Here is a 56,664-nt window from a genome sequence, read left to right as displayed (position 1 = left end):
TGGTTCCTGGACGGTGACACCGCCGAAGAGGGAGAACGCGCGGACGCGGACGGTCGGGGTGTCGGCGCGGGCGGAGGACGAGAGGCATTCGTCGTCGGCGCGACCGCCGCCGAAGAGCCCGAGGGCCGACAGCAGGCCGCGGCGTTCCAGCACGACGCGTACGCCCCGGGGTACGCACACCGTCACGCCTCCCAGCACGGACACCTTGGTCAGCGTCACCTCGGGGGCGGCGATGTCCGCCTCGCGCAGGTCGAGGTTGGTGCCGCCGACGACGGTCATGGAGACCAGGTGGCGGTCCATGTGCCAGCGTCCGTGCCGGCGCAGCCCGCCCATCGCCGCCAGATGCCATTCGGTACCGACCGCGGGACCGGCTCCCGGGGAGGGGGCGAGGTCGTCGACGAGCGTCGCCAGTTCGTCCCTGGTACGCACGACCTGAGCGTCCTCGACCCGCTCGCTGAACTCCCGCAGGCTCAGCAGTCCTTCGCCGCACGCCTGGTTCAACCGTGTGATGGCGGCGTTCCGTTCGGCCTCCGAAACCGGGCCCGCCGCCGAACGACCCGCGCTCGCCTGCTCGCCATGGTCCTTCATGCCGAATCCCTACCCATTGACAAGTCTGGATAGCCGGAATCTACGGCGGATACGGGGCTGACGGCCACCCTGAGTACTTCCGCGAAGGTTCGCTCCGTGTCACCTCGGCGGGCGGCCTTCGTCGCTGACGACGCAGTTTCGAGGACGGAGCACGCGGGGCATTATTCCTCTCTGTCATCGTCGATGACTGTCCGTTACCAGCCGTCTTGCCAGGAAGCTCCCCCGTCAGGTAGCCCCCGCCCGCCACGAAGTGCACCCGTCACGATGCCCCGCCCATCTCGGCCCGGGCCGAGCACGGCCCTGCCCGTTCCACGAGTGAAAGGCGCGTCATGTCACAGCCGTTCGAGCTGCCGGACTTCTACATGCCGTATCCCGCGCGGATCAATCCGCATCTGGAGCAGGCGCGGGAGGAGTCGAGGCGGTGGGCGCGCGACATGGGGATGCTGGAGGGTTCGGGCGTCTGGGACGAGGCCGACCTCGACGCGCACGACTACCCGCTGCTCTGCTCCTACACCCATCCCGACTGCGACGGGCCCGAGCTGACGCTGATCACCGAATGGTACGTCTGGGTGTTCTTCTTCGACGACCACTTCCTCGAGCTCTACAAGCGCACGCACGACCGCGAGGGCGGCAGGGAGCACCTCGAACGGCTGCCCTCGTTCATGCCGATGAACCTCGCCGACGGCACGCCCGAGCCCGCCAATCCCGTCGAGGCGGGGCTCGCCGACCTGTGGGCCCGCAGCGTCCCGGCCATGTCGATGGCCTGGCGCGCACGCTTCGCCGAGAGCACCGCCAACCTCCTGAACGAGTCGCTCTGGGAGCTCTCCAACATCAACGCGCGCCGCGTCCCGAACCCCGTCGAGTACATCGAGATGCGCCGCAAGGTGGGCGGCGCGCCCTGGTCGGCCGGGCTGGTCGAGCACGCGGCGCGCGCCGAGGTACCGGCCGAGGTCGCCGGATCGCGGCCGCTCCAGGTCCTGCGCGACTCGTTCTCGGACGCGGTGCACCTGCGCAACGACCTCTTCTCGTACCAGCGGGAGATCGAGGACGAGGGCGAGCTCTCCAACGGGGTCCTCGTCCTGGAGACGTTCCTCGGCTGCACGACACAGGAGGCCGCCGAATCGGTCAACGACCTGCTCACGTCGCGGTTGCAGCAGTTCGAGCACACCACCCTCACCGAGCTCAACCCGCTCTTCACCGAGACGGGACTCGACCCGGCCGGCTGCGCGCGGGTGCTCGCGTACGTCAAGGGCCTCCAGGACTGGCAGTCGGGCGGCCACGAATGGCACATGCGGTCCAGCCGCTACATGAACGACAGAGCCGCTGCGAGCCCCGGCTCCTCCCTTCCGGAAGCGGGGAGCCCGGCCGGCGCGCACGGGCTCCCAAGCGGATCGCCTAGCAGGCTGCCGAGCGGACTGCCGAGCGGGCTGAGCGGCCTCGGCATGTCGGCGGCCAACATCCGGGCGCTGGTCAACGGGCTGCGGGGCTTCTCGCACGTCCCGTACGAGAAGGTCGGGCCGTCACTGATCCCCGACATCTACATGCCGTTCACGACGACGCTCAACCCGCACCTCAACGACGCGCGCCGCAACCTGACCCAGTGGGCCGAGGAGATCGGGCTCCTGCACCCGCAGCCGGGCGTTCCCGGCTCGGAGGTCTGGGACGAGGGCAAGCTCGTCGACTACGACCTCCCGCTGTGCGCCGCCGGGCTCCACCCGGACGCCTCCCCCGCCGAGCTCGACCTCTCCTCGGGCTGGCTGGCCTGGGGCACGTACGCCGACGACCTCTACCCCGTCGCGTACGGCCGGACGCGAGATCTCGCCGGTGCGCGGCTCTGCACCGAACGGCTCAAGCTCTTCATGCCCGTCGACGACGCCTCCGCGCCGCCCGCCACCGCTCCGGTGACACCGCTCGAACGCGGCCTCGCCGACCTGTGGAGCCGCACCGCCGCGCCGATGGACGCCGGCGCGCGGGGCACGTTCCGCGACGCCATCGACGCGATGCTCGACAGCTGGCTCTGGGAGCTGGCCAACCAGGCGCAGAACCGCATCCCCGACCCGGTCGACTACGTCGAGATGCGGCGGCGGACGTTCGGCTCCGAGCTCACCATGAGCCTCAGCCGGATCTCGCACGGCCGCCGCATACCGCCCGAGATCTATCGCAGCGGGCCGATGCGTTCCCTGGAGAACGCCGCCATCGACTACGCCACTCTCGTCAACGACGTCTTCTCCTACCAGAAGGAGATCGAGTACGAGGGCGAGGTCCACAACGGGATCCTCGTCGTGCGCAACTTCTTCACGTGCGACTACGCCGCCGCACTGTCGATCGTCACCGACCTGATGACGTCCCGTATGCGGCAGTTCGAGCACGTCGTCGCGCACGAGCTCCCCATCCTCTACGACGACGCCGAGCTGGGCGCCGCCGAACGCGCGACCCTCGACGGCTACGTCGACGAGCTGCGCAACTGGCTCGCCGGCATCCTCACCTGGCACCGCGGCTGCCGCCGTTACCGGGAGACCGACCTGGTCCGCCACAACAACCCAGGACGCGCCCGGGTGACGCCCCCGCCGGTCACGGCACCCCGCCCAGGCCTCGGCCCGACGGGTCTCGGAACGTCCGCCGCGCGCGTCTTCTCCCCGAGCAAGGCGACCTCCTAGCCGGAGACCCAGGGCACAGCCGGCTCCCTCGCCCCCGTCGGCTGTGCCCTGCCCCCGCGGCCCACCCCTTCGGCTCTGCTCCGATTCATGGTCGGCGCCCCAGGGTAGGTTCCGGCTACGTCACGGATGTTCGGGGGGACAGTGATGGCAATGACAGCGCCGCGGCGGACGCGGCCGTCACGCACCTGGCTGAAGATCTTCTGGGTCGGGCTGGCCCTGTGGGTCGCCACGGTCCTGGTCACGGTGATCACGAGCAACACCAACCTGGTGCCGACGATCGTGCTGCTCGGCAGTTTCCTGGTGCCGGTCACGTTCGTCGTGTGGGCCTACGAGCACGGCACGTCGGGGGAGATCACCGTCCCGGTGCTCTTCACGGCGTTCGTCGTCGGCGGCGTCCTCGGCGTGCTCGGCGCCTCGCTGCTGGAGACCTACCTGCTCGACCCGTCCCTGTGGATGTACGTCGGCGTCGGGCTGATCGAGGAGGCCGTCAAGCTCGCCGCCCTCATGTTCGTGGCCCGCCACCTGCGCGGACGTTCACTCCGTGACGGGCTCGTCCTCGGCGCCACCGTCGGCTTCGGCTTCGCCGCGTTCGAGAGCGCCGGCTACGCGCTGAACGCGCTCTTCACCGTCGAGGGCATCAGCCTGCGCTCGATGATCGAGACCGAGATCCTGCGCGGCATCCTCACGCCCCTCGGCCACGGCCTCTGGACGGCCATCGTGGGCGGCGTGCTCTTCGCCGCCTCCCGCGGCCACCGGCACTGGCGCATCACCGGCCCGGTCGTCCTCGCCTACCTCGGCGTCTCACTCCTGCACGCCCTGTGGGACTCCATGCACGGCCTCGCGATCGGCCTGACCCTCGTCCTCACCGGCACGCCCTGGCAGTACGACCTGCTCCAGCACGGCTACCTGCCCCGGGCCACCACGACCCAGAGCCACCTGATCACGATCTTCAACGCGGTGGGCATCCTCGCCATCTCGCTCATCGCCCTGACCTGGCTGCGCTCCCTCTACCACCGCTCCCGCGCCGTCCGTCCCCCCGCCGACCCGAACGACGCCACCTGGACCGACCCCACCCAGAGCCACACCCACACCTGACCCCCCGGGGGGCTAGTACGGCTGGGGCCACTCGGTTTCGGCGGTTTACGTCCACCGTGGAGGATCTCACCCGGCGCGGGATCTGGCTGGGCCGCCGGTCCGGCCGTTGGGGGGCGGACGGACCGGCGGCCCGAGGTCAGGAGGCGTCCCAGGCGATGGGGACGGTGCCGTCGTCTTCGCGGCGGATGCTGATCCCGTCGGTGGTCTTCGCGTCGCGGAACTTGATCCACGGCTTGGACTTGGACGAGTCGACCTCCAGCAGTTCGCTGTACCAGCCCTTGGCGTCGTGGACGGCGACCCGCAACTTCGCGGGCGGGAGCTGAAGGATCCCGTTGTCGCCCCAGAAACCGATGTTCGACACGTCGCCGGGGTGGAGCGAGATGGGCGTGAGGGCGGCGGGGCCGTTGTTGAGCTGTCCGTAGTACCGCACGTCTTCGTCCTCTTCGTCGGGGGAGGTCAGGGCCTTCTTGAGGGCTGCCGCGGTCTTGGAGCCGTAGACCCCGGACGTCTCGCTGATGTCGTGCTTGCGCTGGAACGACTTGACGCCGTTCTCGGTCTCGACGCCGTAGTCGCCGTCGTCGCCGAACTTGGGGAGGCTCTCGCCGACCTTCATGAGGGCGTTCTGCAGGTCGCGCACGCGGTCGCCGATGTCACCGCGCCGCAGTGTCGGCTCCGGAGCCTTGCCGCTCCACCGGTACGGCGAGTACGCGGGCCGCCCGTATCCGGCGATCGCGGAGGCGGAGCGCACACGGCGCTTGCACGCGTCCCCGGTGTTGCCCTCGATGGTCTGCAACCGTCCGCCGCCCAGCACCTTCTCGACCACGCCGACGTGGTCGATCGCGCCGATCGAGTTGGACGAACCCCAGTCGAAGAACACGATGTCGCCCGGCTTCGCCCGGTCCACGTTGGCGGTCGTTCCGGAGTACCAGCGATTGATCTTCTGGAAGTCCTGCGCGTGCCAGACGGTGTAGGCCCGGTCCCCCGCCGGCAGGACGGCGTCGGCGTTGCCGGACCGGCGCGCCCATTCGGTCACCGCGATGTCGCACCACGGAGCCTCGAGGAAACCGGAGCCGTTCCTCGCCGAATAGGCGCGGGTGAGCGCGTTGGGCCGGCCGGAGGTGCCCAGCCAGCGGCGCGCCTCCGCCAGCATGGCCGCGGCGCTCCCCATCAGCCGTCCCCGCGGTAGACGCCGTCGGGATCGGGCTCCCCGTAGAGCCCTTCGAGGATCTGCTCCTCGTCCCGTTCCGTCGGCTCGTGCGCCTCGGCCGCTGCCTCGGGGGGTGGATCCGCCATGTTCGGCCTCCTGCTAGGTGACGTGGCGAGTATGGCCCTGCCGATCCGTCGATCGGCCGGAATTCCCATGATGTTCAATCCCAGGCCGTTCATGCCGCCCGTTCCGAAGCTTCAGGTCCACCGGCACCATCCACCTCTCGCGACGTATCCCGAAATATCACGACCTTCTGCCCGGGCGCAGCAGGTTCCCCAAGGCCCGATCGTTGCCCACCACGCTCGCGTCGGCAGGCGAACGCGAAGCCCGCCCCTGACACCCGGCGAACGTTCGACACATCCTCGCGCAGGTGGGACGTGGGACGCCGTCCAACACGTCCCCGTGATGGCCGGACGTCCAGCGCGTCCCCACGTTTCGCGGATGACCGTTGAGCATCTCGGTTTGTCACGCCCGGCGGACGTTCCAGTACGTCGGCCAGACCGGCCGGACGAAGGTCGTGAAGAGCAAGGCGCGCGGCCACGACAACAATCCCAGCGGCTCGACGATGACGGGCGACGGTACGCAGGGACCTGACCTACCTGCGACCGGCGTCGACCTGGCCATGGTTGTCGGATCCATGGAGATCAGGATGGTCGACTGCTCCGCGCGTTGCGGCGGGGTCACCGTTCAGCACGCACCTCGCGACAGGCGGTCGGGCGGATGGTCCCTCGTGACGCGGGCGACTGTTGAGCACCTCCGTCATCTCGCCGGCGGGCTGCTCTTGACGCGCGAACGCCGTTCAGCACGTCCTCGTAATGGCTGGACGTCCGGCATGACCGCTCGGCGCGGCTCGCGGGCGGGACGGTTCTCGTTCGGGGGTGTTTCACGTGGCACATGAGGATGGTCGGCACGATGCGCGGGGCCGGGCGTTGCCGGTGCGACTTGGCGAGGAGGGCGGGGTTCAGCGGGTGACGTCGGTGAGGGGGACGCCGTGGGAGCCGGTGAGGCGGGACAGGACCGCGTCGTTGCTGGTGGCCTTGGCTTCGGCGAGTTCCTCGCGGGTGACGCCGACCGCCGTGATGAACTCGACGCGGCCGTTCGGGGTGTCGATCGTGCCGAGGTGCGGGTCGGTGATGAACGCCAGGGCGTTGAGCCGGCTCTCCGACGCGCCGAGCGACCCGGCGACCCCCATGCGGTGGCCGTCGGCGAACGGGTATCCCTCGCCGAAGACGTACTCGCCGAGCTTGCGCAGGGTCTCCAGCGCCCAGCCCGGCGGCAGCTCGTCGTCGTCGGCGCGCGGCACGCGCATGGTCAGCTCGAAGCCGAGGCCGCTCACCCCATCCTGAACGTCCAGGTCGTCGTCCAGATCGCTGAAGCCGTAGGTGACCAGCAGCCAGTAACCGTCCGCGCGGTGGGCGCTCAGCTCGCGGACGCCCTCCGCGATCTGGGCCCCCGTCGCCCAGCGCAGCGGCTCGTCGTCCGGGACGCAGGCCTCCAGGGCGGCGGCGATCGCCATCCGGCTGCCCTCGCGCCGCTCCGGGACGCCCACGCCGAGGAACGCCTCGAACACGCCGCCCCAGAAGTTCTCCGAGTCGAGCGCCCGCGCGTCCCAGGTCTTCAGCCCGGCGATCATCTTCTCGGTGTACGGGCGCGCCTCGTCCGGCGACGAGCCCGACATCTCCGACTGCCGCAGCTCGATCCGGTAGAGGAACTCCACGAACGCGTCGAGCGTCGAGTTGATCGTCTCGAGGTCCCCGGTCGGCACGCCGCCCTCCATCCCGAGCACGAAGACGTTGCCGCTCTCGACCTCCATGACATACCGGACGTCGTCGTCGGTCCGCCCCTTGCCGAGGATCAGGAACCGCACCGGCCCGTCCTGGGACTGGGCGTCCATCAGGGTGAACGCCTCCAGCGGCCCGTTCACCTTCATCGTGAAGAAGATGTCGGCGTCCACCGGGAGGCCGGTGGAGCACAGCACCTCGACGTCCTCGGGCCGGACGCCGTTCGCCTCGGCGTCGTCACGGTCGAGCTTGTGGACGCCTTCTTCGCCGAAGACCTGAACGAGCTGCGCATGCGTGGCCATGAGGGCTTCCTGGTCGGGGGCCGGGAGTCGTGGAACAGCCCAGAAGCATAGGGATCTTGATCAGGCCGTACGCCGGAACTCGTCAGGTCGAGATGACCGCCATCGGCCGGTTCGTCACTATGACCGTGCCGTCCCCCGGAAATCCGGAAGCGCGACGAAGGCGGGACTGAGCCTCAGGCGCCGGTCGATGACGCGCAACCACTGCCGTGCCTGGGTCAGCGGATGGTCCGGGAACTGCGCGTCCAGCGACGGGTCGTCCGCCCGGTTGTAGGGCAGCTTGCTCTCCACGCCAGGGGCGTACGGATGCTCGACGTGAACGACGCCCATCTGGGCCATCGCCATGGCCTCCCGGATCCCCGTCACCGCACCCTCGTCGTTCGTGTACTTCACGATCACGGTCTCGGACGCCTTGGCCAGGAAGAGCGAGACCCCGAAGATCAGGCCCGTCCCGTTCGGATGGGACACCTTGAACAGCTGCGACATCCCCCGCGTCTGACCGATCCAGACGGGCTCGGCCTCGATCAGGCAGCCATGCTTTCCGTACCCGGCGGCGAGGTCGCGGCGGGCCTGGTCGAGGTCGTCGAGCCAGTACGACTCGGTCAGCGGGACGTCCTGGATCTCCAGCATGATCCTGGCGCCGGTCCGCGGGTCCTCCCAGAAACCGCCGGCGTCGTTCCGCTGCCACCCGGTGCTGTCCAACGTCGCCGCCGGCCCAGACGGCGCGGATACCCCATACGGCGCGGCTCCATGCGGCGCGTCCGCTCCGTGTGGCGCGTCCTGCCCATGCGGCGCCTGATACGGCGGGGCCGGAGAGGCGATCGGCGCAGGGGGCTGCGGCTGATAGGCGGGCGGAGCAGGCGGCTGGGCCTGAAAGGCGGGAGGCATCGGCGGCTGCTGGGGATGACCCGCGGGCGCCGGTCCCTGCTGATAAGCCGGAGGCCCCTGGTGCTGCGGATAGGCCGGAGGCCCAGGAGGCTGCTGGTAGACCGGGGAGCCGGGTTGCTGCTGGTAGACCGGAGGACCAGGCGGATAGACAGGTGCCTGCTGATGGGCCGGAGGCCAGGCAGGTGCCGGCGGGTACGCCGGAGGGGGTTCCGAGGGATATGCCTGGTGAGGCGGGGCCTGCGGATAGGCAGGAGGCGGCCCGGGAGCGTAGTTCGGAGGCGGCGCCCCCGGACCATACTGAGGCGCGGCCCCCTGACCCTGTTGAGGCGGCACTCCCGGAGCCTGTTCGGGCGGCATTCCAGGAGTCTGCTGGGGCGGCAGCCCCGCAAATTGCTCGGGCGGCAGCCCCACAGGTTGCCCCGGCCCCGGTGCGTGCGGGAACGGCGCCCCCGGAGCCTGCGGCGGCGGCGCTCCGAAAGGTTGCTGAGGGGCCAGGCCCGGAGCGTACTGAGGCTGCGACGACGGAGGGTGGCCGGGCGACTGCCCCGGAGCTTGCTGGGGCGCCGGAGCAGGCTCAGGCGACAGGCCCGGAGACTGCTGGTACGCGGCCGCTGAAGCAGGCTGGGGCGGGCCCGCCGGATCAGGCAGGCCCGGAGGCTGCTGGTATGCGGCCGGGGGAACGTGCAGCGCGGACACGTCCAGGTCACGGCCCTCGGGCCCGGCCCCACCGATCCGGCAGCGCGGGCTGACCTGGTCGGCCGAGGGAACGTGGAACGCGTCGGCCAGCGCCAGGACGCACCGGCCGGCCAGGTCGGTGACCTGCTCGGCACTGGGCTGGTTGATCGAGATCCCCCACGAAGGCGGGGTGTCGAACCAGCCCAGATCCGCGAGCGCCTTCCGGTCCGGCTCGCTGAGGCGCAGGCGTTCGTCACGGCAGTGCTTGTCGCTGAGGGTGGCGACCACCCGGTCATCGAAGCGCCCGATCAGAATCTCTCGGTCGCCGGGAGCGAAGAGGGCCAGCGTGGCGCCCACAGGCAGGTTTTGGAGATACTCGGCCAGCACCCGAGCGAAATGATTCCAGTCGGTCATATGCCGACATCCTGTCGTACCGAATTATCGAGCGTCTAGACAAGATCGAATCTGGGAGGCCGCAGGTCGTGGACCCTACGGCGTGGGACGAGATTCAGGCGGCCGTCCGGGCGGCTCCGTACCCGGCGGAGGCCCTGGCGCCGGACACCGACCGTGCGGCACGTTGCCTGGCCGCGCTCGGCATCACGACCAGGTCTTGGCTCGGCGCGGTCGTCTCCCACACCGGCGGGATCAGCGTCGACCACGGCTGGGTGCGCGTGCTCGGCAGCGGCGGCCACGGCCTTCCCGACATCGTGGAGGAGGCCGACCCCGAACGGCGGGGGCTCATCGTGGCCTACGACGTGCTGGGCGGCCAGTTCGCCTGGATACCCGCCCGGCCCGGGGCTCCGCCGACGATCCACTACTTCGGTCCGGACGACCTGGAATGGTTCGACCTTGAGCAGGGGTACGCCGGCTGGCTCCACGCCGTCCTCGCGGGGTCGCTGATCCAGTTCTACGACACGCTCCGCTGGGACGGCTGGGAGACCGAGGTGGCCGGCACCGCCCTCGACCATGGCATCCACACCTACCCGCCACCGTGGTCGGTGGAAGGCAAGGACCTGGCGAAGGCCTCCCGCAAGGCCGTGCCGATGAAGCAGCTCGTGGCCTTCCACCACGACACCGCACGGCAGTTGGGCTCCGCCCCGTCCTAGCTCTCGACGAGCGTCGCCAGATTGGCAAGCGCCATACGCGTCCCCGTCTCGTTGTCGGCGGCGGGGACCACGTCGGGGATCCCGTCGTGCCGGATGACGACCTCGGTGCCACCGTCGACATCGGTGAGCGTCGTCGTCATCGTCATGACCTCGCGCATCGCCGGATCATCGCTCTCGAACCGCATCACCTCGACGACCCGTTCGTCCGGAACGAGCTCCGCGAAGTGCCCGTGGTACGTATCGGTCTGCGACGAGGACTTCCCGGCCGCCCCCGGCACGTCATAGGTGAGCGAGACGCGGAACGCCCCGCCTTGACGGGCCTCGAACTCGTGGACGTGGCCGGTCATGCCCTCGGGCACCCGCCATCGTGCGATCGCGTCCGCGTCCACCAGCGCCCGGAAGACCACCGGTCGCGACGCCCTCACCACCCGCGAAACCGTTGTCGAGTACATACGCGCGACCCTAGCGGCGGGGTCCGACAAACGACCTCAGCGAACCGGGACCGGAGCCTGCCGGTCGATCTCGCGGCCGAGCACCGTGACCATGTCCTCGAAGGCGCCCTGGCCGTGCTTCTCGATGAGGACGCCGTAGAGGTTCTTGCGGCTCGCCTCCCTGATCATCCAGGTGAGGTTGCCGTGATGAACCCGCCGGCCGGCGGCCAGCTCGTCATAGGCGTCCCGCGAGACCCGCATCAACTGCGGGAACGGAGCCGACTCGGCCATGATCATGCGGGTCGCGTCAGTGAGGTTCATGGCCGGAAGTCTAGGCGCCCGCCCCACCCTCCGTTCCGGCGCTTCCGGGCCCGACTCGGGACTGCCGGCGCCGAGGCGAACACACCCGTCGAACGTCGCACACGCCCGCGGACATCGGAAATGACATGCTGCTCGCGTGAACTGTGAGGTCTGCTCGGGCGCGCTCGCGAGTCGGGCACCTCGCGCGGCCGTACGGAGTCGCTGCACAGCCTCACCTGCGGCGCCGACTCCTCCGATCCCCCGACGGCATCGGACGGCCACAGCAGCCGAACCTGGATGAAGGCACGCCCCTTCTCATGACCGTTCGAGCGTGGACGAGCGCCGCACGGCCGCTTGTCGGTGCGAAATGATGGAATCGAGCAGTGAGCGAATCCCCCCAGCTGATCACGCAACTTCTCAAGTCGGTTGTGGCCTACACATGGTTCTTTGAGACCCGCGATGAGTCGGTCGTGGATGACGACACAGCTCTCAAGCAGCAGGAGTACGCGGGCTATCTGCTGAACCGGCTCTCTGAGACGGACAAGCAGCGGCTCATCGAAGAGCTGGCCACGATGGCTGCGAACGAGACGGACGCGCCCTACCGGGAGTTCGTGGAAATGTTCGCCTTCGCCATGGGCTTGGTGGAGTCCGAGAACGACTGAGCGGCTGCGGCCCGCCCGTGGTGACCGTTGATACAACGCCTGGGAACGCATCGCGCGAAGCGTGGGCGGCAATGGAAAGGGTGGAGCCTAGGGGATTCGAACCCCTGACACCCGGCTTGCAAAGCCGGTGCTCTACCAACTGAGCTAAGGCCCCTGGGCGCGAATAGCTTACCGGTGGTCGGCGGTCATCGCGTCATCGTGGTGGAGGGGTGGCGGGGAGAGGACGACCAGATCGGCGAACTCGGCGACGCTGGGGAGGACGTGGGTGGCGCCGGCGCGGCGGAGGCGGTCGGCGTCGTGGGCTCCGGTGAGGACGCCCGCGACGATCGAGGCGCCCGCGCGGCGGCCGGACAGGATGTCGTTCTCGGTGTCGCCGCAGACCGCGATGTGACGGACGTCGTCGATGCCGAGGCGGAGGGCCGCGGACAGGATCAGGTCCGGCCAGGGCCGGCCACGGCCGCCGTCCTCCGGGCAGAGGGCCATGTCGACGCTGTCCCACCAGCCGAGCGCGTCGACGATACGGCCGAGGGTGCGGCGGCTGAAACCGGTCAGCAGGCACACGCGCACCCCGGCGCCGGTCAGGCGGTCGAGCGCCTTCTCGGCCCCGGATACGGGTGCGAGGCCCCGGCGGTCGACGATCAGGTCGTAGGACCGTTCGAACGACAGGTGCGCGGCCTGCGCGCGGGCCTCGTCGCCGAAGAGCGAGCGGAGGACGTCCAGCTTGGGACGTCCGCGCGCGTCGTGGACGGCGGCCATGGCGCGGTCGTGCGCGCCGGTGCCGGCGACCACCCCCATGGTGGCGATCGCCTCGGCGAACGCGGTCTCGACGGCGTCGCCGTCGGCCACAGTGGTCCCGGCGAGATCGAGGCAGGCGACGCTGATCCGCTCTGCTCCGTTCACGCCGGGGCCTCCCTCGAAGTCAGTCTCCCGTGCTCCGCGGGACTATCTCCGGTGGCTCAGCTGTCGGAGGACGTCGCCTCGGTCCACAGGTCCAGCTCAGCACGGTCCTGCTGGAGCCGACGCCAGACAGCGAAGCCGCCAAGAGCAACAACGGCGAGAACAAGCAGCTTCTTCACGGTGGGGACCCCTTCACCTCGACTATGAAGCCAAACCTGGAGCACGTTCCGATCAAGTAACTCTCCCCCAGGCTCTCCGCAGCCTAGCAACCGATCCCGGGCGCTCCGCACGCACTCACCATTACCGGACTCTTCGTCCAATGACGGTGCGGAGGCTGTGTCGTTCCCGCCATCTCGCCGAACGATCGGTTCGGCCGCATAATCCGGTGACGGCGAGCGCCTGGGAGCCCCGATGAGCGCAGAGGACGACTTCGGTCTCTGGGAACGCGAACTCACCTCCGAGTCCTCGGACGAAGGCGGCGGGGGCCGGGGGATGGTCATCACCGCGGCGGGCGTGGCCGCGGGCTGCGCCGCGCTGATCACGCTCGGGCAGGAGTCGCTGGGCATCATCGGGCTCGTCCTCGCCTCGCTCATCCTGCTGCTCTGGCGGCTCGGGCTGTGACCTCTAGTGGGCACGCCCGAGATATAGCGCGATAGGTGATCTTCTCGCGATAATCCGGGCCGGTCCCGTTCGATCAACGGGACCGATGCGGCGCGCGCGGTCCCCCCGGACCGACGTCGTCCACCGGGCGCGCTCGCGAGGAGGCACGCGCATGAGAAGAGCGAGGACGCTCGCGATCGCGACCATCACCGGGGTGGCGATCCTGCCGGTCGGAGCGGGTACGGCCGCGGCGGCGCCGGGTGACGCGACGGTGGTGCCGATCCAGGTCACGGGGGATCCCGGGAAACGGTTCAACCTGGTGATCATGGGCGACGGATACACGACGGCCGACATGCCGGAGTTCCGGGCCCATGTCGACAAGCACCTGAGCGACCTGTGGACGATCGAGCCGTTCAAGTCGTACCGCAGCTACGTGAACGTGTACGCGGTCGAGATCGAGTCGGGGGAGTCGGGCGTCAGCTGCGACCCGAGCCTCGATTCGCCGCGGCGCACGACGCCGCTGGCCATGGCGTTCTGGGGCGGCTGTACGGCGCAGGGGCCGCAGCGGCTGCTGACGATGAGCTCGGCGGCGGCGAGAAGGTACGCGGACATGGTCGGCGGCACGTCGACGGCCAACCGGCAGATCCTCGCGCTCGCCAACAGCGACACCTACGGCGGCGCGGGCGGCACGTACGCGACGGCGTCCGGCGGCAACGCCCTGTCGGCGCTGATCACCCCGCACGAGCTCGGTCACTCGCTGGGCGGGCTGGACGACGAGTACGACTACTACCAGCGCGGCGTGCCCGGCGGGACGTACGAGGGCCCCGAGCCCGCGTCCGTCCACCACACGCTGCTCACCGAGCAGCAGATGCGCGACCAGAAGGCCAAGTGGTGGCGCTGGCTCGGCGAGCGCAGCGAGTCGGGCGGGACGATCGGACGGTACGAGGGCGGGCTCTACAGCACCAAGGGCGTGTGGCGGCCGAGCCGGCACTCGATGATGAAGACGCTCGGCTACTACTTCGACCAGGTCGCGCGCGAACGCATGACGCAGCGCATCTCGGCCAAGGTCAACCTCGTCCAGGCGCACACCCCGTCGGACGCGCGCATCGGCGCGGACCGGGTGGTGTGGCTGGAGACGATGCATCCGACCGGGCAGGATCTGTCGGTCAGCTGGACGATCGACGGGCGGACGGTGCGCGGCGGCGACGGCCTCCGGAACCTCGACCTGCGGAAGCTCCGGCTCAAGCCCGGCGTGCACACGCTGACGGCGACGGTCACCGACCGGACCGGCTTCGTCCGCGCCCCCGAGATCCGCTCGTCCGCGGCCCTGACCCAGACCCGCACGTGGACGGTGGACACCGGCATCGAGACCCCGCCGCCGGGCACGCCCGAGCCGGTCGACTTCACCTCGTCCACGCCGACCACCGATCCGGTCGGCGCGACCGACGTCGTCTACGCCGAGACGACGCACCCGCTCCGGCACGCTCCGCAGATCACCTGGTACGTGGACGGGCGGCGGGTGCGCGGCGGCGACCGTTCGATCGATCTCGAACGGCTGCGGCTGTCCGCGGGCACGCACCGGCTCACCGCCGAGCTCGGCTCCAGGTCGAGGACCTGGACCGTCGACGCCGAACGTCCGACCGTCACGTACGAGCTGTCCAAGGCCGCCGGCACGGTGCGGGAACGTCCGGGCAAGCCCGCCGAGTACGTCTTCGACGGACCGTTCACCATGCGGCTGACCGGTGCGGACGACCGTCCGGGCGCCGTGGTCACCGAGTTCCGGGTGGACGGGGACGGCTGGTTCAACTACTTCGGCTGGCCGACGGACTCCACGGCCCCGTTCCTCTTCACGGCGAACGGCACCGTCATCGACCACCTCACCTACGGAAGGCTCGGCACCGGCCGCCACACCATCGAGTACCGCGCCATCGACCCGGCCGGCAACATCGGCCGCGCCGGAGAATTCACCGTGACCCTCAACGGCTGAGCCCCCGCACCGCAGCCCGACGCCGACGCCGCGAACACGCGAGCCCCACCACGGCACGGCGCAGCGCGACGCGACGCGAGGCCGTGCGCCGCTGCGCCGTGCCGTGACATCATCCGGCCATGAATTTGCGAGGCGCGAAGGTACTGCTGACAGGCGCCACCGGCGGCATCGGGCAGGCGCTGGCCGGGGGGCTGTCCGCCCGCGGCGCCGAGGTGATCCTCACCGGCCGCCGTACGGACGTGCTCGAACCCCTGGCCGAACGGCTGGGCGGACGGGCGATCGCGGCCGACCTCGCCGACCCGGCCGCCGTCCAGGCGCTGCTGGACGAGGCGGGCGAGATCGACGTGCTCGTGGCCAACGCGGCGCTGCCCGCGTCCGGGCTGCTCTCCGACTACTCGATCGACGAGATCGACCGCGCGCTGGACGTCAACCTGCGCGCCCCGATCGTGATGGCGAAGCTGGTGGGCGAGCGGATGTCCGCGCGCGGGCGCGGGCACCTGGTCTTCATCTCCTCGCTGTCCGGCAAGACGGCGTCCGGGCAGGCCTCGCTCTACAACGCCACCAAGTTCGGGATGCGCGGGTTCGCGCTGGCGCTGCGCGAGGACCTGCGGCCGCACGGCGTGGGGGTCTCGACGGTGTTCCCGGGCTTCATCCGGGACGCGGGGATGTTCGCCGAGGCGAACGTGACCCTGCCGCGCGGGGTCGGCACCAAGTCGCCGCAGGACGTGGCGCGGGCGACCGTCCGCGCCATCGAGAAGAACGTCGCCGAGGTGGACGTCGCGCCGTTCGGCCTGCGCGTCGGGGCCCTCATCGGCGGGGCCGCCCCCGCCCTGGCCGCGGCGGTGCAGCGACGGGTCGGCGGCGACAAGATCACCCAGGGCCTGGCCGAAGGGCAACGCGGCAAGCGCTGACGGCCCAGGCCCCGCGAGCCCCGCGAGCCCCGCGAGCGGGGACGGGTGATCTACTGGGTACGGAAGTCCGACCGGCCTTGACGACGTACTGGGGTAATCGATGACGGAGCTATCGGCGACCGCGAGCGGCACGTTCACCCTCGGCGGGGATCTGCCGGTGACCCGGCTCGGCTACGGCGCGATGCAGATCACCGGGCCGGGTGTCTGGGGAGAGCCCGCCGACCGGGACGAGGCCGTCCGCGTGCTGCGCCGTGCCGTCGAGCTCGGCGTGGACTTCATCGACACCGCCGACTCCTACGGCCCGTTCGTCAGCGAGGACCTCATCGCCGAGGCGCTTCACCCGTACCCGGACGACCTGGTCATCGCGACCAAGGCCGGGCTGACCCGGCCCGGCCCCGGTGAGTGGCTGCCGCTGGCCCGCCCCGAGTACCTGCGGCAGTGCCTGGAGATGAGCCTGCGGCGCCTCAGGCTGGAGCGCATCGACCTCTACCAGCTCCACCGCATCGACGCGAAGGTGCCGCTGGAGGAGCAGCTCGGCGTCCTGAAGGACATGCGGGACGAGGGCAAGATCCGGCACATCGGGCTGTCCGAGGTCTCGGTGGACGAGCTGGAGGCGGCGCGGGAGATCGTCGAGATCGTCTCGGTGCAGAACCTCTACAACCTGACCTACCGCAAGTCGCAGCCGCTGCTCGAGCACTGTGAACGCGAGGGGATCGGCTTCATCCCGTGGTTCCCGCTGGCGACGGGCAAGCTCGCCGAGCAGGGCGGCCTGCTGGAGGAGGCCGCGGCGCGGCACAGCGCGACCCCGGCCCAGCTCGCCCTGGCGTGGCTGCTGCACCGCTCCCCCGTCATGCTGCCGATCCCCGGCACCTCCAAGGTCGCCCACCTGGAGGACAACCTCGCCGCGGCGGGCATCTCGCTCACCGCCGAGGAGGTCGAGCAGCTCACCACGCTCGCCTGACCACCGGCGACGCACTCCGGCCCCGCCCTCTCAAGGTCTCGGTTCGGGATCTGGTCAGCGGTCGGGGGATGGGGCTTCCAGGTGGGTGAGCTGGCCTTCTGCCATGGGGACGGCGGCCAGGGTCTCGGGGGACTTCGCGGATTCGAGGTCTGTCGGGGCTTCGGGGTCGGCCTTCGCGGGACGGCGGGCGGTGGCCAGGAGGGAGCCGGCCAGGATGAGGGCGAACGAGACGACGATCGTGGCGGTGAGGGGTTCGTCCAGGAGGAGGACCCCGGCGGTGACGGCGACGGCCGGGTTGACGTAGGTGAAGACCATGGCGCGGGACGTGCCGACCTCGCGGATGAGTTCGAGGAACACCATGAACGCGATCGCGGTGCACAGGACTCCGAGGCCCGCGAGGGCTGCGAGCACGCGGCCGGACGGCATCGTGTCCGGCCAGGTCAGGATCGCCGGGGGCGTGTAGACGAGGGCGGCGAACGTGAGGCAGGCGGCGGTCATCGACACGCTCGGCACGTCCTGGAGGCGGCGGGTCGCGATCAGGGGCGCGATCGAGTAGCCGAGGACGACCAGCATCATCTCGGTGATCGACCAGGCGCTTCCGCCGTCGAGGTGCGGAGCGGCGAGGACGGCGACTCCGGCCAGGCCGAGGAGCAGTCCGGCCCACCGCACCGGGCCGAGTCGTTCGGCGTCGCCGGTGAGGCGCGCCAGGAAGATCCCGACGATCGGCACCGCGGCGATGAGCAGTCCGGCCATCGAGCTCGACAGCTCACGTTCGGCGTCCGAGATCAGCGCCCAGGGCGCGAGGATCTCCGCCAGGGCGAACGCCAGGAGCGGCTTCCAGTGGCGGCGGACCCAGCCGAACCCGCCCGCCCGTACCGCCAGCGGCAGCAGCAGGACGGCGCCGAGCGCGCACCGCGCGAACACCAGCACGGGCACCGAGACGCCCTCCACCGCCACCTTGATCATCAGGTAGGGGATCCCCCACAACACGCACATCAGCGTGAACAGCACCAAGCCGCGGCGACTCACCACGTCCTCCGTTCGTTTTCCCCGCGCACGCTCACGGCGAGCGGCCGCGCACACCGGACCCCCGGCGGAGGTCAGCCTCGCGCCGCGCGACGGGCGCTGTCTTGAACGCTGTTGCGGTACGCGCCGGGCGTCACGCCGAGCACGCGCCGGAACCAGCGGGTGAGGTGGGCCTGGTCCGCGAAGCCGGCGAGGGTCGCCGCGTCGGCGGGCCGGTGCCCGGTGTCGAGGAGCGTGCGCGCGCGGGCGACGCGGTGCTGGGCGAGCCACGCGTACGGCGGCATGCCGCGGTCGTCGCGGAACGCGCGTACGAGCTGGTAGCGGGAGAGGCCGAGGCCGGCGGCGAGCTCGGCCAGCGTCGGCGGGGCGGTCAGCTGGTCCGCCAGGCGTGTGGCGACGGCGTCGGCGATGCGCGCGGCCGTGGACGGCGTCCGGGCGGCGGGCACGGCGTCGTCGCGTACGCCTCGTTCGGCGTGCCGGTGGACGAGGACGCGCAGGAGTTCGAGCAGCCTCGTCTCGGCCTCGAGCGGGTCGTCGGCCTGGGCGAGGGCGCGGTGCGTGCGCCAGAGCTCGCGGGCGAGGTCTTCGTCGTGGACGAACGCGTCGGGGAAGTGCGGCGTCGCCGCCGCGTCCTCGGAGAGCAGCGCGGCGCTGGGGTAGAGGGCCCGGTAGGCGAAACCGCCCGCGTCGGCCGGGCCGCCGGTGTGCGTCTCGCCGGGTTCGAGCAGGACGAGCCCGCCCGGCCCGGTGAAATGCCGTTCGCCCCGGTAGCGCATCACCTCGCGGCCGTCGGTGCACACGCCGATCGCGTACTCGTCGTGGGCGTGCGGCGCGTAGTGACGGCTGCCGATGCGGGCCGCCAGCATGTCGAGCGGAGCGCCGCGGACGACCCCGATCCGCGTCCAGACGGCGCGGTCGGGCCGACGGTCGAGCCCGGCCGCACCGGGCGGCCGGGCCGGGGAGCCGTCGTCAGGCGGAGAAGTGGTGGCGCAGTCGCCAGCGGTCGGCGTCACGGCTGAGCTCCGCGATCGCCACGCCGTCGGCGCCGGTGATCCGGACGCGGTAGAGACGGCCTGCCGGGGCCGATCCGTAGGTCTTGAGGACCTCGTCCACCGCGTAGCGCGACCCCCGCCATTCGTACGCGGTGAGCCGTCCGGCCGGGTCGTGCTCGGCGCGCACCGGCTCGTTCAGAAGGTGTCCCATGAGTCCGCCAGCGTAGCACCAGATCGAACGGGTGTTCGTCGCCGCGAGAGCGACGAACCGGCCTCTGACCTGCATGAATCCGCATCGTCATGTGCGTGACCGGGGCGAAACATTTTGGGAAGCGTTGACGTTCGGGCGTGGCGGGGCCGCCTCCCCCACGACCCCGGCGAACCCGAGGGCGTTGTCACGTGCGACGGGCACGGGCAGCCCGGCGAGATCGGCGAGATCGGCCCGAAAGCGGGGGCACAGCGCGAGGTCGTCGGCGTCGCACGCGAGCGCGTGGTCGATCAGGGCGAGCGAGGCCCGCGCCTCCTCGATGCGGCGGACGAGCTCGGCCCGCCGGGCGGCCAGGATCGCGCGGCGTTCGGCCGGGCCGGGCGCGATCAGCATCGCGCGGATGTCCTCCAGCGTGAAGCCGCCCTCCTTGGCCCGCAGGATCATCGCGATCCGGTAGAGCTCGCGGGGCGCGTACCGGCGCCGGTCGCCGGCGATCCGGGACGGGGCGAGCAGGCCCATCGACTCCCAGTGCCGCAGCACGTGGGTGGCGAGCCCGAAACGCGCCGCCGCCTCGCCGATGCTCATGGGCGCCGCGTCGGGGGCGATCTCCGCGCTTGACTTCATGTCGACATTAAGTCGCAGGATTCCGAGCATGTCCAGAACTGACGAGATCGCGGACCTGATCCCGCTCCTCGACGCCTTCGACGCCGCGCCCGGCGTCGCCGAGCTTCGCGCACGTTCGTACGAACTGCTCGGGCCGCCCGCGCCCGGCGCGCTCGTGGTCGACGTGGGATGCGGCGCGGGCAAGGCGGTCGGCGAGCTCACCGACCGCGGCCTGCGGGCCGTGGGCGTCGACCTCGACGAGCAGATGATCGCGGCGGCCCGGCATCGCCGGCCGGACGGCGACTTCCGGCTCGGAACGGCCTACGCGCTGCCGTTCGCGGACGGCGAGGCGCGGGGGTACCGCGCCGAGAAGGTCCTGCACACCCTGGACGAGCCGGCCCGCGCGATCGCCGAGGCCCGCCGCGTGCTGGCCCCCGGCGGCCGCGTCGCCGTGCTCGGCCAGGACTGGGACACGTTCGTCATCGAATCCGCGGACCCGGCGCTCACCAGGACCATCGTCCACGCCCGCGCCGACCTGGTGGCGTCGCCGCGCGCCGCCCGCGCCCATCGCAACCTCCTGCTGGACGCCGGGTTCGAGGACGTCCGGGTCGAGGTGCACACCGGAGTCCTGAACGGCTCGGTCGCCGAGATGACGCTCGCCGGCATGGCCGCGGCCGTCCGCAAGGCGGGCGCCATCACCCAGGCGCAGGCCGACGGGTGGCTGGCCGACCAGCGCGAACGGTTGCGGACGGACCGCGCGTTCGTGGCGGTCCCGCTGTTCGTGGCGTCCGCGACCGCCCCAGGTGCCTCCGGCCCGGCGGGCGGGTAGGTACGAGGCATGATCAACGCTGCGCATGTCATCGTCCACAGCCGTGACGCCGACGCGGACCGGGCGTTCATCCGCGACGTGCTCGGGCTTCCCGGCGTGGACGCGGGAGGCGGCTGGCTGATCTTCAAGCTGCCGCCGGCCGAGGTCGCCGTACATCCCACCGACGGCGAGCCTCGGCACGAGCTGTACCTGATGTGCGACGACCTGGAGGCGACGCTCGCCGACCTTCGCGCGAAGGGCGTCGAGGTCGCCGGCGAGCCCAGCCGCCAGGCATGGGGCCTGCTCGCGGCGATCACCATGCCCAGCGGCGCCGAGCTCGGCCTCTACGAGCCGTCCCACCCGACCGCCCACGACCTCTGACGCCCATTCCGCGACCGCGACCGCGGGCCGTGGACCTGGCCGTGGACCCGGCCGTGGACCCGGCTGTGGCGGTGGCGGTTTCGGGCGGGGCGGCTACTTGGAGGTCGGGAGGTGGCGGGCGAGGAAGGCCTCGGCCAGTTCCCAGGCCCGGCGGGCGGGCTCGGGCTGGTGGAACGTGGCGGACCGGTGGTTGTGGAAGGCGTGCCCGCCGTCCTCCTGAACGTGGACCTCGACGTTCGGACGGCCCTCGGCGGCCTTCTCGACGGCGGCGACCTGGTCGCGCGGGATGTAGGGGTCCGAGCCGCCGAAGTGGAACTGGATCGGGCACGTGATCTGGTCGAACGCCTCCAGCTGCCCGGCGACGCCCGAACCGTAGAACGAGAGCACCGCCGCGGGGTCGACCCTGGCCGCCAGGAGGTAGGCCATCGTCCCGCCGAAGCAGAAGCCCAGCGCGCCCGGCGTGCCCTCGGTCTCGGGCAGGTCCCGCAGGTACTCGAACGCGGCCGCCAGGTCGGCCAGCCCCTTCTCGGGATCGAACCGCCCCGCCATCTCCACGCCCCGCCGGGTGCCCTCCTCGGTGTGCTCGCCGACGTAGTTGGGCTCGATCCGCCAGAAGACGTCCGGCGCCGCCACCACGTAGCCGCCGCGCGCCAGTTCCTCGGCGACGTCGGTGATGTACTCGCCGACGCCGTAGATCTCCTGGATCAGGAGCAGACCGGGACCGTGTCCGCTCTCGGGCAGCCAGACCTTCAGGTCGAACGATCCGTCCGGCACCGTCACCGAATCCGTTCGCACCACAGGGGGTCTCCTCACGCTCGATGCCGCACAGCCGGGTTATCCACAGGCTGAGGGCGGAAATATGCACACGCTCGAGCCTGTAAGGATGCCAGCGGGACCGCTCCGTCTCCACAGCGGAATCCCCAAACACCAGGGACTTCAGGACCTTCGCACACAGGCGGGGCACCTTCGGCCGCCTTCACCACCCTTGTCCACAATCTGTGGACAACCCGGTGTGCACACCCTGCGGACGGCGGTCCGTCCGGCCGCCCACCGGCCGTCCCCTGACGATCCCCAGCTTTCCCACCGGTCGTCCACTGCCGGGGATAAGCCGGTGACCAGCGACGACAGGCGATCCGGCGCCCTTCTCGACAGCTCTGTGCACACCCTGTGGGAAGTCGGCCTCCACATGCGGGGGATGACGGTGGACGGCGTTGCCCACCGAGCTTCCCCAGGTGGTCCCCAACCTTGTGGACCTGTGCACGCCACGATCCCCAGACTGTGCATCGGCCACCAGCCGACACTCCGCGAAGGACCCACCGGTGATCGATTTCAGCCCGGCTCGGCCGTCTCGGCCGTCGCGGTCCGCAGGTCTCCGAGCCGGCCGAGCTCGTCGGCCGCCTTCGCCCGTTCCGCGTCGGTCAGGTCGATCCGGTCGGCCGCCGCCACGGCCTCCCGGGCCCGCTCGCGGTCGTCCATCTGAAGCGCGGCATCGGCCAGCAACGTCAACGTCTCGACCCGCTGCGCCGCGGTGACCCCGTCCGCCGGCTCCAGCAGCCGTTCGAGGATCTTGACCGCGCCGGGGTAGTCCTGCTTGGAGTTCACGAAGAGCCGCGCGGTGTGCAGCGCGCGGCCGGTCCGGTCCTTGGGCGGCGGCCGGTGGTCGACGTCGTCGGAGATCGGCTGGCCGATGCGCATCTGGTTGCCGTCCGGGTCGGTGATCAGGAACTGGCGCACGCCGTACGACATGTCGCCGAGCCGGCCGATGCGCGGCAGCCCGCGCGCGGGGATCCGTCCGAGCGTCGTCTTGAGACCGCCGCGGAACGCCTCGTACAGGCCGTTCACATCGGTGGTGAGCACGTAGCAGGTGAACATCCCGGTGTTCGGATCGTGCTTCTTCACCTCGAAGAACTGCAGCCGGAGGTCGCCTCGGCGAACGGCGAGATAGGCGTACGGGCGTGTCTGCTTGGCCTCGGCCTCGAAGCCGAGCGCCTCGTAGAACGCCCAGCTGTCGTCGATGGAACGGCTCGGAAAGAGCGGAATGGTCACCTCACCCATTCGCCTCACCGTACGGACGTTTCGGACACTAGTCAAATTTGAATACTTCCTCCGAAACAGGCCCGCAGGGCGTCGACGCCAGTGCGGGCCTGTCGGGTCTGCCAGGGCTGCCAGGCCTGTCAGGGCTTGCGGAGATCCAGCCACACCAGGCGGTGGTCGGAGCTCGGGAACGGGAAGGTTCCGGTCAGCCGGGACAGCGGATCGGCGGCCACGGGCCAGAAGACCCCGCCGCGCACCGGCCGCAGCGACCGCGACGGCAGGACGTAGTCGACCCGCAGGTTGCCCGGTGCGTTGTCGGCGAAGTCCGCCGTGTCGTACGCCGGGTCGCCCTTGTGCGTGGCGTTCGCACCGCCCTGCAGCGCGGCGGCCTCGGGCGCGCCCGCACTGCCCGGCACCACCGACGCGTTCACCCTGGAGTTCTGGAGCAACTGGTTGATCGCGCCGTTGACGCTGTCGCCGTCCAGCGGGTCGGCGTTCTGGTCACCCGCGATCACGAACGAGGCGCCGCCGGCCAGGCCGCCGCGCCGTCCCCAATCGTCGTAGACGTACCGGGCCGCCGCGCCGCCGCGCACGTAGTCCGCCCAGAACCGGATCTCGTCGTGGTTGCGGCGGCCGTTGCGGTCCTCGGGCCCGTCGAACGTGGGCGGGGTCGGGTGCGAGACCAGGAAGTGCACGGTGCGGTGGCCGACCCGGATCGGCAGGTCCCAGTGGCTCTTGGACGACAGCCGCACCTTCGCGAGCTCGTCCGGCGAGTACCAGTCGGTGGGCGCGGGCGTGGCCGGGTCGTCCGGCAGCAGCGCGCCCGGCATGTCCTTCCACCGGAACTTCTGGAACGTGCGGACGCGCCGCTCGTCGATCGGATACCGCGAGTAGACCGCCATGCCGTACTGGCCGGGGAAGACCCCGAAGCCGTACGCGTCGTCCCCGTAGCCGGCCGCCCCGGGCTCCGTGACGACCTTGCCGTCGTTGTTGAGGTCGAGGCCGGACGGGATGCCGGTGTTGCTCGGCGCCGTGTACCGGTAGCGATAGCCGATCGGCGCGGCGCCGTTCTGGCCGGCCGACAGGTAGTTGTCCTGGAACAGCCGCGCGGCCGTGCCCTCGGCGTCGAAGTCGAACTCGTTGATCAGGACCACGTCCGGCCGGCTGCGCTGGATGATCTCGGCGATCGTCCGCGCCTGCGCGTTGCCCGGCGTCGACAGGTCCGCGACCAGCGCGCCCTCGGTGTTGCGGTTGAGCGAAGCGTTGAACGTCGCGAACCGCACACCGCCATGAGCGCCACTCTGCCCCGCACCGCCTCCGACGCCCTGCCCCGCGCCGTTCCCAGCGCCGTCCCGGGCGGCCTGGCCGGCGGAGGCGTCCGCCGCGGCCGTGCCCTGAACCGCGACGGCGGTCACCGCCGCGAAGACGAGAGTGGCGGTACCAGCACGGATGGGCCTCATGCGCTTCTCCTCACCGAAGGACGATCGCTTGATCGTGGCACGCGTGTCTCGTCCGGCAAGTGAGCAGCGCACAACGGTGCGGCAACGGCTTTGTTAGCGGTCAGGTCGGCGGCCGGCCGGTCAGAGGTCGCCGAGGTCGATGGACGCGGCGATGGCGTGGTTGCCGGCGTCGTTGGTGTGCAGGCCGTCCATGAAGACGTATCCGGGCCGCGGCATCCGCGCGTCGTCCGGGTCGCTCAGCACCTTGGCGGCGTCCACGACCCCGTCGTACTCGCCGCTGGTGCGGATCCAGGTGTTGACCGCCTGCCGGACGCCCTCGGCCTCCTCGTTCCAGATCGGGAACAGCGCGCCCTTCATCGGCAGGATCGGCATGCCGAGGGCCTTCACCCCGCGGGCGTGCGCGGCGCGGATCAGCTTCCGGTGCCCGTCGATGATCTGCTTGGCGCTCACCTTCGGGTTCGGGTGCACGCAGGGGTCCTCGACCTGCGGCGCGCCGAGGTCGTTCGCCCCCAGGTGGACGATCACCGACCGCACTCCCGGGCGTCCGAGCACGTCGCGCTCGAACCTCGCCAGCGCCCGGTCGCTCCCGCACGCCGAGTCGTTGAGCAGCTTGTTGGAGCCGATCCCCGCGTTCACCACGCCGAACGGGCGGCGCGCGGCGACCAGCCGTTCGGCCAGGGCGTCGGTGAACCGCGCGTCCGCGCCCGGCGTGGCGCCCACCCCGTCGACGAGCGAGTCCCCGAACGTCACCACGGTGTTGCGGCCCGGCCGCGTGCCGCCCGCGACGTCGACGCCGCTCAGGTAGTACCAGGCACCGGTCGACTCGGGGAACGTGCCGTTGCCGACGTCCGTCAGCCGGTCCCCCTCGGCCCGGTACGTCCTGTCCAGCGCGAACCGGTGGAACGTCGCGGGCCCGGTCGCCTCGGCGAACCGCAGCGTGACGGTCAGCCGTTCCAGCGGCGAGGTCGTCAACGCCACCGTGTCGCTGACCGCCTCCCGCCCGGCCGGGACGACGGCGTTCGCCGCGCGTCCGAACGTGACCTTCTTGATGGTGTCCGGCCACACCAGCGAGCCGCCCGCCGAACGTCCGATCGTCGCGCCCGTCACGCGCAGCGGCCGGGTCCCGTACACGTTGGACAGCCTGATGCGAACGGACGTCCCGCCCGCGCTGACCCTCACGACCTGCCGCACCGTGTGGCCGGCGAAGCCCTCGGCCGACCAGTTGGGCCCGCTGTCCTCGTCGCCCGCGACCGGCCGCTGCATCGCCGTTCCCCAGGCGCCCGTCCACGGCGTCCCGGGTTCGGGCGGCACCGCCCGGCCCGAGCTGAGCACCGCCGCACCGGCCGAGAAGGAGGGCGAGTTGTGGACAATGCCGGCGAGGAGGGCGGTCGCCGCGAGCACTCCCACGGAGAGTCGTGCGAGGCGTGCGGAAGGCGTGGGGATCTGCATGCCCCAACCCCATCCCGCCAGGGCATATCCGCACATCGGGGGAGGCCCCCGACCTTGGGGTGGGGCTGCCCCCAATCTCGCCGGGGGTCACCCCTAAGGGGAGGTGTCCGTCACCTCGATGACCGGATTTATCCACAGCCTGTGGACGATCGCGCCCACACGCCCCGACCGTCCCCGACACGGCTTCGCGGCGCACCGATCCCCAGCCGTTTCCCCAAAATGATCGCGCCACCGCCGCGCCCCGTCCACCACCCGCGCCCGGCCGGGCCCGGCCGGGCCCGGTCAGTCGGGCAGGAGCGGAACGGAGATCCCCGGGTCGCGCCCCAGCAGAACGCCCCGCGTGATGGCCGACGATCCGAACTTGTCGCGGACGTCGTCCACCGCCGTGTCGAGGGCGCCCGCCGCGGCCCGGTCGAGCGGCAGCGCCAGCTGGACGGCGGCGTCGTCGTCCAGGTTGCCCAGCGTGACGCCGATCAGCGTGATGCCCTTGCTCTCGATCATCGGCAGGGCGGCCGTCAGCAGCTCGCGCGCCGTCTCGAGCAGCACCGGCGTCTCCGCCGTCGCCTGCACCAGCGTGTGGGAACGGGTCGCGCGGCTGAAGTCCTCGAACCTCAGCCGCAGCGTGACCGTCCGGCAGACCCGCTTGGCCGTGCGCAACCGCCGGCCGAGCTTGTCGACGAGCCCCACGACGAACGTGTCCAGCTCGTCCGCCGAACGCAACCGGCGTCCCAGCGCCCGCTGCGCCCCCATCGACCGCCGCCGGACGCCCGTACGGACCGGCCGGGGATCGCGGTTGTGCGCCAGCGCGTGCAGATGCCGTCCCGACGCCCGTCCCAGCATCGACACCAGCACGTCCTCCGCCAGCGCGGCGACCTCGCCGACCGTGGTGATGCCGCGCGTCCTGAGCTTGTCGGCCGTGACGGGCCCGACTCCCCACAACCGTCCGACCGGCAGCGGATGCAGGAAGTCGAGCTCGCCCTCGGGCGGCACCACCAGCAGCCCGTCCGGCTTGGCGACGCCGCTCGCGACCTTCGCCAGGAACTTCGTCCGCGCCACCCCGACGGTGATCGGCAGCCCGATCTCCTCGAGGATGTCCCGCCGCAGCCGCACCGCGATGTCCACGGGCTCCCCCGCGATCTTCCGCAGCCCGCTGACGTCGAGGAACGCCTCGTCGATCGACAACCCCTCGACCATCGGCGTCGTATGGCGGAAGACCGCGAAGACGGCCTTGCTGGCCTCCGAGTAGGCCGACATCCGGGGCGGCACCACCGCCGCCTGCGGGCACAACCGCCGCGCCTGCCCGCCCGGCATCGCGGTGCGCACCCCGTACGCCTTGGCCTCGTAGCTGGCCGCCAGGACGACCCCGCCGCCCACGATCACCGGCCGCCCCCGCAGGCGCGGGTCGTCCCGCTGCTCGACCGACGCGTAGAACGCGTCCAGGTCGGCATGCAGGATCGCCGCCACGTCAGACACGAACATATGTTCGCATGGACGAGGTCCTACGAGTAGTGCCGGACCAGCTCCCCGACCCGCTTGTCCGGCCACTCCCGTTCACTCCCCTGAACGGCCGCGAACAGGAGGTCCATCCGTACGTGCCAGGTCGCCAGGTCCTCCGGCGGCACCTCACCGGCGACCGTCACCTCGATCCGCACCCCGAGCCTGACGTCGGAGACGACCTCGCACCGCACGCCGCCGAACTCCGCCACCGGAGGCCCGCCGACCCCCTCGGGCACCCAGTCCCGTTCCAGCAGGACCTTCCACACGTCCTCGACCGGCTTCCACACCAGATCACGAACGAACCTCACGCCGTCCTCCCGGACGACCCCGTCCCCGAGGCCGAACGCGTCGACGTAGTGCTGGATGGGCGTCAGCCAATCCTCGGCCGTCGGCACCTCCCGCCCCTCGAGGCCCCCGGCGAGCACCTCCAGGCAGGTATCCCAGCCGGCCGCCGTCCGGCCCGCGCCCAGCAGCCCGATGTCGCCGCCGCCGATGGTCTGCGTGAAGACCAGCAGGCACCCGCCGTTCTGCGGAACGAGCTCGAACCGCAGCACGTCCTCGTGCCACCGGAACATGAAGACCTTCGGCGGATCGACCTCGAGCACCTCCCCGTCCCAGTTCTCCTCGACGGGCGCCTCCTCCGGGAAGACGAAGCGCATCGGCGCCCCCGGCCGGAGCTCGGCCTCGACCGCGGCGGGGAACCAGGCCCCCATCTCCTCCGGATCGCTCACCGCCCTCCACACCTTCTCCACCGGATGCCGGAGCCGCCGCTCGAACCGCAGCGTCGGCACGCCGTCCACCGTCCGCAGAGTCGCGTTCTTGCTCATTGGTCCTCCATGGTGTCCAGGTGTCGTTCGAGGGCGTCCAGGCTGGCCGTCCACAACTCCCGGTACGGAGCGAGCCACTCGTCCATCTCCAGAAGGGGCTCCGGCCTCAGCCGATACCAGCGACGCTGCGCGTCCCGCCGGACCTCCACCAGCCCCGCACCCCTGAGCACCTTCAGATGCTTGGACACGGTCGGCTGCGCGAGCTCCAGCCGGTCCACCAGATCACCGACCAGCCGTTCGCCGCCGCGCAGCAGATCCAAGATCTCCCGCCGCCGCGGCTCGGCCACCACCTCGAACATAGATGCCACCCCAGCAATATAGCCCATGTCGCATATAACCGCCACCCCTGGCGGACCGGGGCGATGTGTAGGTCTCGTGAGAGGGGTATCAGCAGAACGGAACCGAAAATGGGAGGAAAGAGGACAATGCATCGCATTACCCGCGCGCTTCAGGCCATCGTCTCGACCATCATCAACGTCATCACGTTGCCGTTCCGGGTCCTGGCGCAGCTGCTGAGCCCGTCGCGCCGCCGGACGCGCCGCGGTGCCGCCTGATCCCCCAAGAGCACGGAGACGCCACGAGCCCGCAGAGGCCGTGGCGTCTCTGTTGTGCGGCTCAGGCCAGTGAGGGCTGCTCCCGCGCAGGCGCCAGGAGGTCGAGGTCGGCGCGGGTGACACCCGCCCGATCGGCCAGCTGGTCGCGGTCGGTGCCCGTCTCGACGATGAGCTCCACCGCCCGGGTCAGCATGGTGGGCCGTTCGAGGGGTTTGGCCGGGCCCGGCTCCCTCCGACGCCATCCCCGGGTGCTCATGCCGCTCATCGCGCTGCGATAGGTGCTCTCCGGCATGATGCCCAACGTCCGGGCCCGGTAGAGCAACGCGGCCATGCTGACACCCCACGCGGCCCTCAACTCGGCGAGGCGGGTCCAGTCCGCCGTCCGCGGCAGCTGGTCGGCGATGTCGGCCTCCGGCATGAGGAACTCCGCCGCGAACCGATGGGCCTGGTCCTCGACGACCTTGCTGCCCGGCTCGGCGTCCGAGTGCATGACCAGATGCCCCAGCTCATGGGCCGCATCGAACCGGTTGCGCCAGTAGTCCCCCTTGGCGGGGTTGAACAGCACCATCGGACGAGGATGCGCACCGATGCTGAACGCGTCGACACGTTCGGTGTGCGAGGGCAGGATCAGCACGATGACCCCGTGCTTCTCCAGCAGCCGCACCATGTGAGGCACCGGCCCCGCCTGCCCGGCCATCGCCTCCCGCGCCCTCCTGGCGGCCTCCACCGGCCCGGGGCCGGCGATCTCGTCCGGCGCCACCGGGTACTCCGGGAGCTCGGCGACGGGGAACTCCACCAGCTCCTCCACCGCCGTCACGATGTCGCCGGCGATCCGCCCGTACGCGAGCGCCTGGTCACGTTCGACCTGCGTGGTCGAACGCAGCGACCTGAAGTGCGCCGTGTCCACCCGGACGGGACTCCGCCCGGCATGGAAGAACTCGACAGGCACCCCCAGCGCGATCGCCAGCTTGGACAACGTACGTTCCGAGGGCCGGTGAACGCCGGCCTCGTACTGCCCGACCGCCGTAGGAGTCGTGTCGATCGCCTGGGCCAGCTGGTTCTTGCGGAGCCCTCTCAACCTCCGGGCGAGCGTCAGCCGTTCACAGTCGAACAGCAGCCGCGCTTCGGTGAGGCGCCTGGCTGTGTGCTCCGCGCGGTCATCGTTGGTGTTCACTAGGCCATTTCGACGGTGGAACGCCGGTGCAGCGTCACGGGCACGTCGGCCTCCGCGTCGGTCCACAGCGGCATGGTGGGCTCGTCGAGCCTACGGCGCGGATCGGGCCCGAGCGTGTCCTCGGTCAAGGGCCACAACCAGTGCCACGCGTCCCCGCCATCGGCGTTCAGCCTGGGAAGCCCCAGGAACAGCTCCATCTCCAGCGGCTCCTCGGTGGCACTGTGCGCGAGCACCAGCGTCACCACCCCGGGCGTGTCGCGCACCTCGCCCAACCCGAGATCCAGCGCCAGCTGCGGATCCCCGGCGAACTCCTGCCGCGCCACCGCCTGCTTCGTCGGGCTCTCCCGATCCCACCGGATGGCCCGCACGGCCCCGAACTCATGCCGCTTGAGCAGCACCCGATACCGCCCCAGCCGCCACCCCGGCGACCCGTTCAGATCATCCCGAACGACCCCACCACCCGGCTCCCCCTCCCCGACCCCGAAGACCCGATCCAGCTGAGACTCCAGAACGTCAAAGGCGGTGAACCCGTAAGACCGCTCCTTGAACCCATCCGCCCGGTCCAACGCCCCCGCGACAACGAGCGTCGCCTGCGTATGAGCCTCCCGCAACCCATGCAAAAACCCCGAGGCCAACAACTCCCCGACCTCAACCCCGTACCCCTCAACCATGCAAAAACTATAGACCTTCACCAAGCCCCCCACCCCAAACTGAAGTCATCCTGTCGCGCCCGCCCCCACGCCCCCTGCATGGTCTGACGTCCTACAACTCCTCCAGCAGGTCATCGCCCCAGCAGGAGGGCAAGACCGAGCGGGGTGAGGTCGTGAATGACGCGGTTGCGGTCGCGCCGACTGGTGATCAGGCCGGCTTCGCGCAGGATCTTGGCGTGCTCGCTCGCCGAGGCCGGGGAGATTCCCGCGCGATAGGCCAGTTGTGTGGTGGTGGCGTGGCCGTTGTGGAGTTCCTGGAGCACGATGGTGCGGTTGGGGCCGATCAGGGCCTTCAGGCCCCTGGGTGGACAGGTGGGCAGGCCGGGTAACGCGTCAGCGCCGCGCTCGACCGGATAGACCAAGACCGGGGGCAGCGACGGGTTGAACATGGTCAGTGGTCCACTGACGCAAAAGTAGGAGGGGATGAGCAGCAGACCACGCCCCCCGAGGTGCAGTTCCTGATCTCGATGCGAGGGGATCGACAACTCCCCGTGGGACCACCTCATCATCGGCCGCAGGCCCGCCAGCATCCCCTCGACGCCTCCACTGGTCAGGGCGTCCACGCGACGACGGCGGTCGTGCCCGACAGCGGTGTCGATGGAACGGCGATAAGGCTTGACCATCACGTCGTGACAGGTTCGCATCGCCGTCGTCAACTCGATCAGCATCCGGGGCTCTCCGGCGGCCAGGCGCCGCACTCCGTCCGGCAGACGCCGTGCGGTGGCCAGCTTGCCGATGTCGTGGACCAAGGCGGTGATGCCGGTGGCACGGATCGTTTCCAAGCCATGTTCCAGACCATGGGCGGCCTGGATCGGGTTGAGGAAGTCGGGGAAGTAACCGACGTTGGGATTCAACGCCAGCAGCAGATCGATGATCTGCCCTGAGTGGCCCTGCCGCACGGCTCGCCAGGCCTCGCGGCGCCAAGCGCCGAACAGTGCGTCTCCACGCTGCGGACGCAGCATCTGCATGCTCAACCCCAGTTCCCACAGCGGATCGGGGCCGTCAGCGATCCTGGTGCGAGCCACATCCTCGGCAGTGAAGTAGATCCTCAGCACGATTCCTCCGACGCGAGCCCTCACTGCGAGGATCTGCCGACACTGCGGGGATCATGACCCTGGCCACGATCGAGGGCAAGGCCGCTGACCGCGAGCGGTCGGCCGGAGCCGGTCACGGGTCGGCATGAGCGACATCTGCGCAGATCAGCGGTACCCGACAGTCCCCCGGGCCGCGTCCGCTGGGGATCCGACACAGCGCCTGGTCTGCATTATTCGGCTACAGCCGAATCATCTGGACGGATGACACCAGGTAGCCGAATAGTCGACAGCAATCTGGTCTCAGAACGTTCTAACTCCAAGCACGAGGCGACATCGCTTGTCGCCAGGAAGGTCACGTCTCATGAAATTCACGAAAAGGCTCAGGACGGCCGGTGTCGTCTCCTGTGCGGCCGTGCTGACGGTCGGAGTCTGGGCGGCGCCGGCGCATGCGGCTATTGCCGAGTGCACGGTCTTTTACGCCTGGACCACCTGCTCCACCCCCACGATCCCTGCGAACGCCGGTCTTCATTTCGTGGACGTCTTCACCCACGAGTCATTCCCGCCCAACCCGATCTGCAACGCCGGTGAGATCAGATGGAAGCTCATCGACGCCGATAACGGTGTCGTCGTCGGCAGTGGATCCGGAGACACCCGTACGAGGATCGGTGGACTCTACGGCCGCTACTACGGGCGATTGGACACCTGCCCGCGCATGAGGATGGCCATCGACAACACCGACTGACACGTCTCAGCGTGCAGCCCCCACCGGCGGGACGTTGAGAGGCATGGGCGAGCAGGCCGATCTCCTGTCGGGCGTCCTCGAAGAGTGAGGCCGAACGGCACGGGGACAGCGCATCGGTGGGGCTGGTCGACACGGGGAAAGGCTTGCGGTTGCGAGGCGGCCGACATCCAGAGTCCACGCGAGTCGCGTGGCGTTGGCTCCCCGCTGGGCTCCCCATCGATCTCAGAGATCGAAAAAGGGTCTCGGATGGAAATCCGAGACCCTGTCTCATCTGGTCTTACTTGGGTGGGGCTACCAGGACTTGAACCTGGGACCTCTTCCTTATCAGGGAAGCGCTCTAACCGAGCTGAGCTATAGCCCCGAACGAGCCGCCGTCCTTGCGGCCAACGAGAGATTACCCCATCTGAGGGGGCAACCGGTAATCGGTTTCCGCAGGACGGCGACGGGTGTCTACTCGGCCTCCTTGAGGGTGACCTCGACGCCGCCGACGAGGTCCGCGGCGAGGTTGTAGATGACCGCTCCGACCGTGGACAGGGCCGTGATGAGCAGGACGTTCAGGGCGCCCACGAGGACGGTGTAGCCGAAGACGCGGACGAACGAGAACCAGCTGCCGGCGTCGAGACCGCCCTCGGTCTGGCGCGGGTCGCGGGTGAGTTCGTCGACGGTGCCGCTGATGGCGTCGAAGACTCCGAGGCCGGACAGGATCACGTACAGGACGACGACGGCGACGATCAGGACGACGAAGCAGACCAGCGACATCACGAAGCTGAACTTCATGACCGACCAGGGCTCGAGCCGGGCCAGCTGAAGCTGGGCCTTGCGCGCGGCCTTGGCGTTGGCGGCCGGCTTGGCGCCGCCGCCGGACGGCTGGGTCGCCGCGGCGGCGGGGCGGTCCTTGAGGGCGGTGCCCGCGAAGCCGGAGCCCGCGGGCGGGGCTCCGCCGCCGGCGACCTCGCGGCGGCCGAACGGCTTGTCGCGGCCGCCGGGCCCTCCGCCGGGCCCTCCGGTGGCGCCGCCGGGGCCGGGCGGCCCGGGAACGGGTCCGGGGCCGGGGCCGGGGCCGGGCTCGGGCTGGCGGTTCCAGTTGGGGCCGCCCTCGTCCTTGACCGGTGGGATCACCGGGGACGCGGGCTTGTCGGCGCCCGGCCCCGGCGCCGGCGAGGCGGGGCCGGAGGCCTGGGACGCGGCCGGGCCAGACGACGGGGACCTGGGCGACGGAGCCGGGGCGCCGGCGGGCTTCGGCTTGACGTCGTCCTTGCCGACGATCTTGGCGTCGGTGACGGTCTGCTCGCTGTCCTTGGGCGCGGCCTTGCCCAGGTCGGGCGTGGTCTCGTCGAGCGTCGGCTTCACCGGGCCGATCTCGACGGTGGCCTCGTCCCGGCCGGGCTTGGATGCCGGGACGGCCTTCTTGGCGCCGGAGGAGGAGCCGGACGAGCCCGTGCTCGAACCGGACCCCTTGCCGGTGCCGCCGGAGCTGCCCTTGCCTTTACCGGGCTCGGTGCTCACGTGTCCTCCTGGCCTACCCGATCGGAGGTGGGTCGGGGATCATTCACTCTGGTTCCCGTCGTCCACCTGAGCGTTTGCGTCATCCATGGACTCTACGTCGCCTTCGGAGCCATCCATGGACTCCACGTTCGTGTCCGAGTCGTCCAGGGATTCCTCGTTCCTCGCGATCGCGACGACGCTGTCACCGTCCGCGAGGTTCATCAGCCGTACCCCCATGGTCTGCCGACTGGACTGCTTGATCTCGGCCGCGCTGGTCCGGATGACGCCGCCGTTGGACGTCATCGCGAACACCTCGTCTTCGAGGCCGACCATGAGCGCCCCTACCAACCTGCCGCGGGTTTGCACGATCTTAGCGGTGAGGACTCCCTTACCCCCACGTCCCTGAACAGGGTATTGGTCGACGGGAGTGCGCTTGGCGTAGCCGCCCTGCGTGGCGACGAGCACATCGTCCGATTCGTCCTGGACGACGAGCATGTTGAGGACCTCCTGGTCCTCCTCGAACCGCATGCCGATCACGCCGCTGGTCGCGCGGCCCATCGGGCGCAGCGAGTCGTCGTCGGCGTGGAAGCGGATCGCCTGGGCGCTGGTGGAGACCATCAGCAGGTCGTCCTCGGGGCAGACCAGCCGTGCCGCGATGACCTCGTCGTCATCGGCCAGGTTGATGGCGATGATGCCGCCGGTGCGCGGCGAGTCGAAGTCGGTGAGCGCGGTCTTCTTGACCTTGCCCTGCTTGGTCGCCAGAACGAGGTACGGCGCGATGTCGTAGTCGCGCAGGTCCATCACCTGGGCGATGTGCTCGTCGGGCTGGAACGCCAGGAGGTTGGCGACGTGCTGGCCGCGCGAGTCGCGGTTGGACTCGGGCAGCTCGTACGCCTTGGCGCGGTAGACCCGGCCCTTGTTGGTGAAGAACAGGATCCAGTGGTGCGTCGTGGTGACGAAGAACTGGTCGACGATGTCGTCCTGCTTGAGCTGCGCGCCCTTGACGCCCTTGCCGCCGCGCCGCTGCGCGCGGTAGAGGTCGGTCTTGGTGCGCTTGGCGTAGCCGCCGCGGGTGATCGTGACGACGACGTCCTCTTCGGCGATGAGGTCCTCGTAGGAGACGTCGCCGTCGAACGGGATGATCTCGGTGCGACGCTCGTCGCCGAACTTGTCGACGATCGGGGCGAGCTCGTCGGCGACGATCTGGCGCTGCCGCTCCGGCGAGGCGAGGATCGCGTTGTACTCGTCGATCTCGGCCATGAGCTTGTCGTACTCGTCGATGATCGCCTGGCGCTCCAGGGCGGCGAGCTTGCGCAGCTGCATGTCGAGGATGGCCTGCGCCTGGATCTCGTCGATCTCCAGGAGCTGCATCAGGCCGCTCTGCGCCTGGGAGGCGGACGGTGAACGCCGGATGAGCGCGATGACCTCGTCGATGCGGTCGAGGGCCTTGAGCAGGGCGCGCAGGATGTGGGCGCGTTCCTCGGCCTTGCGCAGCAGGAAGCGGGTGCGCCGGACGATGACGTCGATCTGGTGCGCGACCCAGTGCCGCACGAACTGGTCGATGCGCAGGGTCCGCGGCACGCCGTCGACCAGCGCCAGCATGTTGGCGCCGAAGGTCTCCTGCAGCTGCGTGTGCTTGTAGAGGTTGTTGAGGACGACCTTGGCGACCGCGTCCCGCTTGAGGACGATGACCAGGCGCTGGCCGGTACGCCCGGACGTCTCGTCGCGGACGTCGGCGATGCCGTCGATCTTGCCGTCCTTGACCAGGTCGGCGATCTTGAGCGCGAGGTTGTCCGGGTTGACCTGGTACGGCAGCTCGGTGACGACCAGGCAGGTGCGGTTCTGGATCTCCTCGACCTCGACCACCGCGCGCATGGTGATCGAGCCGCGGCCGGTGCGGTAGGCCTCCTCGATGCCCTTGCGGCCGACGATCAGGCCGGCGGTCGGGAAGTCGGGGCCCTTGACCCGCTCGATCAGGGCCTCGAGAAGGTCCTCGTCGGAGGCGCCGTAGTTGTCGAGGTACCAGTTGACGCCCTCGGCGACCTCGCGCAGGTTGTGCGGCGGGATGTTGGTCGCCATGCCGACCGCGATGCCGGCCGAACCGTTGACCAGCAGGTTGGGGTACCGCGACGGCATGACGTCGGGCTCTTGCGAACGACCGTCGTAGTTGGGCGAGAAGTCGACGGTCTCCTTGTCGATGTCGCGCAGGAGCTCCATCGCCAGGGGGGCCATACGGCATTCGGTGTAACGCATGGCCGCGGCCGGGTCGTTGCCACGCGAGCCGAAGTTGCCGTTGCCGTCGACCAGCGGGTAGCGCATCGACCACGGCTGGGCCAGGCGCACCAGGGCGTCGTAAATGGCCGAGTCACCGTGGGGGTGGTAGTTGCCCATGACGTCGCCGACGACGCGGGCGCACTTGAAGTAGCCGCGGTCGGGCCGGTAGCCGCCGTCGTACATCGCGTACAGAACGCGGCGGTGCACCGGCTTGAGGCCGTCGCGGACCTCGGGCAGGGCGCGCGAGACGATGACCGACATCGCGTAGTCGAGATAGCTCGCCTGCATCGAGCTCTGGATGTCGACCGGCTCGATCCGCCCGCCGCCCTGGCCCCCGCCGTCGGTGGTCACTTCCGTCACCTGTAAGACCTCTTCTGAATAGTGGAACTACGACTGCTGCCTGCCGGAGGCCTCCGGTCGTCGCGTACGCGGGATCCCGTACGCGACGTTCCCCGCCGCCCTGGAAGCCCCGCATCACCCGCGCCGGGTGCGGTCCGCGGCCCGCTCGCACCGGATCGTCCGGGTGCCGCCGGGCCACGGAGGGAGCGTCCGTGGACGAGGCCTCGGCTCATCAGATGTCCAGGAAACGAACGTCCTTGGCGTTGCGCTGGATGAACTCGCGGCGCGGCTCGACCTCTTCGCCCATGAGGACGCTGAACAGCTCGTCCGCCTGGGCCGCGTCGTCCAGCTGCACCTGGAGCAGGACCCGGTTGTCGGGGTCCATCGTGGTGTCCCACAGCTCCTGCGCGTTCATCTCGCCCAGGCCCTTGAAGCGCTGGACCTGGTCGCGCGGCCGCGGGTCGCGCTTGCCGGCGGCGATGCCCGCCTCGATCAGCGCGTCGCGCTCGCGGTCGGAGTAGGCGTAGTCGGAGTCCTGACCCCGCGCGTCCCACTTGATCTTGTAGAGCGGCGGCTGGGACAGGTAGACGTGCCCGGCCTCGATCAGCGGCTTCATGAACCGGAACAGCAGGGTCAGCAGCAGCGTGTTGATGTGATGACCGTCGATGTCGGCGTCCGACATCAGGATGATCTTGTGATAGCGCAACTTCTCGATGTCGAAGTCGTCGTGAACGCCGGTGCCCAGCGCGGTGATGATCGCCTGGACCTCGTTGTTCTTGAGGATCTTGTCGAGCCGCGCCTTCTCGACGTTCAGGATCTTGCCCCGGATCGGCAGGATCGCCTGGTAGTGCGGGTCACGGCCGCCCTTGGCCGAGCCGCCCGCCGAGTCGCCCTCCACGATGTAGAGCTCGGACTTGGACGGGTCGGTCGACTGGCAGTCCGACAACTTGCCGGGCAGTGAGGTCGACTCCAGCAGGCTCTTGCGGCGGGTCAGGTCACGCGCCGCACGGGCCGCGATCCGCGCCCGCGCCGCCTGCGAGGCCTTGTTGATGACCTCCTTGGCCTCGCCCGGGTTCTCCTCGAACCAGTCGCGCAGGTGCTCGTTGACCGCCTTCTGCACGAACGACTTGGCCTCGGTGTTGCCGAGTTTGGTCTTGGTCTGGCCCTCGAACTGCGGATCGGCCAGCTTGATCGAGATGATCGCGGTCAGGCCCTCGCGGACGTCCTCGCCGGTGAGGTTGTCGTCCTTGTCGCGCAGCAGGCTCTTCTCGCGCGCGTAGCGGTTGACGATCGTGGTCAGCGCCGCCCGGAAGCCCTCCTCGTGCGTGCCGCCCTCCGCCGTGTTGATCGTGTTGGCGAACGTGTGGACGGACTCGGCGTACGAGGAGTTCCACTGCATGGCGATCTCGACCGACATGCCCTCGGTGTCGTCGCCGAAGTAGATCACCGACTGGTGCGCGGCGTCCTTCTTGGCGTTGATGTAGCGGACGAAGTCCTCGACGCCGCCCTCGTAGTGGTAGCGGACCTCGCGCGGCTCACCGTTGATGTGGTCGGGCCGCTCGTCCCGCAGGGTGATCGCCAGGCCGCGGTTGAGGAACGCCATCTCCTGCATACGGCGCGACAGGGTCTCGAAACTGAACTCGAGAGTCTCGAAGATGTCGCCGTCCGGCCAGAAGGTGATCGTGGTGCCGGTCTCGTCGGTCGGATCGCCCTTGGCCAGCGGGGCCACGGGGCCGGTCCAGTTGTAGGCCTGGCGCCAGAAATGACCATCGGTCTTGATCTCGGCTTCGAGCCGGGTGGACAGCGCGTTCACCACCGCGGAGCCGACACCGTGCAGACCGCCGGAGACCGCGTACGACTTGCCGTCGAACTTGCCGCCCGCGTGCAGCGTGGTCAGGACCAGCTCGACCGCGGGCTTCTTCTCCACAGGGTGGAGGCCCACGGGGATGCCACGGCCGTTGTCCGTCACCCGTACGCCGCCGTCCGACAACAGCGTCACATGGATGTCATCGGCATAGCCGGCGAGGGCCTCGTCGACGGAGTTGTCGACGATCTCGTAAACGAGATGGTGGAGGCCTCGTTCCCCGGTCGATCCGATGTACATGCCCGGGCGCTTCCGGACAGCCTCGAGACCCTCAAGGACAGTGATCGAACTAGCGTCGTACGCCAAAGGAGATCCTCCTGCCGGGGAAGCGTGCCGCCACCCGCGTCCCATGAGCCCCATGCGGGGGAACGCGGTGTGCCCCGTAACACACGTAAGGGCGCCCCCTGCTCTGCTCTGGCGATCAGAGACTCCGGGGCGACCCATGGCGGCGCAGCATCCTGAACCCGAATTCATTCTACCGGGTCATGAGCGGAAAAGTGGCACTCACGGGCGCTGATTGCGCGTGTGGCGGGCGAGTGGCCCTGGAGATACATCCCCCCATTGCCCCCGGGGGCTCTACGAGCCTACGAGCCGCTCGCAGCGAAACCGGGCAGTGATCGTCCCGAACGGATGTTCACCTCTCCGCCCGCCTTCGTTTCCACCTGACAAGTCTGCCTCGCACGACGCTCACCCACCCGTGTACCAGGCCCGAAACCCCAGTCCCCAAGGGTGGGAGAGCGGGCGCGAAGGTGACGCACAGCGGTCCCGCAAGTGAGCCACCTCACCAGCCCACCTCAGGACCTCGCCGTGGGGGAGCGGGTCAGCGGACGCGCCAGGCGCCGGTGCGGCGGGGGCCTGAGGAGGGGCCCACGACCTTGACGCGGCGGACGGTGTTGTGGCCGAGCTCCTCGTTCAGGCGCTTGACCAGCGTGGACGACAGAAGGCGCAGCTGGGTGGCCCAGGTGGTGGAGTCGGCGGCGACGGTCAGCTCGCCGTCCTCGAACTTCTCCGGGCGGGTGTGCTCGGCGAGCTCGGGGCCCACGATGCCGGGCCAGTTGCCGAAGACGCCGCCCACCGCGGCGCGCTGCTCCCAGCCGCGGTTGGACATGAGCTCGCGGATGGCGGCGCCGAAGAGCTTGGGGTCGCCGCCCCGGCCCGGCTGCGGAACGCGGGGACCGCGCGGGCCCTTGCGCTTGCCCTGCCCGGGAACCGAGCCGCGCTTGGCCGCGTCGGCCCGCGCCTGCGCGAGCGCCTCGCGGGCGAGCTCGATCCCCGACTTCGCCGGGGGTTCCGGCGCTGGGGACGGGCTGGGGACGGAGTTGTCCGCGACATCTCCGGAATTCACCGATCCGGGATGGTTGTGCACATCCTGTGGATCGTCGTTGATATCAGTCACGGGTCACCTCACCGTCGGAGACGGTGTACGAGGCGCCGGTCAGCTCCCCCGGCACGTCGGCGGGGACCGCGGCCGTGATCAGCACCTGCTCGGCGGGGGAGACCATCTCGGCCAGGCGCGCCCGGCGGCCGGCGTCCAGCTCGGCGAAGACGTCGTCGAGGATGAGGACCGGGTCGTCGCCGTCCGCCCTGAGCAGGTCGAACGCGCCGAGACGGAGGCCGAGCGCGAACGACCACGACTCGCCGTGCGAGGCGTAGCCGCGGGCCGGCAGATCGCCGAGGCGGAGGACGAGCTCGTCGCGGTGCGGCCCGACCAGGCTGACGCCGCGTTCGAGCTCCTGCTTGCGCGCTTCGGCGACGCCCGCGAGCAGCAGCTCGCCCAGCTGTGCACGGTCTGTGGACAACTCGGCGTCGCCGAGCGAGCTCTTGTAGGTGATGTCGGCCGCGCCGCCGCCGGGGGCGATCGCCGCGTACGCCTTGGAGACCAGGGGACCGAGGGCGGCGACGAGCTCCAGGCGCGCGGCGAGGAGCTCGGAGCCGGTACGCGCCAAATGCGAGTCCCAGACCTCGAGGGTGGAGATCACCTCGGCGCCGGGCGCGCGGCGATGGGCGGCCGCGGACTTCAACAGGGCGTTGCGCTGCTTGAGGACGCGGTCGTAGTCCGACCGCACGGCCGCGAAGCGCGGGGCCCGGGCGGTGAGGAGCTCGTCCATGAAACGGCGGCGTTCACCCGGGTCGCCCTTGACCAGGGCGAGATCCTCGGGCGCGAACAGGACCGTCCGCAACATCCCCAGGATCTCGCGGGGCCTGGGGACGGGGGAGCGGTTGAGCCGCGCGCGGTTGGCCTTGCCGGGATTGATCTCAAGCTCGATCAGCGCCTTGCGCTCGTCCTTGACCACCCCGGCCCGGACGATGGCGCGCAGCGCACCCTGCCTGACCAGCGGCGCGTCGGTCGCGGCCCGATGGCTGCCGTGGGACGCCACGTAGCCGACGGCCTCGACGAGATTGGTCTTGCCCTGGCCGTTCGGGCCCACGAACGCGGTGACTCCCGGCTCGAGCGCGACCTCGGCGGTGGCGTACGAGCGGAAGTCCTGGAGCGAGAGGTGGGCGACGTGCACGGGACACGAGCGTAGAGCCTCCCGGCGGCCGCCCGCCCCTCACCACTCGACAGAGCCGCGACGTGCCTGGTCAGAGCTTGGGTGGCTCGACGTCGGCGCCGGGAGAGTCGGCGCCCTTGGCCGACTCCACGGCGTGACCGCCGAACTGGTTGCGCAGCGCCGCGACGACCTTCATCGCCGGCGAGTCGTCCTGGCGGGACGCGAACCGGGCGAACAGCGACGCTGTGATCGCCGGCAGCGGGACGGCATGGTCGACGGCCGCCTGCACCGTCCAGCGGCCCTCGCCGGAGTCGTTGGCGTATCCACGGAGCTCGTCGAGCTGTGGATCGTCGGCCAGCGCGCGGTTCATGAGGTCCAGGAGCCAGGACCGGATGACCGTGCCCTCCTGCCAGCTGCGGAACGTCTCGGGCACGTTGGTCACGATGTCGCTGGCCTCGATGAGCTCGTAGCCCTCGCCGAAGGCCTGCATCATCGCGTACTCGATGCCGTTGTGGACCATCTTGACGAAGTGGCCCGCGCCGATCTTGCCGGAGTGCACGAACCCGAACTCGCCCTCGGGCTTGAGGGTCTCGAAGATCGGCATCAGCCGCTTCACGTTGGCGTCGTCGCCGCCGACCATGAGGGCATAGCCGTTCTGCAGGCCCCACACGCCGCCGCTGACGCCGCAGTCGACGAACCCGATGTCCTTGGCCGCCAGCTCCTGCCCGTGCTTCTGGTCGTCCACATAGTGTGAATTACCGCCATCGATGACGATGTCGCCGGGCTGGAGCACCTTCCCCAGCTGGTCGACGGTGTCCTGGGTCGGCTGGCCCGCCGGCACCATCACCCACACCGCCCGGGGCGGCGACAGGCGCTCGATCAGCTCCTCGAGCGAACTCACATCGCTGATGTCCGGGTTCCGGTCGTAGCCGACGACCGTGTGGCCACCGCGGCGAAGACGTTCGGCCATGTTGCCGCCCATCTTGCCCAGGCCGATCATCCCCAGCTCCATGCTCACTCCCCTGTGCGTAACTCTGCCTGGCTCTGCCTGTCGTTGTCGGGTGAGGGCTTGCCTACCCGCGAACGCGCGTCCCCCACGTCCACAGGGCTGTGCATGCCGAGCCACGCCGTCGCCGTGAACGCCGGCCGCGCCCCCGCCGTCATGCCCCGCCCCACCTCGACCGTACGTCCGTCCGACCGAAGTCGATCACCCCGTCGCCCCGCGGGCAACCGACGTACCCCGGCCGCCGACGGCCCGCACGCCCGGTGGACGCACCACCTGCCCGACGCACGACCTGCCCGACGCACGACCTGTGGACGCGCCATCCACCGCCCGTCCTGCCCGCGAACGGGAGAACGGACGGCCTGCCCGCAACCACAGGTGGCCACAGGCAGGCAAGGGCGATCGGCGGGCAGGCGACGAAGGCGCCGGCGAGCACGTCGGCTCGTTCGGCGTCCACGAGGACAGCCCACATGCCTGTGGATTCCGGCCGCGGTCGGCGGCCGTCGTCCGCAGGCATGCCCCAGGACAGATCCTTACCCAGACAGGCGCACCGGCATGATCAGGTAGCGGTAATTGGGGTTGACGCCCTCCTCCGGCGGCTTGCCGGTGAGCACGGCGGGCTTGGTCGGCGTCGTGAACGAGAGCCGCGCGATGTCGGACCCGATGTGCGTCAGGCCGTCCAGCAGGAAGCCCGGGTTGAAGGCGATGTCGATGTCCTCGCCCTCCAGCGTCGCCTCCAGCGCCTCGACGGCCTGGGCCTCGTCGCCGGTCCCGGCCTCGAGGACGACCTCTCCCTGGCTGAACGAGAGCCGTACGGGCGTGTTGCGCTCGGCCACCAGCGAGACGCGCTTGACGGCCTCGATGAACGGCCCGGTCTGGATCTCGGCGAGGCCCGCGTACTCGCTGGGCAGCAGCGAGCGGTACTTCACGAAGTCGCCGTCGAGCAGCCGCGACGTCGTCCGGCGGCCGCCGCCCTCAAAACCGATCATGCCTTCGCCGGTGCCGCCCGTGCCGCCGAGCGCGATCGAGACCTCGGCGCCCGAGGTCAGCGACTTGGCGGTGTCGGCCAGGGTCTTCGCCGGAACGAGGGCGACCGCGGAGAAGTCCGGTCGTTCGGGCTTCCAGTGCAGCTCGCGCACCGCGAGGCGGTAACGGTCGGTCGCGGCGAGCGTCACGGTCTCGCCCTCGATCTCCACACGCACGCCCGTGAGCATGGGAATGGTGTCGTCACGACCGGCGGCGACGGCGACCTGGTTGACGGCGGCCGCGAACTCGTCACTGCCCACCGACCCGGCGGCCGGCGGCATCTCCGGCAGGGTCGGGTAGTCCTCCACGGGCATCGTGAGGAGGGTGAACTTCGCGCTGCCACAGCGCAGCATCACCTTCGCCCCGTCCGTGGTCACCTCCACAGGGTGGGGAGGAAGGCTGCGCGAGATCTCGGCGAGGAGGCGGCCGGAGACGAGCGCCGTGCCCGCGTCCTCCACGTCGATGTCGGTCGAGACCTGTGCGGAGACCTCGTAGTCGAACGCCGACAACTTCAGCCGGTCGCCCTCGGCGACGAGGTGCATGCCTGCGAGCACGGGTACAGGAGGCCGGACCGGGAGCGTGCGTGCCGTCCAGGCCACGGCTTCGGCCAGGGCGTCTCTGTCGATGCGGAACTTCAAGGGGACCCGCCTCCTGCAGGTTTCGGATCAAGGGTGAGGTGGAACAGCTCAAGTGACGCACCCGGGGAGCTTCGTCCCCAGGCCCTAGTTTGAGTTGAGCTTTTTCTTGAATAGATAAGAGAGGTAGTACTCGTCATAGGGGCCGTGGACAGTGTGGATATCGTGCGTTCTCCCAGGTGAGAGTACGAATTTCTGTCCACTGAGGGTGTGCATGGCCGGTGGATCGGCGAGCGCCGCCTGAGGACGGAGAAATCGTCCCCACACGTCGTCCTCATGTCTTCCCCCGGTTGTCCACGAGTTCTCCGCAGGCTTTCGCGGCTTTCCACGGGTCGTCCGTGACGGGCGGGATCGGTGGCCGGACGCGTCCCCAGGACGTCCCCAGGCATTCCCCAGGCCGTCCACGAGTTCGTCCCCATGCCGCCCGGCGGGCTTCCCCAGCCGGTCCCCAAACCATCCACGAATTTCCTCAGCTTGTCCGCAGGTTGTCCCCCGGCTTTCCACCGGGATCCCCAGAGTTTTCCCCAGCCTGTGGGTGTCGTGCCGTCTGAGCAGGTGATGTGCGCCTTTTCGTCCTCGCCTCCTTGTGCACGTCCCGCGGGGCCTGTGGGAACGGCCCGTCCACATGCCGTCCCGCGTTGCCCACAGGGCTCCAGGGCTGTGCACGACGTGGGGACAGGATGGCTCAGCGCTTGCGCGCCTGGTGCTTGATCCGGCCGGTCAGCTCGGTGACCTGGTTGTAGATGGCGCGGCGTTCGGCCATCAACGAGCGGATCTTGCGTTCGGCGTGCATCACCGTGGTGTGGTCCCGGCCGCCGAACTGCTGCCCGATCTTGGGGAGGGACAGCTCGGTCAGCTCGCGGCACAGGTACATCGCGATCTGCCGGGCGGTCACGAGCATGCGCGACCGCGACGGACCGCAGAGGTCCTCGATCGTCGTCCCGAAGTACTCCACCGTCTGCGCCATGATCATGGCGGCGGTGATCTCGGGGCCGGAGTCGTTGGGGATGAGGTCCTTGAGGACGATCTCGGCCAGCTTCATGTCGACCGACTGGCGGTTGAGGCTGGCGAACGCGGTCACCCGGATCAGCGCGCCCTCGAGCTCGCGGATGTTGGTCGCGATCTGCGAGGCGATGAACTCCAGCACGTCCGGGGGAGCGGCGAGGCCCTCCTGGCGGGCCTTCTTCTGCAGGATCGCGATGCGGGTCTCGAGCTCGGGCGGCTGGACGTCGGTCGTCAGGCCCCACTCGAACCTGTTGCGCAGCCGATCCTCCAGCGTCACCAGTTCTTTGGGCGGCCGATCACTGGAGATCACGATCTGCTTGCTCGCGTTGTGCAGGGTGTTGAACGTGTGGAAGAACTCCTCCTGCGTCTGTTCCTTGCCTTCCAGGAACTGGATGTCGTCGACGAGGAGGATGTCCACATCCCGGTAACGCCGGCGGAAGCCGTCGGCCTTGCCGTCGCGGATCGAATTGATGAAGTCGTTGGTGAACTCCTCGGAGCTCACGTACCGCACGCGTGCTCCGTTGAAGAGGCTCTGCGCGTAATGGCCGATGGCGTGCAGCAAGTGCGTCTTGCCGAGGCCGGAGTCTCCATAGATGAACAGCGGGTTGTAGGCCTTGGCCGGCTGTTCGGCGACGGCGACGGCGGCGGCGTGCGCGAAACGGTTCGACGAGCCGATGACGAACGTCTCGAACGTGTACTTGGGGTTGAGGCGCGCGTGCTCGGCTCCGCCCCCGCCTCCGCTGCTCGTTCCGGCGCCGCTGGAGGCGCCCTCGCGGGAGCCGCCGCCTGGGCCTTCGTGCCCGCCGCCCGGCCCGGAGGGCGGGCCGAGCCGGGGCTCGATGCCGCCGGGGGACTCCTCATCGCGGAGGGACTCTTCGCTGCGGTACGTGTCGTCCTGCTGGAACGTGTCGTTCTTGAAGCGGTCGCCGCCACCGCCACCGCCACCGCCGAACGGGTCGTCGCCGGACCGCGCGCCGCCGCCGTGCTGGGGCGGCTCGGCCGGACGTCCGGGACGGACAGCTCCGAGGGTGCGGTCGTTCAGGTGCGAGGGCGCGTGCCCGCCGGGGGAGCCTTGCTGGCGTCGGCCGCCCTCGGCGGGATCGTACGAGTCGGAGCCGTTGCCGCCGCCCATGCCGCCGGGCCCGCCCATGGCCGGGCCGCCGCGCAGACCGGGCTCGCCGAGCCCGTTGTGCCCGCCGCCGGAACCGCCGCCCTGCCCGCTCTGCCCGCCGGGACCGCCCGGGCCGGGGCGTCCGCGCCCGGAGTATCCACCGCCGGGCTGGGGACCGCGCCCCTCGAACGACCGGTTGCCCGGACCGGCGCCGTAGGCGGGCGGCCGGGGAGCGGCCGGATAGCCGCCCGAGTGGTCGTTGTCACGCTGCGGCCATCCACGGTCGTCGTCCTGCGGTGGATATCCACCGCCACCGGGTCCGGGGCTGTGGACAACTCCCGGCTGACCCTGGCCGTATCCCTGGTCTCCGTACGTTCCCTGGTCGCCGTAAGGCCGTTCGCCGAACTGCTCGGGGTAACCCTGCTCGCCATAGCCGGACTGCTGGTCCCCATAGGAGGATTGCCCCCCATAAGAACGGTCCTCGTACGACTCGCCGTAGGGCTGCTCCCCATAGGACTGCTCGCCGTACGGACGTTCGCCATAAGAAGAAGGTGCGGACTCGGGGGAGCGCTGGTCGCCGTCGGCGGTGTCGGGATGGACGGTCACCGCCACGCGGATCTCCCGCCCCAGCTCATGCGAGAGCGCCTGCGTGATCAGGCTGCGCAGCCGGGTTTCCAGGGCGTCCTTGGCGAACTCGTTGGGAGCGGCCAGCAGCGCGGTGCCCTCGACGAGGGCCAGCGGACGGACCATCGGAAGCCACGCGCGGTAGCTCGGCGGGAGCTCACCCTCGGCGAGTGCGGTGAGAGTCCGGGCCCAGACCGACGCGAGATCCTGACCGTCCATGCGCAAGGTCCCTCCCTAAGCTCCCCGTCAACCGGAGCACCGCCGGTTGCCCTGCATCACCACGGGTGCGGCCGGTCTCACAGAGCTCAGCCCCGCCGCGGAAGACTTACTCTCTCACGAGTTGTCCACAGAGTTGTCCACACGCTGTGTATGAGCATCGGATGCCTGTGCAAAAGTCACAGCGCGTAGGGTCTGGTGGGTGATCTACAGGGGACTCGGTGCAGCTCGCCGCGAGTCCCGGGAGGGGAAGAGAGCCGGCGGGGCACGACGTCGACGTCCACCGGCTCGCCGGGAGACCTTAGCGCCGCCCGCCCCGGCCCCGCAACAGACTCAGGCAACCCCGGACTCTTCTCTCACACCCGCCCATCACCCCCCGTCACCATGTGATTTCCACGACTGCCCAAGCCCTTCCACCGCCCGCGTCAGACCGACCCACGACCGCGCGCCGACCCTCCCGTGGGTGCGGTCCGGGCCCTCTCCTCGTGGTCGAGGATGACGCCGATGCCGAGAACGGTGGACGGCCTGGCGGAGGGCATCGGAGGGCATCGGAGGGCATCGGAGGGCGGCTCGGGCGGGGGCCAGGGCGGGTAAACTGGGTGCTCCGAGTCGGTGCTCTCCGTTTGACCTAATGGGCAGGTAGCCCGTAACGTTCTGAGGTCGAGTCGCATCGACGGAGATGACGCGTGCCCGCCAACCGATAGCCGGCGGGCCCCCGCTGCGAGGGACCAGACGCGGCCCTCGATGCGAATCCTCGCACTTGAACCACCTGAACGACCCAACCGACCGCAGCACTGGAGCCTCGAGTGAGCAAGCGTACTTTCCAGCCGAACAACCGTCGTCGCCACAAGAAGCACGGCTTCCGGCTGCGCATGCGTACGCGCGCCGGGCGTGCCGTTCTCACCGCGCGGCGCCGCAAGGGCCGCGCCCGCATCGCGGTCTGACCCTCCCTTCTCATGCTGCCGTCCGGACACCGGATGCGGCGGCGGGACGAGTTCACCTTGGCCGTCCGGCGCGGTCGCCGCGCTGGACGGCCGAATGTCGTCGTTCACCTGCTACGCCGAGATGACGCCGCCGAGGAGAGCGCGACGGACGACCGGCCGCTGGTCGGTTTCATCGTCGCCCGGAACGTGGGCAACGCCGTCGTGCGCAATTCCGTCCGGCGGCGGCTGCGCCACCTCGTCCGCGCGCACCTCGATCGACTTCCGCGGGGTAGCCTGCTCGTAGTGCGCGCCAATCCCTCCGCGGGTGCGGCACGCCACGACGAACTGGCCGCGGACCTCGAGTCGGCGCTCGACCGGCTGCTGCGGCCCGCGTCCAAGGGGCGGAGATGACGAGCCAGCCTGAGGGGCAGATCCCCTCACCCCACACGTTCGCGAGGCCCGGCCTCGCGGCACGTGCGCTGATGCTCCTCGTCCGCGCCTACCGCCGCTTCTTGAGCCCTCTGCTCGGACAGCAGTGCCGCTTCCAGCCCAGCTGCAGCGCGTACGGCCTGGAGGCGCTCCAGGTGCACGGAGCACTGCGCGGCACCTGGCTGACGGTCCGCCGGATCGGCCGGTGCCACCCCTTCAACCGAGGCGGCTACGACCCCGTTCCGCCTCCCCGAGGGGACGCACCCTCCCAGACCTCCGGCCGCGAGGAGAGCGGCCCCGCCCTAGCAGAGCCCAAGGAGCTGCCCGGTGCTTGATTGGCTATACAAGATCGTTGCTCAGCTCATCGTGTGGATTCACACGGGACTGAGCTCCATTGGCATTGACAAGGACAGCGGATGGGCCTGGGGCGGCTCCATCATTCTGCTGACGGTACTGCTGCGGCTGGTCCTCGTCCCGTTGTTCGTCAAGCAGATCCACGCGTCCAAGAAGATGCAGGAGCTGCAACCCAAGATTCAGGCGCTGCGCAAGAAGTACAAGAACGACAAGCAGCGCCTCAACCAGGAGGTCATGAAGCTCTACCAGGAGAACGGCGCCAACCCGCTCGCGGGCTGCCTGCCGATCCTGGTGCAGATGCCGGTCTTCATCGGTCTCTTCCAGGTCCTGAAGCGGATCTCGGACGCCAAGCCGGGCGAGGGCGTCTTCGCGGTCACCCCGGACCTGGTGCAGAGTGCTCAGAAGGCCAACATCTTCGGGGCGCACATCCCCGACACTTTCCTCAACGCCTGGGGCGCCGACCCCAAGACGTGGAGCGCGATCGTCGTCACCGGCATCGCGGTGGTCATCAGCTCCTGCACCACGTTCTTCGCCGTCCGGTCGAGCATGCAGCGGCAGAAGCTGCAGGGCACGATGGACGACAACAACCCGATGATGCAGGCCCAGAAGATGATGGTCTTCCTGGCGCCGCTCTTCGGCCTGTTCGGTCTGGGCTTCCCGCTGGGTGTGCTCATGTACTGGGCGACGTCCAACTCCTGGACCCTCGCGCAGCAGCACTACATCTACAAGAAGTACTACCCGCACCAGAACGGCGACGACAACGGCAACGGCGCGTCCAAGGGCACAGGCAAGGCCGGCACGAGCAAGAACGCGAAGGCGGCGCCCGCGGGCTCCGGCCTCAAGAAGCTCAAGAAGGACCAGCCGGTCGACACCCCCGAGCCCGAAGAGAAGCCGAAGGTCGTGCGCAACCAGCCGACCCGCAAGCCGCGCAGCAAGCGCAGCGGCAGCCAGAAGCGCTAGTTTGAACCCCGGTCCTTGTCGAAGAAGGAGATCCCGTTGAGCCAGACCGACACCACCGAGGTCGACGTCCAGGCGCTCGAGCAGGAAGGCGAGATCGCCGCCGACTACATCGAGGGTCTGCTGGACATCGGCGACTACGACGGCGACATCGACATGGACGTCGAGGGCGAACGTGCCATGGTCGCGGTCGTCGGCGGGGCGCTGGACGAGCTGGTGGGCAAGCGCGGTGAGGTCCTGGAGGCCCTGCAGGAGCTGACCCGGCTGGCCGTGCACCGCCAGACCGGCAACCGCACCCGGCTCATGCTGGACATCGGCGGTTATCGCGAGCGGCGCCGCGCCGAGCTCACCAAGCTGGGCCAGGACGTCGCGGACGAGGTCAAGCAGAGCGGTGAGCCCAAGCCGCTGGCCCCGATGACCCCGTTCGAGCGCAAGATCGTCCACGACGCGGTCGCGGCCGTCGGCCTCCGCAGCGAGTCCGAGGGCGAAGAGCCCGAGCGCTTCGTAGTAGTGCTCCCCGCCTGAAACACGAACGCAAAACCGGCCCCGTCCCCGCGACGGGGCCGGTTTCGTTTAACCATCCGGATCCGCCGGGGCTGACCGCTGCGAGCTTCGAGTCCGGCCGTATCTGACTGATCGCTTCGGTCTGATCTCGACCGAGACCGAACCCGTCGCGGCAGGCATTCAGCCCCGGTGCCTGCCGCATCTCGGTGTGATTCCGGCCACGTGGGACATCCCAGGGCCGTCGCCGTCCGCCGGCGTGCTCAGTGGAACAACTTGTGCCATAACTATGCCGGTGCGGGCAGGCGCCCGGTCGCCTGAAGCGGGAGCGGTCGGCGGCGACTTCGAGAGTGAGCCGACGACCAGGCGACCGGGCGCACGTCCCTGCCCTCCTGGGAAAAGCCGGTCAGATGGGCCGCTCATGCGGCGGGCGGCGGCGGCGGCGCGGGGGAGGGGCGGAGGTGTGCAGCCGGTTCTCCACACCCGGATCCTGCGCGTGCGCCGGGTTCTGGGCTCGGGCCGGGTCCTGGGCGCGACCCGGGTCCTGCGCCATGTGGCCGTGCGGCTGTTCAACGTGTCCAGGACGTTCAATCACACGTTCGACGTGCTCGACCGGGCCGTTCGGGGTCTGCTCGACCGTCCGCTCCTCGCGGACCACCGTCTCGGCGCCCGGCTCGACGATCGGCGGCTCGACGTACGCCGGGTCCGCCCCGGACATGAGGCCGGCGCGGCGACGCGGGCGGAGGTACATGAGGGTGAACGCCATGCTGATGGCCCCCACCAAGATCAGGATCCAGCCGACCAGCTGGATGTCCAGGCCACTGAGCTCGACGCGCAGGGCGAACGCGAGGATCATCCCCAGGGCGATGAAGGCGAGACTGACTCCGACTCCCATGACTCGGAGCCTCCTTCCGTGACGGGCGGGGCTTGCGGACGGGCTTGCCTGGTTCCGCATCTACCCGATCAGGCAGGAATATGCCTGCCTCCTTCGTCGGTAAGGGGCTTGTGACCGCTCGAACAGTCTCCGTCCTGCACGTTTCATGTGTGCGTCCCCCGGACTTTTTGTGGAACGATTCGTACGGTGGGGATTGCGAGCGAGGTTTTCGGTGACGCACTGCCGCTGGCTGAACGCTATGCGGAGTTTCTCGCCGGTGCCGGGGTCGAGCGTGGCCTGATCGGGCCGCGCGAGGTCGACCGGCTCTGGGAGCGTCACTTGATCAACTGCGCCGTCGTGGCGGAGGTGATTCCAGAGAAGGCCACCGTCGTCGACATCGGTTCGGGAGCCGGTCTCCCGGGTATCGTTCTGGCGATCGTCCGGCCGGATCTCACGATCACCCTGCTCGAACCCCTCCTGCGCCGCACCACCTTTCTCAACGAGGTGGTCGAAATGCTTCAGCTGGACAACGTCGAGGTCCGCCGGGGCCGGGCCGAAGAAGTGGCCCGGGAACTGTCCGTGGACATCGCCACCGCCCGCGCCGTCGCCCCGCTTGAACGACTCGCCAAATGGGCGCTGCCCCTCCTGCGCCCTGGTGGGGAGCTTCTGGCCATGAAGGGGGAGCGCGCGGCGACCGAATTGGAAGAGGCGCGACCCGTTCTCAAACGTTTTGGTGTACGTACGACGGAGCTACTGCAAGTCGGGCGCGGTAAAGTCGACCCGCCGACAACGCTTGTCCGTGTGGTCGCCGAGCGCGCACCCCGCCGTGAGTCCGGTAGGGGTCGGTTGGTTGGAAAGGGCGACGCCAAAGGGTCGAGGAAGAGGTCTTCATGAGCACGGGACCAGGACTGGGCTGGCCTGACCGCGGCGACGAATCCCCCGATGACGACACGTCCGGCCTGGGCTGGCCCGATGAGGGCGAGACGCCGGAGGAAACGGGCGGCGCTCCGGAGGAGCCTGCCGCCCCGGAGGGCACGCCCTCCGGCCATGCCATGTGGGGCAACACCACGTCCGGGACCGCGGAGACCGTCGGGTACGTGCCGACCAACGGGGGCTCGCAACCCCCGGGCCCGCGCAAGGGACCCAATCAGGGGGAGTCACAGCTCGTGCGCGAGGCGCTCAAGGACGCCAATGTTTCACAAGAAACAACGGTGGCGGTGATCAAGGCGATGTCCGGCCGCCGTGAGAAGGATTGGCCGAGACCCGCCGCCTGCAGGGTGGTCACGATCGCCAACCAGAAGGGCGGCGTCGGAAAGACCACGAGCTCGGTCAACCTGGCCGCGTCCCTGGCCATGCACGGCGCCCAGGTCCTGGTCGTCGACCTCGACCCCCAGGGCAACGCCTCCACCGCCCTCGGCGTCGAGCACCACGCCGAGATCCCGTCGATCTACGACGTCCTGATCGAGGACATGCCGCTGGCCGACATCGTCGTCGCGGCCGCCGACATTCCTAACCTGTTCTGCGCCCCCGCGACGCTCAACCTCGCCGGCGCCGAGATCGAGCTGGTCTCCAAGGTCGCCCGCGAGTCCCGCCTGCGCCGCGCCCTGGACGCGTACGACACGGAGAAGTTCGACTACGTCCTCATCGACTGCCCGCCCTCCCTGGGACTCCTCACCGTCAACGCCCTCGTCGGCGGCGACGAGCTGCTGATCCCGATCCAGTGCGAGTACTACGCCCTGGAGGGCCTCGGTCAGCTGATCCGCACGGTCGACCTCGTGAAGTCGCACCTCAACCCGAAGCTGACCGTCACCACGATCCTCCTGACGATGTACGACGCCCGCACCCGCCTGGCCGCCCAGGTCGCCGACGACGTCCGCAACCACTTCGGCGACGTCGTCCTCAACACGGTCATCCCGCGCAGCGTCCGCGTCTCCGAAGCCCCCAGCTACGGACAGTCGGTCATGACGTACGACCCCGGATCCAGTGGAGCGCTCGCCTACAGCGAGGCCGCCTCCGAGATCGCTCACCGCGGAGCCGCGGAGTGAGTGCCGGAAAGAACGGAAGGGACGCGGCGTGAGCCAGCAGCGACGAGGCCTGGGCAAGGGACTGGGGGCCCTCATTCCCACAGCTCCGCCACCGCCCCCCGGGGGCGAGCCCGGTGCCGCCAACGGCTCCGACGGCGCCGCGCTGGCCATGCAACCGGTCGCCGGCGCCCACTTCGCCGAGCTCCCACTCGATTCCATCCGCCCCAACCCGCGCCAGCCCCGGGACAACTTCGACGAGCAGGCCCTCGAAGAGCTCTCCGAGTCGATCGGCATCGTCGGCCTCCTGCAGCCGATCGTCGTCCGCAGGATCGACACGGCCGAGCACGACTACGAGCTGGTCATGGGGGAGCGCCGCTGGCGCGCCTCCCGCCACGCGGGCCTGGACGTCATCCCCGCCATCGTCCGCGACACCGGCGACGACGACATGCTCCGGGACGCCCTCCTGGAGAACCTGCACCGCCAGCAGCTCAACCCGCTCGAAGAGGCTGCCGCCTACCAGCAGCTCCTGGAGGACTTCGGCGCCACCCACGAGCAGCTCGCAGGCCGCATCGGCCGCTCCCGGCCGCACATCACCAACACGCTGCGCCTGCTCAACCTGCCGCCCGCCGTCCAGCGCCGCGTCGCCGCGGGAGTCCTGTCGGCCGGCCACGCCCGCGCGCTCCTCTCCCTGGAGAGCGTCGAGGCGCAGGAGAACCTCGCCGCCCGCATCGTCGCCGAGGGCCTCTCCGTCCGCGCGGTCGAAGAGATCATCGCCTTGCGCGAGGTCGAGGAGGACTCCGCCGCGCCGCGCCAGAAGCGCAAGAAGCCCGTGGCGCCGGCCCTCAAGCAGCTGGCAGACCGCCTTTCCGACCGCTACGAGACCAAGGTCCGCGTAGACCTGGGCCGCAGCAAGGGCAAGATCGTCGTCGAGTTCGCCTCCCTGGAGGACCTCGACCGGATCATCAAAACCATGGCCCCAGACGAACAAGGCGTCGGCGATCCCGACCTCTGAGAAACGCCCCGGAGCTCAAAGCCCGGGGCGTTTCTCGTCCCCCAAGTTTCATGTGAAACACCTCCACGCGCCTCTCCCCAGCCTCACCCGAGAACGCCCCCATCAACGAGCCCTTCGATACACGGGACTCACACGCCTCGGTCAGAGCGCGGAAGACGCCGGCCGCATTTCCACGCAATCACGTCGAGGGTGCCCTTGCGCGGCGCGGTCGGGCTCTCCACCCACGGCGACAAGCCAACCAACACCACGACCCCACCCCTCAACTTGGTCGAGTGGGAGCTGAACGAACTGCGACCGTCGCACCAATAGGCCGGAAGCGCTCCCCACCGGTAACGCCCTTCACCCGCCGCGAGATGCCTGCCGCTGCCGCTGCCGCTGCCGCTGCCGCTGCCGCTGCCGCTGCCGCTGCCGCTGCCGCTGCCGCTGCCGGGTCCCCTTTGCGAGCCGATCAACAACGGCGTGCCGCTATTTGCGGCGCCGATCACCGCCGAACAGCCCGCGAACACCGCGCCGCCTGGGAGCCCCCGGACTGGCCGTCTCGGTCCTGTACGACAAAGGAGCGGGGCGAATCCGTGGCCCTCGGCCAGTTGCCCGCCACTAACGCGACCCGATGCAGCGTCGTGCCCACCTGGCAACGCCCGGAGGCTCGGGGTCCCGTGTCTGACCGACGTCTATCTCCGGACGTAATCGGCCGAGCGTTGGCAGTCCGCTTGCCTCGGCCACGGACGACCGTCATGCTCGCTGCGGGGCTGCGGGGCTGCGGGGCTGCGGGGCTGCGGGGCTGCGGGGCTGCGGGGCTGCGGGGCTGCGGGGCTGCGGGGCTGCGGGGCTGCGGGGCTGCGGGGCTGCCACAGCCGCCAGCGCCAGATGAATGGTGAGCCGGCGAGGCGTATCCGAGCAGCCGGGTATGGCCATGCGCCCGAACGCCGGTAGATCGGGGCGGGGCGTCGCGTCAATTCGGCGACGACAGACAGCACCCCCCGTCGAGCAGGTTGGGGCAAGTCATGGAGAAGAGTCCCGGCGCCGATGCCTCGGAGACTCCAGCTTCTGTCATTGAGGACCATCCGTGTCGCTCGGGTTGGAGGACCGCCGATCTGTCGTCCTTCGGACGCGTGCCCGGCAGGGGGTTGATCGACCAAGCCCAACCCGTCGTCAGGCTGACCGCGTCCATCTAGTTGTTCGGGAGCCCACCGGGGGCTCTTCGACCGTGCCGAAATCAACGGCCCAAGTAGCTGGAGAGCGCTTTTTGGCTGCTCCGCGAGTTCTCCAGAACGCATTCTCCTGCCGATCGGAGCCACTTTTCGACGGAACTGGATGGGCCTCAGAGCGCTCAGAGACGCTCACAGAACTCGTTTCAAGGCGATTCCAAGCGCTCCGACAGCAAGATCAGGTCTCGAACCCGGCGTTGGCGTACCACCGACCGAAGCGCACGCAGCAGGAGGTCGAGCAGGGGAAGAGCCCATCCGCACTCAACGGGCTGTTGATCGCAATGGGAACGGCAGCGGGCAGGGAAGTGGGCCGGAGGGGCCACCCCCTCGGGGACGTGGCCGTGATCATTTGGACGCCCGCGCACCGGAACCATGCGACCGCCACAGGTCGGCATGTAACGCGTAGCCGGTGTAATGGGGTGCCACTGAGGACATGTGCTGCCGCTGCCCTGGCTGCTCGCAGAACCACCACGTTCTTCGTCTCGGCGCTCATGCGTCCTCGGCGCCGAGCGCGAGCAGGCTCTCCTCGCTCAGCCTGCGGTTGACCGAGGAGAGCAGGGCCTCACCGGCGTGCACGACGTGGACGGCCTCGATCAGGCGGGCGATGGCGGTGCGTTCGCGCTTCGCGGCGAGCTGGTCGAGTTGCTCGCGTTCGCGTTCCAGGGTTGGCGGCGTGGTCTTCCAGCGCCCAGGTGTAGCGGCAGGTACGAGCCGAGGGCCCAGGCGCCGATCGGGATTGGGCGGCGAGGTGATGCTCGCCGCCAGCAGGAACAGCGCCGTCGGGACGAGCGCCGCCGCCGAGATCTTCCGCCCGCGTAGGTCGGCGAGGCAGGTATGGCGACCACGGCGGGCGCGCCACCCGGCCACCGGAACGGGCCGGATCCGCTGAAGTTCGCTCGCGCAACATGGTCGACGCCTGCCCCCCGGGGCGGGTGCGGGGCGTTCGGCGTTGGTTCAAGCGGGCTCCGGGGCGCTGTCATGGTGGTGCCGGGCGCCGCGGGGACGGTGAAGGCGGAAACGTTCCGTGTCCGCCCTGTCCCTGGAGGCCGTATGACCATCGAGACCTCCGGCGCCGCTCCGTCCCGGGACCTGGCTCCGATCGAGGATGTCCACCTCCGGCACCACCAGCCCGCATGTTTCATGTGAAACAGAGGGCCGCGCCGCAGTCGGCAGCAAGGGATCCGCCCGCAGTACCAGCGTCGTGTCGTTCGGCAGCGCCCGGCCTGCCGCGCCTGCGCCCTCCTGGCCACTGAGCTTGTTGAGGCCAAGGAGGAACCCCGCCCCGGCACCGTCGCCGAGCAGAACTTCCTGGGCCGCCCCATCACGGAGTTCGCCCGATTGCTCATGCGAGTGCTCTCCAGCCAAGCCCCTAAGGGGAAGTCCTGCGACGGCGGCCAACGGACGACGTGCGTCGGGTCGTACGTGCCGCTGGCCGACAACACCATGGCCTACGGCAACAGCCGCGCCTGGCGGTCAGCCCTCGCCGAATGTGGAGTCGCTTACGGACGTCGATTCCTGGTCGCGCTCCCGGCATTCGACCACCGCTGGGGAGCTTGGCCGAAGTCATGGGGCGACCGCGTCGCAATGGGTCCTCAGCATTCCGCAGCTAGGTCGGAGATGAATTAGGGCACGGGCGCTCCAGGCGTCAGCAATGCTCCGGTCGACTGCGACTGCGACTGCGACTGCGACTGCGACTGCGACTGCGACTGCGACTGCGACTGCGACTGCGACTGCGACTGCGACTGCGACTGCGACTGCGACTGC

General features: G+C 69.9%; 53 protein-coding genes and 2 tRNA genes (1 of these 55 only partly in view). 20 read left to right on the top strand and 35 right to left on the bottom strand.

The features are described 5' to 3' along the window. Window positions 1-588 carry the 5' portion of a DUF1707 domain-containing protein gene (locus ABZ810_RS26320; protein ID WP_358407543.1) on the bottom strand. Its footprint begins 36 nt before the window's first position, so the window shows 588 of its 624 coding nt (coding positions 1-588); it begins with the start codon at window positions 586-588; the stop codon falls past the left edge of the window. Between the two features lie 329 nt (window positions 589-917). On the opposite strand from ABZ810_RS26320, the gene ABZ810_RS26315 reads away from it, so the two are divergent. Then, window positions 918-3,245, top strand: a complete 2,328-nt coding sequence (locus tag ABZ810_RS26315; RefSeq protein WP_358407540.1) for a terpene synthase family protein — start codon at window positions 918-920, stop codon at window positions 3,243-3,245. 150 nt (window positions 3,246-3,395) lie between these two features. Continuing rightward, complete coding sequence (locus ABZ810_RS26310) at window positions 3,396-4,340, top strand: PrsW family glutamic-type intramembrane protease (protein WP_358407538.1); 945 nt, start codon at window positions 3,396-3,398, stop codon at window positions 4,338-4,340. Window positions 4,341-4,476: 136 nt separating this feature from the next. On the opposite strand, the gene ABZ810_RS26305 is transcribed toward ABZ810_RS26310, so the two are convergent. The 4 genes from ABZ810_RS26305 to ABZ810_RS26290 form a co-directional block, all read right to left on the bottom strand. Continuing rightward, the gene (locus ABZ810_RS26305; RefSeq protein WP_358407536.1) at window positions 4,477-5,508 is read right to left on the bottom strand and encodes a peptidoglycan-binding protein; all 1,032 of its coding nucleotides are present in this window, start codon (window positions 5,506-5,508) and stop codon (window positions 4,477-4,479) included. Next, the gene (locus ABZ810_RS26300) at window positions 5,508-5,633 is read right to left on the bottom strand and encodes a hypothetical protein (RefSeq protein WP_358407535.1); all 126 of its coding nucleotides are present in this window, start codon (window positions 5,631-5,633) and stop codon (window positions 5,508-5,510) included. Before ABZ810_RS26300 ends, ABZ810_RS26305 begins: the two co-directional genes overlap by 1 nt. 875 nt (window positions 5,634-6,508) lie before the next feature. Further along, window positions 6,509-7,630, bottom strand: a complete 1,122-nt coding sequence (locus ABZ810_RS26295) for a suppressor of fused domain protein (protein ID WP_358407533.1) — start codon at window positions 7,628-7,630, stop codon at window positions 6,509-6,511. Window positions 7,631-7,747: 117 nt separating this feature from the next. Beyond that, complete coding sequence (locus ABZ810_RS26290) at window positions 7,748-8,329, bottom strand: hypothetical protein (protein WP_358407531.1); 582 nt, start codon at window positions 8,327-8,329, stop codon at window positions 7,748-7,750. A 1,343-nt stretch (window positions 8,330-9,672) separates the two neighbouring features. Here ABZ810_RS26290 and ABZ810_RS26285 point away from each other — a divergent pair. Beyond that, window positions 9,673-10,296, top strand: coding sequence for a DUF2625 family protein (locus tag ABZ810_RS26285; protein ID WP_358407528.1), 624 nt, complete (start codon window positions 9,673-9,675; stop codon window positions 10,294-10,296). Here ABZ810_RS26285 and ABZ810_RS26280 read toward each other — a convergent pair. Beyond that, window positions 10,293-10,721, bottom strand: coding sequence for an SRPBCC domain-containing protein (locus tag ABZ810_RS26280; RefSeq protein WP_358407525.1), 429 nt, complete (start codon window positions 10,719-10,721; stop codon window positions 10,293-10,295). The two genes, ABZ810_RS26285 and ABZ810_RS26280, sit on opposite strands and share 4 nt — an antisense overlap. Before the next feature lie 63 nt (window positions 10,722-10,784). Next, complete coding sequence (locus ABZ810_RS26275) at window positions 10,785-11,048, bottom strand: hypothetical protein (RefSeq protein WP_358407523.1); 264 nt, start codon at window positions 11,046-11,048, stop codon at window positions 10,785-10,787. A 362-nt stretch (window positions 11,049-11,410) separates the two neighbouring features. Between ABZ810_RS26275 and ABZ810_RS26270 the strand changes: the two genes are divergently transcribed. Continuing rightward, window positions 11,411-11,689 carry a hypothetical protein gene (locus tag ABZ810_RS26270; RefSeq protein WP_358407521.1) on the top strand — a complete coding sequence of 93 codons (279 nt, stop codon included), beginning with the start codon at window positions 11,411-11,413 and terminating at the stop codon, window positions 11,687-11,689. An 81-nt stretch (window positions 11,690-11,770) separates the two neighbouring features. Here ABZ810_RS26270 and ABZ810_RS26265 read toward each other — a convergent pair. The 3 genes from ABZ810_RS26265 to ABZ810_RS26255 all read right to left on the bottom strand — a co-directional run bounded on the left by ABZ810_RS26265 (window position 11,771) and on the right by ABZ810_RS26255 (window position 12,765). Next, a tRNA-Ala gene (locus tag ABZ810_RS26265) sits at window positions 11,771-11,843 on the bottom strand. A 14-nt stretch (window positions 11,844-11,857) separates the two neighbouring features. After that, entirely contained in the window at window positions 11,858-12,589 is a 732-nt protein-coding gene (locus tag ABZ810_RS26260) for an HAD-IA family hydrolase (RefSeq protein ID WP_358407519.1), read from the bottom strand. Between the two features lie 56 nt (window positions 12,590-12,645). Then, a complete protein-coding gene (locus ABZ810_RS26255) occupies window positions 12,646-12,765 on the bottom strand; it encodes a DLW-39 family protein (protein ID WP_220163873.1) in 120 nt (39 codons plus the stop codon). A gap of 232 nt (window positions 12,766-12,997) precedes the next feature. On the opposite strand from ABZ810_RS26255, the gene ABZ810_RS26250 reads away from it, so the two are divergent. The 4 genes from ABZ810_RS26250 to ABZ810_RS26235 all read left to right on the top strand — a co-directional run bounded on the left by ABZ810_RS26250 (window position 12,998) and on the right by ABZ810_RS26235 (window position 17,045). Beyond that, the gene (locus ABZ810_RS26250) at window positions 12,998-13,207 is read left to right on the top strand and encodes a hypothetical protein (protein ID WP_358407517.1); all 210 of its coding nucleotides are present in this window, start codon (window positions 12,998-13,000) and stop codon (window positions 13,205-13,207) included. A 151-nt stretch (window positions 13,208-13,358) separates the two neighbouring features. Then, window positions 13,359-15,173 carry a M64 family metallopeptidase gene (locus ABZ810_RS26245; protein ID WP_358407516.1) on the top strand — a complete coding sequence of 605 codons (1,815 nt, stop codon included), beginning with the start codon at window positions 13,359-13,361 and terminating at the stop codon, window positions 15,171-15,173. Between the two features lie 119 nt (window positions 15,174-15,292). After that, on the top strand, window positions 15,293-16,084 hold the full coding sequence (locus ABZ810_RS26240; protein WP_358407513.1) for an SDR family NAD(P)-dependent oxidoreductase: 792 nt from the start codon (window positions 15,293-15,295) through the stop codon (window positions 16,082-16,084). A 100-nt stretch (window positions 16,085-16,184) separates the two neighbouring features. Then, on the top strand, window positions 16,185-17,045 hold the full coding sequence (locus ABZ810_RS26235) for an aldo/keto reductase (protein ID WP_358407511.1): 861 nt from the start codon (window positions 16,185-16,187) through the stop codon (window positions 17,043-17,045). Between the two features lie 54 nt (window positions 17,046-17,099). Here ABZ810_RS26235 and ABZ810_RS26230 read toward each other — a convergent pair whose 3' ends face one another. The 4 genes from ABZ810_RS26230 to ABZ810_RS26215 all read right to left on the bottom strand — a co-directional run bounded on the left by ABZ810_RS26230 (window position 17,100) and on the right by ABZ810_RS26215 (window position 19,895). Next, the gene (locus tag ABZ810_RS26230) at window positions 17,100-18,074 is read right to left on the bottom strand and encodes a DMT family transporter (RefSeq protein WP_358407509.1); all 975 of its coding nucleotides are present in this window, start codon (window positions 18,072-18,074) and stop codon (window positions 17,100-17,102) included. Between the two features lie 71 nt (window positions 18,075-18,145). Continuing rightward, entirely contained in the window at window positions 18,146-19,084 is a 939-nt protein-coding gene (locus tag ABZ810_RS26225) for an AraC family transcriptional regulator (protein ID WP_358407507.1), read from the bottom strand. Further along, window positions 19,041-19,274 carry a hypothetical protein gene (locus tag ABZ810_RS26220; RefSeq protein WP_358407506.1) on the bottom strand — a complete coding sequence of 78 codons (234 nt, stop codon included), beginning with the start codon at window positions 19,272-19,274 and terminating at the stop codon, window positions 19,041-19,043. Before ABZ810_RS26220 ends, ABZ810_RS26225 begins: the two co-directional genes overlap by 44 nt. An 87-nt stretch (window positions 19,275-19,361) precedes the next feature. Beyond that, window positions 19,362-19,895 carry a MerR family transcriptional regulator gene (locus ABZ810_RS26215; RefSeq protein ID WP_358407503.1) on the bottom strand — a complete coding sequence of 178 codons (534 nt, stop codon included), beginning with the start codon at window positions 19,893-19,895 and terminating at the stop codon, window positions 19,362-19,364. A gap of 28 nt (window positions 19,896-19,923) precedes the next feature. Here ABZ810_RS26215 and ABZ810_RS26210 point away from each other — a divergent pair, with 28 nt between their 5' ends. Continuing rightward, window positions 19,924-20,703 (top strand): methyltransferase domain-containing protein, encoded by a 780-nt coding sequence (locus ABZ810_RS26210; protein WP_358407500.1) that lies wholly within the window; start codon window positions 19,924-19,926, stop codon window positions 20,701-20,703. 9 nt (window positions 20,704-20,712) lie between these two features. Next, window positions 20,713-21,063 carry a VOC family protein gene (locus tag ABZ810_RS26205; protein WP_358407497.1) on the top strand — a complete coding sequence of 117 codons (351 nt, stop codon included), beginning with the start codon at window positions 20,713-20,715 and terminating at the stop codon, window positions 21,061-21,063. Window positions 21,064-21,156: 93 nt separating this feature from the next. Here the strand turns inward: ABZ810_RS26205 and ABZ810_RS26200 are convergent, their stop codons facing one another. The 7 genes from ABZ810_RS26200 to ABZ810_RS26170 all read right to left on the bottom strand — a co-directional run bounded on the left by ABZ810_RS26200 (window position 21,157) and on the right by ABZ810_RS26170 (window position 28,629). Continuing rightward, window positions 21,157-21,861: a dienelactone hydrolase family protein gene (locus ABZ810_RS26200; protein WP_358407495.1), complete on the bottom strand. Its 705-nt coding sequence runs from the start codon at window positions 21,859-21,861 to the stop codon at window positions 21,157-21,159. Between the two features lie 531 nt (window positions 21,862-22,392). Further along, window positions 22,393-23,118, bottom strand: a complete 726-nt coding sequence (locus ABZ810_RS26195) for a VOC family protein (RefSeq protein WP_358407493.1) — start codon at window positions 23,116-23,118, stop codon at window positions 22,393-22,395. A 119-nt stretch (window positions 23,119-23,237) separates the two neighbouring features. Continuing rightward, a complete protein-coding gene (locus ABZ810_RS26190; protein WP_358407491.1) occupies window positions 23,238-24,557 on the bottom strand; it encodes an endonuclease/exonuclease/phosphatase family protein in 1,320 nt (439 codons plus the stop codon). Window positions 24,558-24,677: 120 nt separating this feature from the next. Further along, window positions 24,678-26,006 carry an SGNH/GDSL hydrolase family protein gene (locus ABZ810_RS26185; protein WP_358407488.1) on the bottom strand — a complete coding sequence of 443 codons (1,329 nt, stop codon included), beginning with the start codon at window positions 26,004-26,006 and terminating at the stop codon, window positions 24,678-24,680. Between the two features lie 282 nt (window positions 26,007-26,288). Then, entirely contained in the window at window positions 26,289-27,479 is a 1,191-nt protein-coding gene (gene dinB, locus ABZ810_RS26180) for a DNA polymerase IV (RefSeq protein ID WP_358407486.1), read from the bottom strand. Between the two features lie 26 nt (window positions 27,480-27,505). Next, window positions 27,506-28,330 carry an SRPBCC family protein gene (locus tag ABZ810_RS26175; RefSeq protein WP_358407484.1) on the bottom strand — a complete coding sequence of 275 codons (825 nt, stop codon included), beginning with the start codon at window positions 28,328-28,330 and terminating at the stop codon, window positions 27,506-27,508. Continuing rightward, window positions 28,327-28,629: a metalloregulator ArsR/SmtB family transcription factor gene (locus tag ABZ810_RS26170; RefSeq protein WP_358407855.1), complete on the bottom strand. Its 303-nt coding sequence runs from the start codon at window positions 28,627-28,629 to the stop codon at window positions 28,327-28,329. The genes ABZ810_RS26175 and ABZ810_RS26170 overlap by 4 nt, the downstream gene beginning before the upstream one ends. A gap of 126 nt (window positions 28,630-28,755) precedes the next feature. On the opposite strand from ABZ810_RS26170, the gene ABZ810_RS26165 reads away from it, so the two are divergent. Continuing rightward, window positions 28,756-28,884 (top strand): LPFR motif small protein, encoded by a 129-nt coding sequence (locus tag ABZ810_RS26165; protein WP_358407481.1) that lies wholly within the window; start codon window positions 28,756-28,758, stop codon window positions 28,882-28,884. Between the two features lie 61 nt (window positions 28,885-28,945). Here ABZ810_RS26165 and ABZ810_RS26160 read toward each other — a convergent pair whose 3' ends face one another. The 3 genes from ABZ810_RS26160 to ABZ810_RS26150 form a co-directional block, all read right to left on the bottom strand. Continuing rightward, entirely contained in the window at window positions 28,946-30,058 is a 1,113-nt protein-coding gene (locus ABZ810_RS26160) for an XRE family transcriptional regulator (RefSeq protein WP_358407479.1), read from the bottom strand. Then, a complete protein-coding gene (locus tag ABZ810_RS26155; RefSeq protein ID WP_358407477.1) occupies window positions 30,058-30,729 on the bottom strand; it encodes a hypothetical protein in 672 nt (223 codons plus the stop codon). The genes ABZ810_RS26160 and ABZ810_RS26155 overlap by 1 nt, the downstream gene beginning before the upstream one ends. A 110-nt stretch (window positions 30,730-30,839) precedes the next feature. Next, on the bottom strand, window positions 30,840-31,823 hold the full coding sequence (locus tag ABZ810_RS26150; protein ID WP_358407475.1) for a winged helix-turn-helix domain-containing protein: 984 nt from the start codon (window positions 31,821-31,823) through the stop codon (window positions 30,840-30,842). A 340-nt stretch (window positions 31,824-32,163) separates the two neighbouring features. On the opposite strand from ABZ810_RS26150, the gene ABZ810_RS26145 reads away from it, so the two are divergent. Then, the gene (locus tag ABZ810_RS26145) at window positions 32,164-32,544 is read left to right on the top strand and encodes a hypothetical protein (protein ID WP_358407473.1); all 381 of its coding nucleotides are present in this window, start codon (window positions 32,164-32,166) and stop codon (window positions 32,542-32,544) included. Between the two features lie 286 nt (window positions 32,545-32,830). Here the strand turns inward: ABZ810_RS26145 and ABZ810_RS26140 are convergent. The 9 genes from ABZ810_RS26140 to dnaA form a co-directional block, all read right to left on the bottom strand. Continuing rightward, a tRNA-Ile gene (locus tag ABZ810_RS26140) sits at window positions 32,831-32,905 on the bottom strand. An 89-nt stretch (window positions 32,906-32,994) separates the two neighbouring features. Further along, window positions 32,995-34,050, bottom strand: coding sequence for a DUF3566 domain-containing protein (locus tag ABZ810_RS26135; protein ID WP_358407471.1), 1,056 nt, complete (start codon window positions 34,048-34,050; stop codon window positions 32,995-32,997). 39 nt (window positions 34,051-34,089) lie between these two features. Beyond that, window positions 34,090-36,663 carry a DNA gyrase subunit A gene (gene gyrA, locus ABZ810_RS26130; RefSeq protein WP_358407469.1) on the bottom strand — a complete coding sequence of 858 codons (2,574 nt, stop codon included), beginning with the start codon at window positions 36,661-36,663 and terminating at the stop codon, window positions 34,090-34,092. A gap of 211 nt (window positions 36,664-36,874) precedes the next feature. Further along, window positions 36,875-38,857 carry a DNA topoisomerase (ATP-hydrolyzing) subunit B gene (gene gyrB, locus ABZ810_RS26125; RefSeq protein ID WP_358407467.1) on the bottom strand — a complete coding sequence of 661 codons (1,983 nt, stop codon included), beginning with the start codon at window positions 38,855-38,857 and terminating at the stop codon, window positions 36,875-36,877. A gap of 469 nt (window positions 38,858-39,326) precedes the next feature. Next, the gene (locus tag ABZ810_RS26120; protein ID WP_358407466.1) at window positions 39,327-39,851 is read right to left on the bottom strand and encodes a DUF721 domain-containing protein; all 525 of its coding nucleotides are present in this window, start codon (window positions 39,849-39,851) and stop codon (window positions 39,327-39,329) included. Window positions 39,852-39,894: 43 nt separating this feature from the next. After that, on the bottom strand, window positions 39,895-41,019 hold the full coding sequence (gene recF / locus ABZ810_RS26115; protein ID WP_358407465.1) for a DNA replication/repair protein RecF: 1,125 nt from the start codon (window positions 41,017-41,019) through the stop codon (window positions 39,895-39,897). A 70-nt stretch (window positions 41,020-41,089) separates the two neighbouring features. After that, window positions 41,090-42,124, bottom strand: a complete 1,035-nt coding sequence (gene gnd, locus ABZ810_RS26110; protein WP_358407463.1) for a phosphogluconate dehydrogenase (NAD(+)-dependent, decarboxylating) — start codon at window positions 42,122-42,124, stop codon at window positions 41,090-41,092. Between the two features lie 410 nt (window positions 42,125-42,534). Next, on the bottom strand, window positions 42,535-43,665 hold the full coding sequence (gene dnaN / locus ABZ810_RS26105) for a DNA polymerase III subunit beta (protein ID WP_358407461.1): 1,131 nt from the start codon (window positions 43,663-43,665) through the stop codon (window positions 42,535-42,537). A gap of 682 nt (window positions 43,666-44,347) precedes the next feature. Next, on the bottom strand, window positions 44,348-46,621 hold the full coding sequence (gene dnaA, locus ABZ810_RS26100; RefSeq protein WP_358407459.1) for a chromosomal replication initiator protein DnaA: 2,274 nt from the start codon (window positions 46,619-46,621) through the stop codon (window positions 44,348-44,350). Between the two features lie 803 nt (window positions 46,622-47,424). On the opposite strand from dnaA, the gene rpmH reads away from it, so the two are divergent. The 5 genes from rpmH to ABZ810_RS26075 are packed head-to-tail and all read left to right on the top strand — an operon-like array spanning window position 47,425 to window position 49,806. Then, on the top strand, window positions 47,425-47,562 hold the full coding sequence (gene rpmH, locus ABZ810_RS26095) for a 50S ribosomal protein L34 (protein ID WP_358407457.1): 138 nt from the start codon (window positions 47,425-47,427) through the stop codon (window positions 47,560-47,562). 12 nt (window positions 47,563-47,574) lie between these two features. Then, window positions 47,575-47,952, top strand: a complete 378-nt coding sequence (rnpA, locus tag ABZ810_RS26090) for a ribonuclease P protein component (protein WP_358407454.1) — start codon at window positions 47,575-47,577, stop codon at window positions 47,950-47,952. Then, entirely contained in the window at window positions 47,949-48,305 is a 357-nt protein-coding gene (yidD, locus tag ABZ810_RS26085; protein ID WP_358407452.1) for a membrane protein insertion efficiency factor YidD, read from the top strand. The genes rnpA and yidD overlap by 4 nt, the downstream gene beginning before the upstream one ends. Next, window positions 48,298-49,284: a membrane protein insertase YidC gene (yidC, locus tag ABZ810_RS26080; RefSeq protein WP_358407449.1), complete on the top strand. Its 987-nt coding sequence runs from the start codon at window positions 48,298-48,300 to the stop codon at window positions 49,282-49,284. Before yidD ends, yidC begins: the two co-directional genes overlap by 8 nt. A 36-nt stretch (window positions 49,285-49,320) precedes the next feature. Next, entirely contained in the window at window positions 49,321-49,806 is a 486-nt protein-coding gene (locus ABZ810_RS26075; protein ID WP_358407446.1) for a R3H domain-containing nucleic acid-binding protein, read from the top strand. Window positions 49,807-50,188: 382 nt separating this feature from the next. Here the strand turns inward: ABZ810_RS26075 and ABZ810_RS26070 are convergent, their stop codons facing one another. Continuing rightward, window positions 50,189-50,677 (bottom strand): DUF6458 family protein, encoded by a 489-nt coding sequence (locus ABZ810_RS26070; RefSeq protein ID WP_358407444.1) that lies wholly within the window; start codon window positions 50,675-50,677, stop codon window positions 50,189-50,191. A 186-nt stretch (window positions 50,678-50,863) separates the two neighbouring features. Between ABZ810_RS26070 and rsmG the strand changes: the two genes are divergently transcribed. The 3 genes from rsmG (at window position 50,864) to ABZ810_RS26055 (ending at window position 53,692) form a co-directional block, all read left to right on the top strand. Continuing rightward, complete coding sequence (gene rsmG / locus ABZ810_RS26065; RefSeq protein WP_358407442.1) at window positions 50,864-51,550, top strand: 16S rRNA (guanine(527)-N(7))-methyltransferase RsmG; 687 nt, start codon at window positions 50,864-50,866, stop codon at window positions 51,548-51,550. A 335-nt stretch (window positions 51,551-51,885) separates the two neighbouring features. Beyond that, complete coding sequence (locus ABZ810_RS26060; protein ID WP_358407854.1) at window positions 51,886-52,701, top strand: ParA family protein; 816 nt, start codon at window positions 51,886-51,888, stop codon at window positions 52,699-52,701. 28 nt (window positions 52,702-52,729) lie between these two features. Then, entirely contained in the window at window positions 52,730-53,692 is a 963-nt protein-coding gene (locus tag ABZ810_RS26055) for a ParB/RepB/Spo0J family partition protein (protein WP_358407440.1), read from the top strand. A 1,697-nt stretch (window positions 53,693-55,389) separates the two neighbouring features. Here ABZ810_RS26055 and ABZ810_RS26050 read toward each other — a convergent pair. Continuing rightward, on the bottom strand, window positions 55,390-55,767 hold the full coding sequence (locus tag ABZ810_RS26050) for a hypothetical protein (protein WP_358407438.1): 378 nt from the start codon (window positions 55,765-55,767) through the stop codon (window positions 55,390-55,392). Between the last annotated feature and the right edge of the window lie 897 nt (window positions 55,768-56,664).

This window comes from Spirillospora sp. NPDC047279, from assembly GCF_040643285.1.
GTDB lineage: Bacteria > Actinomycetota > Actinomycetes > Streptosporangiales > Streptosporangiaceae > Spirillospora.
The sequence above is the reverse complement of the archived record's forward strand: the minus strand, read 5'-3'. Positions and strand labels throughout refer to the sequence as shown.

What these genes read in the sequence shown, in the direction of transcription:
- ABZ810_RS26240 (WP_358407513.1), top strand. Translation starts at nt 15,293, where the DNA reads ATGAATTTGCGAGGCGCGAAGGTACTGCTGACAGGCGCCACCGGCGGC.
- ABZ810_RS26145 (WP_358407473.1), top strand. Translation starts at nt 32,164, where the DNA reads ATGAAATTCACGAAAAGGCTCAGGACGGCCGGTGTCGTCTCCTGTGCG.
- ABZ810_RS26175 (WP_358407484.1), bottom strand. Translation starts at nt 28,330, where the DNA reads ATGAGCAAGAACGCGACTCTGCGGACGGTGGACGGCGTGCCGACGCTG.
- ABZ810_RS26210 (WP_358407500.1), top strand. Translation starts at nt 19,924, where the DNA reads ATGTCCAGAACTGACGAGATCGCGGACCTGATCCCGCTCCTCGACGCC.
- ABZ810_RS26215 (WP_358407503.1), bottom strand. Translation starts at nt 19,895, where the DNA reads ATGAAGTCAAGCGCGGAGATCGCCCCCGACGCGGCGCCCATGAGCATC.
- ABZ810_RS26275 (WP_358407523.1), bottom strand. Translation starts at nt 11,048, where the DNA reads ATGAACCTCACTGACGCGACCCGCATGATCATGGCCGAGTCGGCTCCG.
- yidD (WP_358407452.1), top strand. Translation starts at nt 47,949, where the DNA reads ATGACGAGCCAGCCTGAGGGGCAGATCCCCTCACCCCACACGTTCGCG.
- ABZ810_RS26185 (WP_358407488.1), bottom strand. Translation starts at nt 26,006, where the DNA reads ATGCAGATCCCCACGCCTTCCGCACGCCTCGCACGACTCTCCGTGGGA.
- ABZ810_RS26235 (WP_358407511.1), top strand. Translation starts at nt 16,185, where the DNA reads ATGACGGAGCTATCGGCGACCGCGAGCGGCACGTTCACCCTCGGCGGG.
- dnaA (WP_358407459.1), bottom strand. Translation starts at nt 46,621, where the DNA reads ATGGACGGTCAGGATCTCGCGTCGGTCTGGGCCCGGACTCTCACCGCA.
- ABZ810_RS26245 (WP_358407516.1), top strand. Translation starts at nt 13,359, where the DNA reads ATGAGAAGAGCGAGGACGCTCGCGATCGCGACCATCACCGGGGTGGCG.
- ABZ810_RS26070 (WP_358407444.1), bottom strand. Translation starts at nt 50,677, where the DNA reads ATGGGAGTCGGAGTCAGTCTCGCCTTCATCGCCCTGGGGATGATCCTC.
- ABZ810_RS26315 (WP_358407540.1), top strand. Translation starts at nt 918, where the DNA reads ATGTCACAGCCGTTCGAGCTGCCGGACTTCTACATGCCGTATCCCGCG.
- ABZ810_RS26170 (WP_358407855.1), bottom strand. Translation starts at nt 28,629, where the DNA reads ATGTTCGAGGTGGTGGCCGAGCCGCGGCGGCGGGAGATCTTGGATCTG.
- ABZ810_RS26165 (WP_358407481.1), top strand. Translation starts at nt 28,756, where the DNA reads ATGCATCGCATTACCCGCGCGCTTCAGGCCATCGTCTCGACCATCATC.
- ABZ810_RS26220 (WP_358407506.1), bottom strand. Translation starts at nt 19,274, where the DNA reads ATGGGACACCTTCTGAACGAGCCGGTGCGCGCCGAGCACGACCCGGCC.
- ABZ810_RS26190 (WP_358407491.1), bottom strand. Translation starts at nt 24,557, where the DNA reads ATGAGGCCCATCCGTGCTGGTACCGCCACTCTCGTCTTCGCGGCGGTG.
- ABZ810_RS26195 (WP_358407493.1), bottom strand. Translation starts at nt 23,118, where the DNA reads ATGGGTGAGGTGACCATTCCGCTCTTTCCGAGCCGTTCCATCGACGAC.
- ABZ810_RS26305 (WP_358407536.1), bottom strand. Translation starts at nt 5,508, where the DNA reads ATGGGGAGCGCCGCGGCCATGCTGGCGGAGGCGCGCCGCTGGCTGGGC.
- ABZ810_RS26205 (WP_358407497.1), top strand. Translation starts at nt 20,713, where the DNA reads ATGATCAACGCTGCGCATGTCATCGTCCACAGCCGTGACGCCGACGCG.
- rnpA (WP_358407454.1), top strand. Translation starts at nt 47,575, where the DNA reads ATGCTGCCGTCCGGACACCGGATGCGGCGGCGGGACGAGTTCACCTTG.
- gyrB (WP_358407467.1), bottom strand. Translation starts at nt 38,857, where the DNA reads ATGGGACGCGGGTGGCGGCACGCTTCCCCGGCAGGAGGATCTCCTTTG.
- ABZ810_RS26060 (WP_358407854.1), top strand. Translation starts at nt 51,886, where the DNA reads ATGTCCGGCCGCCGTGAGAAGGATTGGCCGAGACCCGCCGCCTGCAGG.
- ABZ810_RS26155 (WP_358407477.1), bottom strand. Translation starts at nt 30,729, where the DNA reads ATGGTTGAGGGGTACGGGGTTGAGGTCGGGGAGTTGTTGGCCTCGGGG.
- ABZ810_RS26310 (WP_358407538.1), top strand. Translation starts at nt 3,396, where the DNA reads ATGACAGCGCCGCGGCGGACGCGGCCGTCACGCACCTGGCTGAAGATC.
- ABZ810_RS26295 (WP_358407533.1), bottom strand. Translation starts at nt 7,630, where the DNA reads ATGGCCACGCATGCGCAGCTCGTTCAGGTCTTCGGCGAAGAAGGCGTC.
- ABZ810_RS26300 (WP_358407535.1), bottom strand. Translation starts at nt 5,633, where the DNA reads ATGGCGGATCCACCCCCCGAGGCAGCGGCCGAGGCGCACGAGCCGACG.
- ABZ810_RS26250 (WP_358407517.1), top strand. Translation starts at nt 12,998, where the DNA reads ATGAGCGCAGAGGACGACTTCGGTCTCTGGGAACGCGAACTCACCTCC.